This is a genomic window from Pseudomonas sp. C2B4, from assembly GCF_013359695.1.
GTDB lineage: Bacteria > Pseudomonadota > Gammaproteobacteria > Pseudomonadales > Pseudomonadaceae > Aquipseudomonas.
In genome coordinates this window covers 1-44,371 of record NZ_JABFMU010000053.1, presented here as the reverse complement: position 1 = coordinate 44,371, position 44,371 = coordinate 1, and the positions used below count along the sequence as shown (strand labels likewise).

The 44,371-nt window shown below is 60.6% G+C and carries 48 protein-coding genes; 29 read left to right on the top strand and 19 right to left on the bottom strand.

Annotated elements, in window-relative coordinates; genetic code table 11:
* Positions 1-177 precede the first annotated feature (177 nt).
* Positions 178-1,104: a universal stress protein gene (locus tag HNQ83_RS25060; protein WP_175391441.1), complete on the top strand. Its 927-nt coding sequence runs from the start codon at positions 178-180 to the stop codon at positions 1,102-1,104.
* A 139-nt stretch (positions 1,105-1,243) separates the two neighbouring features.
* Here HNQ83_RS25060 and HNQ83_RS25055 read toward each other — a convergent pair whose 3' ends face one another.
* Positions 1,244-2,056 (bottom strand): class I SAM-dependent methyltransferase, encoded by an 813-nt coding sequence (locus tag HNQ83_RS25055; RefSeq protein WP_175391440.1) that lies wholly within the window; start codon positions 2,054-2,056, stop codon positions 1,244-1,246.
* 37 nt (positions 2,057-2,093) lie between these two features.
* Positions 2,094-2,363: a DUF4242 domain-containing protein gene (locus HNQ83_RS25050; protein ID WP_150771377.1), complete on the bottom strand. Its 270-nt coding sequence runs from the start codon at positions 2,361-2,363 to the stop codon at positions 2,094-2,096.
* Between the two features lie 190 nt (positions 2,364-2,553).
* Here HNQ83_RS25050 and HNQ83_RS25045 point away from each other — a divergent pair, with 190 nt between their 5' ends.
* Positions 2,554-3,519: an AraC family transcriptional regulator gene (locus tag HNQ83_RS25045; protein ID WP_175391439.1), complete on the top strand. Its 966-nt coding sequence runs from the start codon at positions 2,554-2,556 to the stop codon at positions 3,517-3,519.
* 61 nt (positions 3,520-3,580) lie between these two features.
* Here the strand turns inward: HNQ83_RS25045 and HNQ83_RS25040 are convergent, their stop codons facing one another.
* From HNQ83_RS25040 to HNQ83_RS25030, 3 genes are all read right to left on the bottom strand, one after another.
* Positions 3,581-4,807: a cytochrome c biogenesis protein DipZ gene (locus tag HNQ83_RS25040; RefSeq protein ID WP_175391438.1), complete on the bottom strand. Its 1,227-nt coding sequence runs from the start codon at positions 4,805-4,807 to the stop codon at positions 3,581-3,583.
* Between the two features lie 149 nt (positions 4,808-4,956).
* On the bottom strand, positions 4,957-5,169 hold the full coding sequence (locus tag HNQ83_RS25035) for a hypothetical protein (RefSeq protein ID WP_175391437.1): 213 nt from the start codon (positions 5,167-5,169) through the stop codon (positions 4,957-4,959).
* A gap of 48 nt (positions 5,170-5,217) precedes the next feature.
* Positions 5,218-5,481: a DUF2790 domain-containing protein gene (locus HNQ83_RS25030; protein WP_175391436.1), complete on the bottom strand. Its 264-nt coding sequence runs from the start codon at positions 5,479-5,481 to the stop codon at positions 5,218-5,220.
* Between the two features lie 307 nt (positions 5,482-5,788).
* On the opposite strand from HNQ83_RS25030, the gene HNQ83_RS25025 reads away from it, so the two are divergent.
* Both HNQ83_RS25025 and HNQ83_RS25020 read left to right on the top strand, forming a co-directional pair.
* Positions 5,789-6,529 carry a response regulator gene (locus HNQ83_RS25025; RefSeq protein ID WP_175391435.1) on the top strand — a complete coding sequence of 247 codons (741 nt, stop codon included), beginning with the start codon at positions 5,789-5,791 and terminating at the stop codon, positions 6,527-6,529.
* Positions 6,526-7,836 carry an ATP-binding protein gene (locus HNQ83_RS25020; protein WP_175391434.1) on the top strand — a complete coding sequence of 437 codons (1,311 nt, stop codon included), beginning with the start codon at positions 6,526-6,528 and terminating at the stop codon, positions 7,834-7,836. Before HNQ83_RS25025 ends, HNQ83_RS25020 begins: the two co-directional genes overlap by 4 nt.
* Positions 7,837-8,025: 189 nt before the next feature.
* Here HNQ83_RS25020 and HNQ83_RS25015 read toward each other — a convergent pair whose 3' ends face one another.
* Positions 8,026-9,651: a methyl-accepting chemotaxis protein gene (locus HNQ83_RS25015; protein ID WP_175391433.1), complete on the bottom strand. Its 1,626-nt coding sequence runs from the start codon at positions 9,649-9,651 to the stop codon at positions 8,026-8,028.
* Between the two features lie 379 nt (positions 9,652-10,030).
* On the opposite strand from HNQ83_RS25015, the gene HNQ83_RS25010 reads away from it, so the two are divergent.
* From HNQ83_RS25010 to HNQ83_RS25000, 3 genes are read left to right on the top strand one after another with little or no spacing between them, the layout of a single operon-like run.
* Positions 10,031-10,663: a CDP-alcohol phosphatidyltransferase family protein gene (locus tag HNQ83_RS25010; protein ID WP_175391432.1), complete on the top strand. Its 633-nt coding sequence runs from the start codon at positions 10,031-10,033 to the stop codon at positions 10,661-10,663.
* On the top strand, positions 10,650-11,249 hold the full coding sequence (locus tag HNQ83_RS25005; RefSeq protein WP_175391431.1) for a 1-acyl-sn-glycerol-3-phosphate acyltransferase: 600 nt from the start codon (positions 10,650-10,652) through the stop codon (positions 11,247-11,249). Before HNQ83_RS25010 ends, HNQ83_RS25005 begins: the two co-directional genes overlap by 14 nt.
* Positions 11,246-12,190 carry a phosphatidate cytidylyltransferase gene (locus tag HNQ83_RS25000; RefSeq protein WP_175391430.1) on the top strand — a complete coding sequence of 315 codons (945 nt, stop codon included), beginning with the start codon at positions 11,246-11,248 and terminating at the stop codon, positions 12,188-12,190. The genes HNQ83_RS25005 and HNQ83_RS25000 overlap by 4 nt, the downstream gene beginning before the upstream one ends.
* A gap of 122 nt (positions 12,191-12,312) precedes the next feature.
* On the opposite strand, the gene HNQ83_RS24995 is transcribed toward HNQ83_RS25000, so the two are convergent.
* From HNQ83_RS24995 to HNQ83_RS24985, 3 genes are all read right to left on the bottom strand, one after another.
* The gene (locus HNQ83_RS24995) at positions 12,313-13,071 is read right to left on the bottom strand and encodes a putative DNA-binding domain-containing protein (RefSeq protein WP_175391429.1); all 759 of its coding nucleotides are present in this window, start codon (positions 13,069-13,071) and stop codon (positions 12,313-12,315) included.
* Positions 13,064-13,903 (bottom strand): DUF692 domain-containing protein, encoded by an 840-nt coding sequence (locus HNQ83_RS24990; RefSeq protein WP_175391428.1) that lies wholly within the window; start codon positions 13,901-13,903, stop codon positions 13,064-13,066. Before HNQ83_RS24990 ends, HNQ83_RS24995 begins: the two co-directional genes overlap by 8 nt.
* A gap of 144 nt (positions 13,904-14,047) precedes the next feature.
* On the bottom strand, positions 14,048-15,382 hold the full coding sequence (locus HNQ83_RS24985) for an acetamidase/formamidase family protein (protein WP_175391427.1): 1,335 nt from the start codon (positions 15,380-15,382) through the stop codon (positions 14,048-14,050).
* A 509-nt stretch (positions 15,383-15,891) separates the two neighbouring features.
* Here HNQ83_RS24985 and HNQ83_RS24980 point away from each other — a divergent pair.
* Positions 15,892-16,938: a class I SAM-dependent methyltransferase gene (locus HNQ83_RS24980; protein ID WP_175391426.1), complete on the top strand. Its 1,047-nt coding sequence runs from the start codon at positions 15,892-15,894 to the stop codon at positions 16,936-16,938.
* 139 nt (positions 16,939-17,077) lie between these two features.
* Positions 17,078-17,920 (top strand): NAD-dependent protein deacetylase, encoded by an 843-nt coding sequence (locus HNQ83_RS24975; RefSeq protein WP_175391425.1) that lies wholly within the window; start codon positions 17,078-17,080, stop codon positions 17,918-17,920.
* Between the two features lie 117 nt (positions 17,921-18,037).
* Here the strand turns inward: HNQ83_RS24975 and HNQ83_RS24970 are convergent, their stop codons facing one another.
* Complete coding sequence (locus tag HNQ83_RS24970) at positions 18,038-18,940, bottom strand: LysR family transcriptional regulator (protein ID WP_175391424.1); 903 nt, start codon at positions 18,938-18,940, stop codon at positions 18,038-18,040.
* A 258-nt stretch (positions 18,941-19,198) separates the two neighbouring features.
* On the opposite strand from HNQ83_RS24970, the gene HNQ83_RS24965 reads away from it, so the two are divergent.
* From HNQ83_RS24965 to HNQ83_RS24955, 3 genes are read left to right on the top strand one after another with little or no spacing between them, the layout of a single operon-like run.
* Positions 19,199-19,897, top strand: coding sequence for a CoA transferase subunit A (locus tag HNQ83_RS24965; RefSeq protein ID WP_175391423.1), 699 nt, complete (start codon positions 19,199-19,201; stop codon positions 19,895-19,897).
* Between the two features lie 36 nt (positions 19,898-19,933).
* Positions 19,934-20,599 carry a CoA transferase subunit B gene (locus HNQ83_RS24960; protein WP_033042175.1) on the top strand — a complete coding sequence of 222 codons (666 nt, stop codon included), beginning with the start codon at positions 19,934-19,936 and terminating at the stop codon, positions 20,597-20,599.
* Between the two features lie 11 nt (positions 20,600-20,610).
* Positions 20,611-21,792, top strand: a complete 1,182-nt coding sequence (locus tag HNQ83_RS24955) for an acetyl-CoA C-acetyltransferase (protein ID WP_175391422.1) — start codon at positions 20,611-20,613, stop codon at positions 21,790-21,792.
* 242 nt (positions 21,793-22,034) lie between these two features.
* Here HNQ83_RS24955 and HNQ83_RS24950 read toward each other — a convergent pair whose 3' ends face one another.
* Complete coding sequence (locus HNQ83_RS24950) at positions 22,035-22,637, bottom strand: NADPH-dependent F420 reductase (RefSeq protein ID WP_175391421.1); 603 nt, start codon at positions 22,635-22,637, stop codon at positions 22,035-22,037.
* Positions 22,638-22,655: 18 nt separating this feature from the next.
* Positions 22,656-23,405 (bottom strand): SDR family NAD(P)-dependent oxidoreductase, encoded by a 750-nt coding sequence (locus tag HNQ83_RS24945; RefSeq protein WP_175391420.1) that lies wholly within the window; start codon positions 23,403-23,405, stop codon positions 22,656-22,658.
* A gap of 113 nt (positions 23,406-23,518) precedes the next feature.
* Here HNQ83_RS24945 and HNQ83_RS24940 point away from each other — a divergent pair, with 113 nt between their 5' ends.
* On the top strand, positions 23,519-24,412 hold the full coding sequence (locus HNQ83_RS24940; RefSeq protein ID WP_175391442.1) for a LysR family transcriptional regulator: 894 nt from the start codon (positions 23,519-23,521) through the stop codon (positions 24,410-24,412).
* A 117-nt stretch (positions 24,413-24,529) separates the two neighbouring features.
* Here HNQ83_RS24940 and HNQ83_RS24935 read toward each other — a convergent pair whose 3' ends face one another.
* Positions 24,530-25,849 carry an Nramp family divalent metal transporter gene (locus tag HNQ83_RS24935; protein WP_175391419.1) on the bottom strand — a complete coding sequence of 440 codons (1,320 nt, stop codon included), beginning with the start codon at positions 25,847-25,849 and terminating at the stop codon, positions 24,530-24,532.
* A gap of 275 nt (positions 25,850-26,124) precedes the next feature.
* Between HNQ83_RS24935 and HNQ83_RS24930 the strand changes: the two genes are divergently transcribed.
* The 7 genes from HNQ83_RS24930 to HNQ83_RS24900 all read left to right on the top strand — a co-directional run bounded on the left by HNQ83_RS24930 (position 26,125) and on the right by HNQ83_RS24900 (position 30,927).
* The gene (locus HNQ83_RS24930) at positions 26,125-26,922 is read left to right on the top strand and encodes a hypothetical protein (protein ID WP_175391418.1); all 798 of its coding nucleotides are present in this window, start codon (positions 26,125-26,127) and stop codon (positions 26,920-26,922) included.
* A gap of 56 nt (positions 26,923-26,978) precedes the next feature.
* Positions 26,979-27,896 (top strand): DMT family transporter, encoded by a 918-nt coding sequence (locus tag HNQ83_RS24925; protein ID WP_175391417.1) that lies wholly within the window; start codon positions 26,979-26,981, stop codon positions 27,894-27,896.
* Between the two features lie 84 nt (positions 27,897-27,980).
* Positions 27,981-28,655, top strand: coding sequence for a glutathione S-transferase family protein (locus HNQ83_RS24920; RefSeq protein ID WP_175391416.1), 675 nt, complete (start codon positions 27,981-27,983; stop codon positions 28,653-28,655).
* A 28-nt stretch (positions 28,656-28,683) separates the two neighbouring features.
* Positions 28,684-29,010 carry a putative quinol monooxygenase gene (locus HNQ83_RS24915; RefSeq protein ID WP_175391415.1) on the top strand — a complete coding sequence of 109 codons (327 nt, stop codon included), beginning with the start codon at positions 28,684-28,686 and terminating at the stop codon, positions 29,008-29,010.
* A gap of 263 nt (positions 29,011-29,273) precedes the next feature.
* Entirely contained in the window at positions 29,274-29,747 is a 474-nt protein-coding gene (locus HNQ83_RS24910; RefSeq protein ID WP_372241931.1) for an antitoxin Xre/MbcA/ParS toxin-binding domain-containing protein, read from the top strand.
* Positions 29,744-30,232: an RES family NAD+ phosphorylase gene (locus tag HNQ83_RS24905; RefSeq protein WP_175391413.1), complete on the top strand. Its 489-nt coding sequence runs from the start codon at positions 29,744-29,746 to the stop codon at positions 30,230-30,232. The genes HNQ83_RS24910 and HNQ83_RS24905 overlap by 4 nt, the downstream gene beginning before the upstream one ends.
* A gap of 122 nt (positions 30,233-30,354) precedes the next feature.
* A complete protein-coding gene (locus HNQ83_RS24900) occupies positions 30,355-30,927 on the top strand; it encodes a hypothetical protein (protein WP_175391412.1) in 573 nt (190 codons plus the stop codon).
* Positions 30,928-30,930: 3 nt separating this feature from the next.
* Here HNQ83_RS24900 and HNQ83_RS24895 read toward each other — a convergent pair whose 3' ends face one another.
* The 3 genes from HNQ83_RS24895 to HNQ83_RS24885 form a co-directional block, all read right to left on the bottom strand.
* A complete protein-coding gene (locus HNQ83_RS24895; protein ID WP_175391411.1) occupies positions 30,931-31,647 on the bottom strand; it encodes an alpha/beta hydrolase in 717 nt (238 codons plus the stop codon).
* Positions 31,648-31,830: 183 nt separating this feature from the next.
* A complete protein-coding gene (locus tag HNQ83_RS24890) occupies positions 31,831-32,943 on the bottom strand; it encodes a succinylglutamate desuccinylase/aspartoacylase family protein (RefSeq protein ID WP_175391410.1) in 1,113 nt (370 codons plus the stop codon).
* Between the two features lie 201 nt (positions 32,944-33,144).
* Complete coding sequence (locus HNQ83_RS24885; RefSeq protein WP_175391409.1) at positions 33,145-33,924, bottom strand: ABC transporter substrate-binding protein; 780 nt, start codon at positions 33,922-33,924, stop codon at positions 33,145-33,147.
* A gap of 244 nt (positions 33,925-34,168) precedes the next feature.
* On the opposite strand from HNQ83_RS24885, the gene HNQ83_RS24880 reads away from it, so the two are divergent.
* Complete coding sequence (locus HNQ83_RS24880) at positions 34,169-34,810, top strand: type 1 glutamine amidotransferase (RefSeq protein ID WP_175391408.1); 642 nt, start codon at positions 34,169-34,171, stop codon at positions 34,808-34,810.
* A 148-nt stretch (positions 34,811-34,958) separates the two neighbouring features.
* On the opposite strand, the gene HNQ83_RS24875 is transcribed toward HNQ83_RS24880, so the two are convergent.
* On the bottom strand, positions 34,959-35,393 hold the full coding sequence (locus HNQ83_RS24875) for a rhodanese-like domain-containing protein (RefSeq protein ID WP_175391407.1): 435 nt from the start codon (positions 35,391-35,393) through the stop codon (positions 34,959-34,961).
* A gap of 101 nt (positions 35,394-35,494) precedes the next feature.
* On the opposite strand from HNQ83_RS24875, the gene ftrA reads away from it, so the two are divergent.
* Positions 35,495-36,469: a transcriptional regulator FtrA gene (gene ftrA / locus HNQ83_RS24870; RefSeq protein WP_175391406.1), complete on the top strand. Its 975-nt coding sequence runs from the start codon at positions 35,495-35,497 to the stop codon at positions 36,467-36,469.
* Between the two features lie 108 nt (positions 36,470-36,577).
* Here the strand turns inward: ftrA and cobF are convergent, their stop codons facing one another.
* Both cobF and HNQ83_RS24860 read right to left on the bottom strand, forming a co-directional pair.
* Positions 36,578-37,333 carry a precorrin-6A synthase (deacetylating) gene (gene cobF, locus HNQ83_RS24865; protein ID WP_175391405.1) on the bottom strand — a complete coding sequence of 252 codons (756 nt, stop codon included), beginning with the start codon at positions 37,331-37,333 and terminating at the stop codon, positions 36,578-36,580.
* Positions 37,333-37,905 carry a histidine phosphatase family protein gene (locus HNQ83_RS24860; protein WP_175391404.1) on the bottom strand — a complete coding sequence of 191 codons (573 nt, stop codon included), beginning with the start codon at positions 37,903-37,905 and terminating at the stop codon, positions 37,333-37,335. Before HNQ83_RS24860 ends, cobF begins: the two co-directional genes overlap by 1 nt.
* Positions 37,906-38,491: 586 nt before the next feature.
* Here HNQ83_RS24860 and HNQ83_RS24855 point away from each other — a divergent pair.
* The 7 genes from HNQ83_RS24855 (at position 38,492) to HNQ83_RS24825 (ending at position 43,975) form a co-directional block, all read left to right on the top strand.
* Positions 38,492-39,508, top strand: a complete 1,017-nt coding sequence (locus HNQ83_RS24855; protein WP_175391403.1) for an arginine N-succinyltransferase — start codon at positions 38,492-38,494, stop codon at positions 39,506-39,508.
* 61 nt (positions 39,509-39,569) lie between these two features.
* Positions 39,570-40,604, top strand: coding sequence for an arginine N-succinyltransferase (astA, locus tag HNQ83_RS24850; protein ID WP_175391402.1), 1,035 nt, complete (start codon positions 39,570-39,572; stop codon positions 40,602-40,604).
* Positions 40,605-40,808: 204 nt separating this feature from the next.
* On the top strand, positions 40,809-41,678 hold the full coding sequence (locus HNQ83_RS24845) for an oxaloacetate decarboxylase (protein WP_175391401.1): 870 nt from the start codon (positions 40,809-40,811) through the stop codon (positions 41,676-41,678).
* Between the two features lie 295 nt (positions 41,679-41,973).
* Positions 41,974-42,147, top strand: a complete 174-nt coding sequence (locus HNQ83_RS24840; protein ID WP_175391400.1) for a hypothetical protein — start codon at positions 41,974-41,976, stop codon at positions 42,145-42,147.
* A 49-nt stretch (positions 42,148-42,196) separates the two neighbouring features.
* Positions 42,197-42,382, top strand: a complete 186-nt coding sequence (locus HNQ83_RS24835; RefSeq protein ID WP_175391399.1) for a hypothetical protein — start codon at positions 42,197-42,199, stop codon at positions 42,380-42,382.
* A gap of 178 nt (positions 42,383-42,560) precedes the next feature.
* Positions 42,561-43,340 carry a hypothetical protein gene (locus tag HNQ83_RS24830; RefSeq protein WP_175391398.1) on the top strand — a complete coding sequence of 260 codons (780 nt, stop codon included), beginning with the start codon at positions 42,561-42,563 and terminating at the stop codon, positions 43,338-43,340.
* Positions 43,337-43,975, top strand: a complete 639-nt coding sequence (locus tag HNQ83_RS24825; RefSeq protein WP_175391397.1) for a transposase — start codon at positions 43,337-43,339, stop codon at positions 43,973-43,975. The genes HNQ83_RS24830 and HNQ83_RS24825 overlap by 4 nt, the downstream gene beginning before the upstream one ends.
* Positions 43,976-44,371 lie beyond the last annotated feature (396 nt).

Sequence of the window (44,371 nt, the reverse complement as noted above, 5' to 3'; positions counted from 1 at the left end):
CGAAAGCGGTGTCTCAGTCACATCATCTCTGACTGATACACCGCTTTCGCGAGCAGGCTCGCTCCCACATTTGTTTTGTGTACAACGAGTCACCTCCGACAACCGGCCCCGATAGCCGCCAATCATGGTCAATACTTAACGATTAAAGTCAGGCCGAACGCTCACGGGAGGTTTGTCATGTCCGAGCAAGCACGCTTCATGCTGGTGACTTCGCCGCTGATGGAGCACAGCCCTGCCTTCGACCGGGCGGCGGCGTTGGCCAAGGCTGAAGACGCGGCGCTGCACATCGTGGCGTTCGATTATCTGGAAGGCCTGGCCACGGCCGGCATGGTCAACGAAACGGTGCTGGAACAGATGCGCCTGGGCTACGTCGAGCGCCACCGCCAGTGGCTCGAGGACCAGGCCCGGCCCTTGCGCAAGATCGGGGTGCATGTCACCACCGAGGTGGCCTGGGTGGAAAACCCGCTGGAGGAAATCCTGATCCACCTCAAGGAACAGCCGATGGACGTGCTGATCAAGGCACTGGAGCATCCGTCGCGGCTGTCACGGTTGCTCTTCACCCCGCTGGACGTGCACCTGCTGCGTGAGTGTCCGGTACCTTTACACTTTGTCAGCCATGCCGTGAATGCACTGCCACGCAAGGTCGTCGCGGCCGTGGACCCCTTCCACCGCGATGACCACTACAGAAGCTTCAACGACCGCATCCTGCATGAAGCCTCGAAGCTGGCCAGTGCCTGCAATGCCGAGCTCGATGTGGTCTACGCCTACGATCTTTCGTCCATCAGCGCCGATGAGTTCGGCTTCGATAACGGATCGGCGTTCTTCTCCTCGACCAAGAACAAGACCCTGTATGACGCACAGCTGGAAGCCTTCAACGAACTGGCCGAACGCAACGGCATCGCAGCACGGCAGCGGCACATGATCATGGGCAGCCCGGCGAGGGTGCTGACCCGTTTCACCGATGCCTATGAGGTCGACGTGATCGTTATGGGCCGCGTCGGCCATCGTGGCCTGGGGCGATTGATCGGGAGCACGGTGGAACACCTGCTGTACAAAATGCCGTGCAGTGTCTGGGTGGTGTACACCGAGCGGCTGGATGAATAACTGACCCTCTTCAGAACACAGAGCCCCCTTGAGGGAGCGAGCCTGCTCGCGAAGGCGGTGTCTCAGTCACCTCATCTCTGACTGATACTCCGTCTTCGCGAGCAGGCTCGCTCCCTCAAGGGGTTGATGTGTTGCCAGATCAGCGCCTTGTGATCACCACCTCCAGGTACTCACTCGGCACCACCAGCGACCTGTCCCCCGCCCGGTTCGAGCGGTTGAGCAGTTCGGTCATGTCGTTCTCCAGGGCCTTGGCTCCATCCGCCGGCAGTGCCGCGAACGCCTTGTGCACCGGGCCGTACCAGCTACGGAACGTGTCGATGAAGTGCGCGGCGTTGCGATAGCGGAAGGTAAAGGTCTTGCGCGTCACCTGGACCAGGAAGTTGCGCTCGTCGAAGTGCGTGTGTAACCAGGCTTCAGTGCCCCACTGTGAGGGTGGTTGCGCGCCGGGTGGCGGCGGCATGTGTTTGCCCAGGGTCTTGAACATCTGGCCGACGAAACCTTCCGGCGTCCAGTTGGCCAGGCCAATCCGGCCTCCCGGCCGACAGACTCGCGCCAGTTCCGCGGCGGCCTTGGGTTGATCCGGCGTGAACATCACACCGAAGGTCGAGAGCACGGCATCGAAACTGGCGTCGTCAAAGGGCAACGCTTCGGCATCGGCCACTTGAAACGTGACATTCAGACGTTCAGCCCTCGCCCGGTCTTCGCCGCGTTCGAGCAGTGCGGCCACGTAGTCGGTGGACGTGACCAGGCAGCCCCGGCGCGCAGCCGCCAATGTGGCATTACCGTTGCCGGCAGCAACGTCGAGCACTTGCTCATCGCACAACAGGTCGCAGGCTTCGGCCAGTTGCTCGCCGACAATCTGCAACGTGGTGCCGATCACGGCGTAGTCGCCACTGGCCCAGGCGGCCATTTGACGGTTCTTCAAGGCAGTAAGATCAATGGGTGTACTCATGAATTCCGCTCCGTTGCGGGTTGGAACGCAGCCCGGCTTATTCTGCCGTGGTCGGATCGATGATGGACGTGACTTGGGAAATGCGATTGGCTGGAAAACCGCTCTGCCTGGCGTGCTCCTTGATCAGCTCTTCGCTCGGCGCAATGTACACGCAGTAAAGCTTGTCGCCGGTGACATAACTCTGCAGCCACTGCACCTCCGGCAACTCGCGCAAGGTCCTGCAGGACTTTTGCGACGCTGCTTTCAAATCCCTTTCTGACAGTGTTCCAGCACCTGGTATCTCGCGTTCAATGACGAACTTAGGCATGGCAACCTCTCATTTTTGTTATTGATGACAGGGTCGGCAGTGGCCCTGTAGGCGAACTATCGCTCTGGCGCGCGCCGGCGTCCTGCCCGATCGTCGGCCAGGCCTGTCCGATCGTCCGGAGATTTCATGCGGGGCGGCGACAGGCTCACAATCAGCTCTTGACCCACAGTCCCTTGCACGGGAAATCGCTATGGACGCCCTGTCACAGACCCTTCGCGTCGTACGCCTGGTCGGCGCCATTTTCATCAACGCCAGGTTCACCGCGCCCTGGTGCTACCAGTCGCCGAGTGCCGATACCGCCGCGCCGTTTCTGGAGCCGAACGCCGAACGGGTGGTGATCTTCCACCTGATCACCGAGGGCGAGTGTTACGTTGAATTGGGAGAGGATCCGCCGCTGCTGCTGACCGCTGGCGATGTCGTGGTCTTCCCCCATGGCGATGCCCATCGCATGAGCTCGCAACCCGGCGTGCCCCCGGCCACTGGCGGGCGCCTGGATAAGGTCCTGGCGCGACGGCCACGGCAGTTGAGCTACGGCGGTGGCGGCGCAGTGACGCGCCTGGTGTGCGGCTATCTGGCCTGCGATTCGCGGTTGGCGGGCATGTTGCTGACGGGATTGCCGGCGGTGGTACGGGTCAATGTGCGCGGCTCGAATGCCGGCATCTGGCTGGAGTCTTCCGTGCGTTACGCCCTGGCCGAAGCCCGTTCGCCAAGACCCGGCGGCGAAGGCGTGCTGGCGAAACTGGCCGAGGTGTTGTTCATCGAAGTGCTGCGCCTGTACATGCACGAACAGGGCAAGGGCCGCACCGGCTGGCTGGCGGGCGTCAGTGACCGGATCGTCGGTGCCGCCCTCAACGCCTTGCACAAAAAGCCCTGCCACACCTGGACCCTGGACGAACTGGCGCGCACGGCCGGGACCTCCAGATCGGTATTGGCCGAACGCTTCCAGCAATTGGTCGGCGTCTCGCCCATGCAGTATCTGACGCAATGGCGCATGTTGCTGGCGGCCAACCTGTTACGCAGCAGTAACAGTTCCTTGATCCGCATTGCCGAAGAAGTGGGCTACCAGACTGACACGGCGTTCAGTCGGGCGTTTCGGCGGGAGTATGGATCGCCGCCGGCGGCGTGGCGACGGACGCAGGCGGCGTCGGTGCATTGAGCTTCATGGACTGTGTAGGAGCTGCCGAAGGCTGCTCCTACATTGAGTGTGGTGTTGCGGTTTACGCAGCGGGAACGGGGGTCTTGGCGTCAGCCTTGGCCTCTTGCAGCAACTGCTGGATCATCTTCTCCTGATCATCGTAGCGACCTTCACCGAAGTGGGTGAAACGTACCTGCCCCTTGGCGTCGACCAGGTAGTGCGCAGGCCAGTACAGGTTGTCGAAGTTGCGCCAGATTGCGTAGTTGTTGTCGATCGCCACCGGGTAGGTGATGCCGTATTCCTTCACCTTGTCCTTGACATTGTCGATGATGCGTTCGAACCCGTACTCAGGGGTGTGCACGCCGATCACCACCAGACCGTCCTTCTCGTATTTCTTCGCCCAGTCCTTCACGTACGGCAGCGTGCGTTTGCAGTTGATGCAGTCGAAGGTCCAGAAGTCCACCAGCACCACTTTGCCCTTGAGCGAATCGTTGGTCAGTGCCGGCGAGTTGATCCATTCCACCGCGCCGGACAGCGAAGGCATGGTGCCTTGGGTGTTGTCCATGGAGTCGGCCTTGACCTTGCTGACGAAGTAGTCGACGACTTTCGGTACGGTTTCCAGCACGCCTTTCTCGACTTTGCCGATACCTTCCGAAGACGTGTTGGCCAGCAGTACGTTGTCGGCACCAGTGGCGATCACCGCTGCACCGGCGAGGACCGCGACACCGGCACCGCGACGCAGCCAACCGGTCACTGGAATCGAGGGTTTCAGGCGATTGACCAGGCCACGACCGGCGAAGATCAGGACGCCCAGGGACAACGCGCTGCCCAGACCGTAGGCCACCAGCAACAGACTGGTGTTGGCATTGGCGCCTTGCAGCATGGCGCTGGTGAGGATCACCCCGAGGATCGGCCCGGCGCAAGGTGCCCAGAGCAGACCGGTGGCGACGCCGATCATCAGCGAACCCAGCGGACCGGACACCTTGCGGCTGTTCGGGTCGAGGCGATTGCCCAGCAGCACGAACGGACGTGCCAGCCAGTCACCGACCCGGGCGGAAATCAGCGACAGGGCAAACAGCACCATCACGATCAGGGCCACATGGCGACCGGCGTTGCTGGCCTGTATCACCCATTCGCTGCTGACCACGGCCAGGCTGGAGACCAGGGCAAAGGTCAGGGCCATGCCGCCGAGGGTCAGCAGGATCGATGAGCGCTTGCGGTCGGCACCGGCAAACAGGAACGGAACCACCGGCAGGATGCACGGGCTGAGGACGGTCAATATGCCGCCCAGGAAAGCGATGAGAAACATGGGGTCACCTTTGAAATTGTCGGGAGGCATTCAACCCTTGTGGGAGCGAGCCTGCTCGCGAAAGCGGTCTGACTGTCACATCGATGTCGACTGACACTCAGCCTTCGCGAGCAGGCTCGCTCCCACAGTGGATCGGTGGTGTTTGGGTATCACGCGGTTTGCTCATCCAGCCACTTGCCCTGGGGCGTATGGCTGGAGCCGTTCTCGGCCAGCAAGGCATCGGCCCCCTGCTTCGCCACCGGCGTCAGTTGAAAGCAGGTGCTGCTGCCGCAAGCGTTCTGCTCGACGGCGGCATTGGCGTGGGCCGCGGCACCGGCGACGGAGAAGGCAATGGCGGTCAGGAATCGGCTGACGTTGTTCATGATTTTTTCCTCGCTTGAAATGGAATCAGTAATGGGTGATCGCAGGACTCAGTTGTCCGCGTTGCAGCTGTCGGCAATCTTGCGGTAGTCCAGGACCTGGGTTTTGTCGTGCGAGTCCAGGTAGGTCAGTTGCGCATCGACCACTCCGCAGGAACCGAAAGCGTCCTGTTTCAGCGACACCACTTTCTTGATGTCCAGTTGCGTGCCGTAGGTGTAGGTTTGAGCGCCCATGTCGGCTTCGGCCCGGGCCGAAAAGGTGCAGATGTTCAGGGCAGCAAACAGGCAAGCGGCGTAGATGGCTTTGGTGTTCATGGCGGTTCCTCAAGGTTCGATAGGTCAAATCGTTGATTTGGGCCGAGGCGGTTTGGGTTTGCCTCGATGGAACCTATTAAATGCTTGCGAGGTATCCCGTATGTGTCGGGAAAAGGCGCGTGTAAATCGGTACGTATCTGAACCGGGTCGGGATACAGAGCGATACAAACCGGCAGAAAATTCAGGTTTTTTTGTCCGTGTGTATCCCTCGGCAAGCCAGATACACTCCAATACAAACGCCTGAAGGCGAGCGGGCCAAGGCTCGATAGACTGCGCGACATCCCCCCTTGATAGAGGCAAGCCCCCCATGGAACACGTCGATCACATTCTCATCGTTGACGATGACCGCGAGATCCGGGAACTGGTGGGCAACTATCTGAAGAAGAACGGCCTGCGCACCACGGTCGTGGCGGATGGCCGGCAGATGCGTACCTTTCTCGAGTCCACCCCGGTGGACCTGATCGTGCTGGACATCATGATGCCGGGCGACGATGGCCTGATGCTCTGCCGCGAGCTGCGCGCCGGCAAACACAAGGCTACCCCGGTGCTGATGCTCACGGCTCGCAATGACGAGACCGACCGCATCATCGGCCTTGAGATGGGGGCCGACGATTACCTGGTCAAACCCTTCGCCGCCCGTGAACTGCTGGCCCGCATCAACGCCGTGCTGCGCCGCACGCGGATGCTGCCACCGAACCTGGTGGTGACCGAAACCAGTCGCCTGCTGGCCTTCGGACGCTGGCGCCTGGACACCTCTGCCCGGCACCTGCTCGACACCGACGGCACCATGGTTGCCCTCAGCGGCGCCGAATACCGCTTGCTGCGCGTGTTCCTCGATCACCCGCAACGGGTGCTCAACCGTGACCAGTTGCTCAACCTGACCCAGGGCCGCGACGCCGACCTGTTCGATCGCTCCATCGACCTGCTGGTGAGCCGGCTGCGCCAGCGCTTGCTGGACGACGCCCGCGAACCGGCCTACATCAAGACAGTGCGCAGCGAGGGCTATGTGTTTTCCCTGCCGGTGGAAATCGTGGGGGCGCCCGCATGAACCTCTCGATGCGTTGGCCCCGGACCCTGGCCTCACGGCTGTCGCTGATCTTCCTGATCGGCCTGATCCTCGCCCAGGCGCTGTCCTTCGGCGCCCAGTATTACGAGCGCTACGAAAGCGCGAAAAACACCATGCTCGGCAACCTCGAAACCGACGTGTCGACCTCCATCGCCATCCTTGACCGCTTGCCGGCCGAAGAACGCGCCGGCTGGCTGAAACAACTGGATCGGCGCAATTACCGCTATTTGCTCGATGACGGCTCGCCCGGCACCTCCATGGACATGGACATGCCCGAGGCGCCCATCGCCGTGACCTCGATCAAGGACGCCATCGGGATGGAGTACCCGATGACCGTGACCGACATTCCCGGCCCGCAGAAACGCTTCCAGGTCCACCTGAAACTGGCGGACGGCAGCCCGGTGACCATCGACGTGCGGCCTTCGATGCAGCCCCTGTCGCCCTGGCTGCCCTTTGTATTGCTTGGCCAATTGGCCCTGATGATCGCCTGCACCTGGCTGGCCGTGCGCATCGCCATCCGCCCTCTTACCCGCCTCGCCGAAGCCGTGGACACCCTCGACCCCAACACCCACCCGGTGCTGCTGGACGAAAAAGGCCCGACCGAAGTGGCCCATGCGGCCAAGGCCTTCAACGCCATGCAGGCGCGCATCGCCGCCTACCTCAAGGAGCGCATGCAACTGCTGGCGGCGATCTCCCACGATCTGCAGACACCGATCACCCGAATGAAACTGCGCGCCGAGTTCATGGACGATTGCGTGGAAAAAGACAAACTGTGGAACGACCTGAGCGAGATGGAACACCTGGTACGCGAAGGCGTGGCCTATGCCCGCAGCGTCCATGGCGCCACCGAAGAAAGTCGTCGCACCGATCTGGATTCGTTCCTCGACAGCCTGGTGTTCGACTACCAGGACGTGGGCAAGGACGTTCAACTGAGCGGCAAAAGCGCCAGCGTGATCGACACTCGTCCCCATGCCTTGCGCCGGGTGCTGGTGAACCTGACGGACAACGCCCTCAAGTTCGCTGGCGCAGCGGAGTTGGTGGTGGAAAAGCAAGCCGATGGCAGTGTGTCGGTGAAGGTCATGGACCGTGGGCCGGGCATCGCCGAAGCGGAACTGGCCCAGGTCATGGAACCGTTCTACCGCGTGGAGAATTCGCGTAACCGCAGCACCGGCGGCACCGGCCTGGGCCTGGCGATTGCGCAACAACTGGCGTTGGCGCTCGGGGGATCGCTGACCTTGAGCAATCGTGAAGGCGGCGGCTTGTGCGCCGAGCTCAAGTTGCAGGGATAAAAGACTTTTTGGCGCAGCCCGTAACTGTGGGAGCGAGCCTGCTCGCGAAGACGTCAGCACAGTCAACATCGTTGTTGTCTGATACTCCGCCTTCGCGAGCAGGCTCGCTCCCACAAGTGAGATTGTGTGAGGTCAGGCGACTGCAACCGCCACCTTTTCCCCACACACCTCCACTACCTCTCTTCAACGTTAGATGACGAACCGTGCCACCAACCCGTTCAAGTTCACCGCCAGGCGCGACAGTTCATGGCTGGCGACGCTGGTCTGGTTGGCACCGGTCGCAGATTGGGTGGCAAGGTCGCGAATGTTCACCAGGTTGCGGTCGACTTCACGGGACACCTGGGCCTGTTCTTCGGATGCACTGGCAATCACCAGGTTACGTTCGTTGATCAAATGGATCGACTGGGTGATCTGCTCCAGTGCCACGCCGGCAGCGCGGGCCAGCTCCAGGGTGCTTTGGGTGCGCTGATTGCTTTGCTGCATCGACGCAACCGCTTCACCGGTTCCGTTCTGGATGCCGGCGACCATCTTCTCGATTTCCTGGGTCGATTGTGCCGTGCGGTGGGCCAGCGCCCGCACCTCATCGGCGACTACGGCAAAACCGCGTCCGGCTTCACCGGCACGGGCGGCTTCGATGGCCGCGTTCAGCGCCAACAGATTGGTCTGCTCGGCGATGGCCCGAATCACATCCAGCACCTTGCCAATGTCGCGCCCCTGGGCGGCCAGGCCTTCGATCATCAGCGAGGTGTTTTGCACGTCGTGGGTCATGGTCTGGATCGCGTCAACAGTTTCCACCACGCGGTCGCGCCCTTCGCGGGCGGCCTGGGTCGACTGGTTCGAGGCTTCGGAGGTCGACACCGCATTGCGCGCCACTTCTTCGACGGCGGCGGTCATTTCGTTGACGGCGGTGGCGGCCTGCTCGATCTCATTGTTCTGCTGTTGCAGACCGCGGGAGGCATCCTGAGTCACCGCGCTGAGTTCTTCGGCTGCCGCGCCCAGTTGCGTGGCGGAACCGGCGATCTGTTCAATGGTATTGCGCAGGCTGGCCTGCATGGTCGACAAGGCACCCAGCAACCGTGCCGGTTCATCCTTGCCATCGACCTCGATGACCTTGCTCAAATTGCCACCGGCAATGGTCTGCGCCGCCTGCAGTGCGCGGTTCAACGGCGTCACGATGCTGCGGGTCAGCAGCAAGGCCAGCAACACCGTCATCAGCGCCGCGATGACCGCCACGACGATGATGCCGGTGACGGCGGTGTTGTATTGCTCGCCCGCCTCTGTCAGTGCGGCCTTTGAATAAGCGGTATTGAGCGCGACCAGTTTGTTGAGCTGCTCGCCCATCTGATCGGTTCCTTCCTTGATTCGCGAATTGATCAGGCTGCGCATTTCATCGAGCTTGTTCTGGCGCGACAGCTCCATCATCTGGTTCTGCGCCTGCATGTAGTTGTCGAGGGTGGCCATGAATGTCTTGTACAGCGCGGCCTCTTCCGGCTGGGCGGGCAAGGCGGCGTAGCTGGCCTGGGCGCTGCGCAGGTTATTGATGAGGACGGTGATACGGGTCTGGGCCTCCTGCAACGCGGCCGGCTCACGGTTGACCAGGATACGGAACGAGAGAATGCGCATGCGCAGGACGTTTTCCGTCATGTTGCCCAGAAAGCCGACACTGGGAAGCTGCGTCGAGCCCATATCGACCGACGCCTGGCGAATGATCGACATGCGATTGACAGCAAACACGCCCAGTACGATGACCAGCAAAGCGATGAACGCAAATCCGAGGAAAGCTCGAGGTGCGATGTTCAGGTTACGCAATGACATAGGATGATTCTCGGGTGGTTGAAGCGACGAGCATCCTTGCCGAGATCACTGAAGCGCTGGCGTGTGGGCGCAGCTTTTCAGCCTGGCGCCACTGTTGTAATAGGTGTGTGTGCGCCTGTTGGTTGTATCGGCCAGGCTTGAGGTTTTTTGCAGGGTCTGAGCAAATAAATTTCAACGGTCCGGGAGTGTTTCACGGATGCAACACGTGGGACGCCAGTACTTGTTTTCCGATGCAAAGATCACCCGCCACCGCCTTGTAGGAAGCGCCCGACATCAATTTGTTTATTCCATTGCTAGCATTGCCCCCGGCGGATTTAAACGCTGTTAAATCGCCCATTGCATATACGCTTAGTGAAACCCAGTGATGGAATACCGACAAATGGATGACAACAGAAGGCCGATCAAGGCGCGCTCTGCGGGCTGGGCCAAACGCATCACCGACCTGTTGGTCAAGCGCGACATTTCACCCAATCAAATCTCCGTCGCCAGTGTTGGCTTTGCCCTCGCCGGCGCCCTGGCACTGAATCTCGATAACGGTGTCATCGGCTCGATCTGCTGCGCCGTCGGCATTCAATTGCGCCTGTTGTGCAACCTCTTCGACGGCATGGTCGCCATCGAGGGCGGTAAACAATCCGACATCGGCAGCCTGTACAACGAGTTCCCCGACCGCATTGCCGACACCCTTCTGATCGCGGGGCTCGGCTATGCCGTCGCGCAGCCGGAGCTCGGCTGGTTTGCCGCCCTGGCCGCCGCGTTGACGGCGTATGTCCGGGTCTTCGGGGGTTCGATCGGCCTGAAACAGAGCTTCATGGGGCCGATGGCCAAGCAGCACCGAATGGCCGTGATGACCCTGGGCCTTGTTTTGAACGCCATCGAGACCAGCCTCCATGGCACGCACTACGTGCTGTTGTTGACGCTGATCGTCATCGCCATCGGTGCCACTGCCACCTGTGTCACCCGAACGCTGGCGATCTCCCGGCAACTGAAGGAGGCCGGCCATGTGGATCAGTAATGCCCTGATCGCTGTGCTTCGATTGCTGATTGGCGTCACCGCCCGCTGGGAAAGCCCGCCGGACCTCACGCGCCAGCGCATCTACTACGCCAACCACACCAGCCACATGGACACCCTGGCGATCATCGCGGCCCTGCCCCCGGAAGCCCGGGTCAATGTCAAACCGGTCGCCGCTGCCGATTACTGGGGCAAGAACCGGTTTCTCTCGTACATCTCCCAACAAGGGCTGAACGCCGTCCTGATCGAACGCAATCCGGCACCCGGCAGCAATGTGCTGGAGCCGATTTTCGATGTGGTGCGGGCCGGCCATTCGATCATCATTTTCCCCGAAGGCACTCGCTCGACGCAGGCACTGCCGGGGCCCTTCAAATCCGGGTTGTTTCGACTGAGCGAGTCTTTTCCCGATGTCGACCTGGTGCCCATCTACCTGGAAAACCTCCATCGCTCCATGCCCAAAGGCAAGCACGTTCCGCTGCCGATCATCTGCACGATCCGTATCGGCAATCCGTTGCCAAGGATTGAGGGCGAGGACAAACAGGTGTTCCTGGAGCGGGCGCGTGACGCCATCGTGAGGCTGTCGAAATGAGTCTTGAAGAAAAATTCCTGTGGTTCTTTGCCGCCATTGCCGGCCTGCTGGCCGTCGCTTCGATCATCGGTCGGGTCCTGGCCAAACGGGCCACGAGCGAAAGCTCGATGTCCACCATCGAAAACCTGAACCAGCGAGTGAACGCCTGGTGGGGGATGGTGATCATCTTCTTCGTGTCCTGGTTGCTGGGGCCGAATGCAACGGTGGTCCTGTTCGGCTTCATTTCCCTGTTCGCGCTCAGGGAGTTCATCACCCTGACCCCGACCACGCTGGGCGACCACAATGCGCTGTTTTCGGCGTTTTTTATCCTGATCCCGTTGCAGTACCTGCTGATCGGCACTCACTGGTACTCGATGTTCACCCTGCTGATTCCGGTGTACGCCTTCCTGCTGTTGCCGGCGATTGCGGTGCTGAGCCAGGACACCGATGCCTTCCTGGAACGCACGGCCAAAATCCAGTGGGGGGTGATGATCTGCATCTACTGCATCAGCCACGCGCCGGCCTTGCTGCTGCTGGACCTGAAGGGGTTCACCGGGCAGAACGCGTTGCTGCTGTTCTACCTGGTGTTCGTCGTGCAAATGAGTGATGTGTTGCAGTACGTCTTCGGCAAACTCTTCGGCAAACGCAAGGTTGCGCCACTGGTAAGCCCTTCGAAAACCGTGGAGGGTCTGGTGGGAGGCGGGCTGTCCGCCACGCTGATCGGCGGCTGCATGTTCTGGATGACGCCATTCAGTTTCTGGCAGTCGCTGTTGATGTCCCTGGTGATCGTGGTGATGGGCTTTCTCGGTGGCCTGGTCATGTCGGCGATCAAGCGCAGCCTGAGCGCCAAGGACTGGGGCACCATGATCAAGGGGCACGGCGGCATGCTCGACCGGATGGACTCGATCTGCTTTGCGGCGCCGATCTTCTTTCACATGACGCGGTACTTCTTCTCCGCTTGATCTGCGGACAACGTCCCTGTGGGAGCGAGCCTGCTCGCGAAGAGGTCGGCACATTCAATATTGATGTTGTCTGACACTCTGCCTTCGCGAGCCGGCTCGTTCCCACAAGGGAGGGTGTTGGGTCAGGCAACTACACCCACCACCCCTTCCCCCTGCATCTGCCGCAACAACGCCACGCCGTTATCGAAGAACGCCTGCGAGCCAGTCATCCCCGCCTCTACCGCCAACCCTTGCAGCTGCGCGCCTGCGCTCAACTCGGGAAACTCGCCGATGCGCTGCAACAACCGCCACGCCAACGGGGTCAACGCGGAAAACTTCACACTCCAGTTTTCGGCCCTGCGCACCAGCAACAACGTCGGTTCGGCGGGCGCCACATCCGGCTGGTAATCGGGCCCGACCAACTGCACCGGCCAGGCATACGCCAGCGGCCAGGCCAGTGGCGAGACTCGCAACGGATGGTCCAGCAACACATCCGCGTCCCCTGGAGGCAACGGTTCGGCCTCGGATTGTTGCAAGGCCATTTCCACCCATTCGTAGTGCGCAAGCTCGACCATGAACGGCGGCCACGAACCCTCGGCCAGCGCCGCGGGTTCGCCAGCGAGAAACTCGACGAACTCCTCAGCGATCTCACCGAATTTCGGCGTGTGGGCGCGGTAGTCACGCAGGAAAATCCGCACCAGTTCCCGCCAGCGTTTATCGCCAAGAATCTTCACCAGCACCGGAAAGGTGCCGCTGATCAGCGACGACAGGTTGTTGAACACCAGTTCGCGGTAAACACGGGCCCGCGCCGGGTCCATTTCGGCAGGAGGCGCGCAGCGATCGGGGTCGCGCAGGTACTGGCCCATATTGCTTTGCTGATCGAACAGCGAGCGCTTAGCCACGGTTCACCTCCTTGGACTGCAAGCGGCGGATGGTTTGCAATTCAGCGACCAGTTCGGAAAACGCCGGAAAGTTGAAATCCCGCTCCAGCAAGGTCGGTTGCGCACCGAACCGGGCATAGGCCTCGGCCAGCAACGACCACACCGCCGGTTTGACCGAAGCACCATGGGTGTCGATTTTCAAAGTATCGGACTCATCGAAATGCCCGGCGATGTGCATCGCCACCACACGGTCCGCATCGATGCCGGCCAGAAAGGTGCGTGGATCGAAGCCGTGGTTGATCGAGTTGACGTACACGTTGTTGACGTCCAGCAACAGAGCGCAATCGGCTTCGCGCAGCACGGCGTTGGTGAAGGTCACCTCGTCCATGTCCTGCTGCGGCGCGGCATAGTAGGAGACGTTTTCCACCGCCAGGCGCCGACCGAGAATGTCCTGGGCCTGACGGATGCGGGCGGCGACGTGATGCACCGCTTCTTCGGTAAAGGGCAGCGGCAACAGGTCATAAAGGTGACCGTCATCGCTGCAGTAACTCAGGTGCTCGCTGTACAGCGGCACGTTGTAGTGGTCGAGGAACACCCGCACTTCCTGCAGAAACCCGACGTCCAGCGGCGACGGTCCGCCCAGGGACAGGGACAAGCCGTGGCAGGACAACGGATAGCGTTCGGCCAGGGCGCGCAATGCCGCGCCATGAGCGCCGCCGATGCCGATCCAGTTCTCCGGCGCCACTTCCAGAAAATCGAAATGGCCGGCCGGGGCGGCCTGGAGGTCCTTCATTAAACCGCGACGCAAGCCGAGCCCGGCGCTGGCCTTGGCGTATGGGATGGGAGTCTGCATGGTGTCGATCTCAAGGGTTGTCGGAACGTGTTCACAGTTAACCGAAGCGGTGTATCGGGTCTGTGTTGCGCGTCGACGGAAAACGGCAGGACTTGTATCGCCGGAGGGTCTGTACACACTCTGGTACAAACCCTCCGGTCCCGGTTACGCCAGGTCGTACTTCTCGCGTACCAGATGGCCGATGCCCATGCGATCGAGCACGTTCATCGGGCACAGGAACGTCACGCGCACAGTGCCCGGCAGGCGACTGATGTCGATCGAACCGGTGATGGTGGCGCGGTTGAGCACTTCGTCATACGGCAGGCCGGTGACATGGGCGGCACGCTGCAAGCCGTTCTCCACCGCCAGGTTGAGGTTTTCGCCACTGCCGATGAAGGTGATCGGGCCGCTCTGCTCGATCTCGGGCTGGCCCCAACGCTCGCCCAGTGCGCGAACATTGGCCCGCTGTTCGGCGTTCATCGGCCGCGCCATCGGCGGCAGGTCGTCGAAGTTTTGCAGGAGGATCGGCCCTTCCAGGGTCAGGTTTTTCACCACTTCCACCACCACTTCAGTTTCCCCGGAGCAATCGGTGGCGTGCCCGGCGATTTCGCCGTTGCCCTGCTGGGCGTGCATGTCGCCCATGTACACACCCGCGCCGCGCACTTTAACCGGGCAGATCAACACGCAACCTTCGCGAATCGAATTGGTGTCCATGTGGCCGTCGGTCTTGGCCGCGTGCAGTTCTTCGCGGGTCATGCCGAAACGGTGCGGGGCGTTGATCAGGTACTGGCCGAAATCGGCGCAGTTGTGCGAATCGGGCAAGTCGCGGGACGGCATGGTGCCGATGTTGCCGAGGAACGGTCGCATGTGCGCGGCAACACCGGGGATGTCGGCGCGGGCCAGGGACAGGATCGAATGCTGGGCGGCGAATTCCGGCAGCGCCGACATCTCTGATGCTTTGCCGGCCAGTTGGTTGGCGATGTCCTGGTTGACCGTCAGGCTGACCTGATTCTGCGCATCGAACACGATCACATAGCCGTGGCTGAAGCGGAATGCGCTGACCTCGGCGCCACAGTGGTTACAGCGAATCGCCTCTTCGCCGATGCCTTCGACATGGCTGGCCGGATGCTCGGTGCCGCACTTGGAGCAGAATTTTGAGACGAACGGATCGCCGTTGTAACGCCCCTCGACGAAGCTCATGACCCCGGACGAAGTGGCCAGCGACGTGACACGCATGCTTTTGATCTTGATTGCTACCGCATCGCCGACTTCTGCCCCGACGATCGCCACGGGCTGTGTCACTTCATGGCCACCTTCGAAAGACGGCGTGATCATCGGCCCCCAGCAGCCCGGCGGTGTGCCGGTGATCAGGGTGCCGCCGTCGGCCAGCGGGCCAAGCATTGGCTGGCTCGGGCCGATGATGCCGTTGGTGTAGTGATCGACCCGCAGGCGGTTGACCGGAGTGGTGTCGAGTTGGGTTTCAGGCACAAGCGTTGTCATTGTGGTCCCCTTGACCGCATCAGGCGCGGAACAGAGTCAGGAGCGAACGGCCGCCTGCGCAGGCGACCAGGGAAAGGGCCTTGGCCGCCACGGTTAAACGGCGCCAAAACGGCCTCAACAGTTCATCGCAGGTTTGTATCTGGTCTGTGTTCGGCGGTGCGCTTCTATTCAAGGACACTGTATCGAGAGGCGGTCTGGATACATTGGGATACAGGCGGTGCTTGATGTCAGCGCTGATCCCTGTGGGAGCGAGCCTGCTCGCGAAAGCAGTGTTTCAGTCGAAAAGGGTTTGCCTGACCCACCGCTTTCGCGAGCAGGCTCGCTCCCACAAAGAGCTGTCCCACAGAGGGCTCTCGTCGCCTGGGGCAACGGTGCAGCCCTGCACAACTAAACTTAAATGCACCCAGGACGCGCTAGTCGTCCTGCCCATTCCCGCGACCACCGCCCAGCGGCACATGCCCAGGCAGACACTGCCTCTGGACCGTGATCCTGCCAAAGGAGCACACGTGATGGACGAGGCCAGACTCAACGATTTCATGGGTAAACTGGTGAATGACATGGGCGGCGCGGCGATGCTCGCCAATGTCATCCTCGGCGAAGAGCTCGGCCTGTACCGGGCCATGGCCGACAGCCAACCCATCAGCCCTGAAACACTCGCCGACAAGACCGGCTGCAATCCCCGTCTGGTGCGCGAATGGCTCAGCGCCCATGCCGCCTCGGGGTACATGGAACACACCGACGGAAAATTCCGCCTCCCTGAAGAACAGGCATTGGCCCTGGCCATCGAAGACTCGCCGGTCTACATCGCGGGGGGGATCGGGGTGGTCGCATCGTTTTTCCACGACAAGGACAAACTGGTCAAAGCCATGCGCGGCGATGGCGGCCTGCCGTGGGGCGATCACCATCCGTGCATGTTCAGCGGCACGGAACGGTTCTTCCGGCCCGGCTACAAGGCACACCTGATCGCCGAATGGCTGCCGGCCCTCGACGGCGTCGTCGCCAAACTGCAGGCTGGCGCCAAAGTGGCGGACATTGGCTGCGGTCATGGCGCCTCGACAGTAATCATGGCTCAGGCCTTTCCGGAGTCGCGGTTCGTCGGCTTCGACTACCACGCACCCTCCGTCACCGTCGCCACTCAACGCGCTGAAGAAGGCGGCGTGTCCGGCCGGGCACGCTTCTTCCAGGGCACGGCCAAAAGCTACCCCGGCAACGACTATGACCTGATCTGCTACTTCGACTGCCTGCACGACATGGGCGATCCGGTGGGCGCGGCCAAACATGCCTACGACTCGCTGAAACCCGATGGCACGGTGTTGCTGGTGGAACCGTTCGCCAACGATTCGCTGGACGACAACATCACGCCGGTGGGTCGACTGTTCTATGCGGCGTCGACCTTTATCTGCACGCCCAACTCGCTGTCCCAGGAAGTCGGTCTCGGCCTGGGTGCCCAGGCAGGTGAGGCGCGACTGCGCAAAGTGTTTACCGAGGCGGGATTCAGCACCTTCCGGCGGGCCACGGAGACGCCGTTCAACCTCATCCTGGAAGCCCGCAAATAACACGCCCCTGTAGGAGCGAGCATGCTCGCGATGGAAGACAAAACACCGCGGGGCGTCAGGCCGCCAGTGTTATCGTTGACGTCCATCGCGAGCATGCTCGCTCCTACAGTGTGTATTCAGGTGACCCGGAGTGTTGGACATGCTCGATAGCCAGATCCACGAACAACTCGACCACCTCCAGCACTTCATGGCCGATGCGCCTTTCATGGTTCTGACCGGTGCCGGTATCAGCACCCCGTCAGGCATTCCGGACTATCGCGACAACCAGGGCGTACGCCGTGGCCGACAGCCGATGATGTATCAGGAATTTCTCTCGGCGCCCGAATCCCGGCGGCGCTATTGGGCCCGGGCGATGCTCGGCTGGCCACGCGTTCGCCACGCCCTGCCCAATGTGGCCCACGACACCCTGGCCCGCCTGCAAAGCACCCGTCGGATCAGCGGCTTGATCACGCAGAACGTCGACACCTTGCACGACCAGGCCGGCAGCCATGACGTGATCGAACTCCACGGCAGCCTGCACCGGGTACTGTGCCTGGACTGCGGCCAGCGCAGCGACCGCGATTCGATCCAGCGGTTGATGGAAACACAAAACCCTTATCTGGCAGGCGTGGACGCGGTGCAGGCCCCGGATGGCGATACCCTGCTCGATGCGGCATTCGAAGCGCGTTTTCAGGTCCCGCATTGCCCGCATTGCGCTGGCGTGCGGATGAAGCCGGACGTGGTATTTTTCGGCGAGAACGTCGCCCAGGAAACGGCAGCCAAAGCCATGGCCGCCGTGGAAAAGGCCGCAGGGTTGCTGGTGGTCGGCTCGTCGCTGATGGCGTATTCAGCGTTTCGCCTGTGCCGGGCGGTGGTGGATCAGGGCAAGCCGCTGATTGCGATCAATCTGGGCAAGACGCGGGCGGATGAGATGCTGGATCTGAAAATCGAAGCTTCATGCGAACAACTGTTGCCCCTGTTGGCCGAGCGTCTTAACAACTGAAGTAACCGATTCCTTGTGGGAGCGAGCCTGCTCGCGAAGAGGCCGGCACATTCAGCCTTTATATCGACTGACACACCGCCTTCGCGAGCAGGCTCGCTCCCACAGAGGGGACTGTGATCAGTGCATGGATAGTTGCTGACCGAAGTTCTCTTCTTTGAGTACATCAAACAACGCCTGAGCCGCCGCCGACAGCTCTCCCCCTGGCAGGGTCAACACGCCGACGGCCCGCTCCACGACAGGGTCGCTCAGGGTGATGCAATGCGCGCCCAGCTCGCGCATCTGGCCTGCGCACAAGGCCGGCACCGCACTGACGCCCAATCCGCTGGCGACCATGCGCCCGACGGTCGCCAGTTGATGGCTTTCAAACTCCACCGGCAGCTTCATGCCCCTGGCCTGCAAGTGCTCTTCGAGCATCACCCGCACTGTCGATGGCCGCTGCAAAGTGATGAACGGTTCCTTGAGCAAGGCCTGCCAGTCGATTTCATCCCGCTCGACCAACGGCGAATCCTGGGGCACCACCGCCACGAACCGGTCGATGTACAGCGGGGTGAAGTGCAGCGACGTACTCTGGGTGGGCTCGAACGCCACCCCCAGCTCCACCTGGCGGTCACGGACCATTTCCAGCACCTGTTCGTTGATCACGTCGTTAACCGTGACGTTGACTTTCGGATAGCGGGCGCGGAAGGTCTTGAGAATCGGAGGCAACAGGTTACCGGCAAACGATGGCATGGCCGCCAGGGTGACACGGCCGCGCTGAAGGGTGAAACGCTGACGCAGTTCATCCTCGGCATTGTCCCAGTCGGCGATCAGACGACGCGCCAGGGGCACCAGGGATTCACCCTCGGCGGTCAGCGCCACGTTGCGGGTGTTGCGGGTGAACAGCCTTCCACCGAGGCCCTCTTCCAGTGCCTTGATGGTCAGGCTCAGGGCCGATTGCGACAGGTGCAGTCGCTCGCAGGCCACGGCGAAGCTCAGGCTCTGGGCCACGGCCAGAAAGGCGCGGATCTGCTTGACTGTCATGGTTGAACTGCTCAAGTAATGGACACAGGGCTTTCTGTAGGAGCGAGCCTGCCCGCGATGAACTCAAGAGCGCCGCGTTAAGCCAACGAACACGCGTTTTCGTTAACGCCCCTCGCGAGCAAGCTCGCTCCTACAGAATTGATTGGTGAGTTTTATCTATCAATCCACCTTAAAAATCAACTTAACAAATGAATACGCCGGCGCGACACTCCATCCATACGGCTAGCCAGCCGCCCACAAAGAATAAAAGAGGTGCATATGGCAGGTTTCGACAAGCGCGTGAGTTCCTACGAGGAAGCTCTGGCAGGTCTTGAAGACGGCATGACCGTGATCGCTGGCGGCTTCGGCCTGTGCGGCATCCCGGAAAACCTGATCGCCGAGATCAAGCGCAAAGGCACTCGCGATCTCACCGTGGTTTCCAACAACTGCGGCGTCGACGGTTTCGGTCTCGGCGTGCTGCTGACAGACCGCCAGATCAGCAAGGTTGTGGCCTCTTACGTCGGCGAGAACAAGCTGTTCGAAGAGCAACTGCTCAAGGGCGAAATCGAAGTCATCCTGACCCCCCAAGGCACCCTCGCCGAAAAAATGCGCGCGGGCGGCGCCGGCATCCCGGCGTTCTTCACCGCCACCGGTGTCGGCACCCCGGTCGCCGAAGGCAAGGAAGTGCGCGAGTTCCATGGCCGCAAGTACCTGATGGAAGAATCCATCACTGGCGACTTCGCCATCGTCAAAGGCTGGAAAGCCGACCATTTCGGTAACGTGATCTATCGCCACACCGCCCAGAACTTCAACCCGCTGGCCGCCACCGCCGGCAAGATCACCGTGGTCGAAGTCGAAGAAATCGTCGAACCCGGCGAGCTGGACCCGTCGCAGATCCACACCCCTGGCATCTACGTCGACCGGATCATCTGCGGCACGTTCGAGAAGCGCATCGAACAGCGCACCGTACGCAAGTGATCCCCTGCCCCCGGACCGAATGAAGGAATAACAACAATGGCACTTTCCCGCGAACAAATGGCTCAACGCGTCGCCCGCGAAATGCAGGACGGCTTCTACGTGAACCTGGGCATCGGCATTCCGACCCTGGTCGCCAACTACATCCCCGAAGGCATGGAAGTCATGCTGCAGTCGGAAAACGGCCTGCTGGGCATGGGTCCTTTTCCTACTGAAGAAACCATCGATGCCGACATGATCAACGCCGGCAAGCAAACCGTGACCGCACGCATCGGCGCGTCGATCTTCTCCTCCGCCGAGTCCTTCGCGATGATTCGCGGTGGCCATGTCGACCTGACCGTGCTGGGCGCCTTTGAAGTGGATGTGCAAGGCAACATCGCTTCGTGGATGATCCCCGGCAAGCTGGTCAAGGGCATGGGCGGTGCGATGGACCTGGTAGCCGGCGCCGACAACATCATTGTGATCATGACCCATGCGTCCAAGGACGGTGAGTCCAAGCTCCTGTCCCAATGCAGCCTGCCGTTGACCGGCGCCGGCTGCATCAAGCGCGTGCTGACCGACCTGGCCTACCTGGAAATCGAAAATGGCGCATTTGTCCTCAAGGAACGCGCACCTGGCGTCAGCGTCGAGGAAATTGTCGCCAAAACCGCCGGTAAACTGATCGTGCCGGACCACGTTCCGGAAATGCAGTTCGCTGACCAGTGAGGAATCATTCCATGCAAGAAGTCGTCATTGTTGCCGCCACGCGTACCGCGATCGGCAGCTTCCAGGGTGCCCTGGCCAATGTGTCCGCAGTGGACCTGGGCGCAGCGGTGATCCGCCAGTTGCTGGCGCAAACCGGGCTGAACCCTGCCGAAGTCGATGAAGTCATCATGGGCCAGGTGTTGACCGCCGGCGCCGGGCAGAACCCTGCGCGCCAGGCCTCGATCAAGGCCGGCCTGCCTGTCGCCGTTCCCGCCATGACCCTTAACAAGGTTTGCGGCTCGGGCCTCAAGGCCCTGCACCTGGCTACCCAGGCGATCCGTTGCGGCGACGCCGACGTGATCATAGCTGGCGGCCAGGAAAGCATGAGCCTGGCCAACTATGTCCTGCCCGGTGCCCGCACCGGCCTGCGCATGGGCCACTCGCAAATCGTCGACACCATGATCAGCGACGGCCTGTGGGATGCGTTCAACGACTACCACATGGGCATCACCGCCGAAAATCTGGTGGACAAGTACGGCATCAGCCGCGAGCAGCAGGATGCATTCGCCGCCGCCTCGCAGCAGAAAGCCACGGCTGCCATCGAAGCCGGGCGTTTTGCCGATGAGATCACGCCGATCCTGATCCCGCAGCGCAAGGGCGACCCGTTGTCCTTCGCCACCGACGAGCAGCCTCGGGCCGGCACCACCGCCGAATCCCTGGGCAAGCTCAAGCCGGCCTTCAAGAAGGACGGTTCGGTGACCGCCGGTAACGCTTCGTCGTTGAACGACGGTGCCGCCGCCGTGATCCTGATGAGCGCCGAAAAAGCCAAGGCCCTGGGCCTGCCGGTGCTGGCAAGAATCGCTGCCTACGCCAACGCAGGCGTGGACCCGGCGATCATGGGCATCGGCCCGGTGTCGGCGACCCGCCGCTGCCTGGACAAGGCTGGCTGGTCCATCGATCAGCTGGACCTGATCGAAGCTAACGAAGCCTTCGCCGCGCAATCGCTGGCCGTGGCCAAGGACCTGGAATGGGACTTGGGCAAGGTCAACGTCAACGGCGGCGCCATCGCCCTGGGCCACCCGATCGGTGCTTCGGGCTGCCGCGTGCTGGTGACCCTGCTGCACGAAATGATCAAGCGCGACGCCAAGAAAGGCCTGGCTACCCTGTGCATCGGTGGTGGTCAGGGCGTGGCGCTGGCGATCGAGCGAGCGTAAAGCGTTCAACAGACTGCGCGGGGACCCACGAAGAGCCGCGCAGGCTGGAAAAACACCCGGTGCCCTGAGTCGATCAGATGCTTCTGTGGCGAGGGGATTTATCCCCGTTGGAGTGCGAAGCGCTCCCCAAAATCTTCGAAATTACCGATATTTTGGGGTTGCTGCGCAACCCAACGGGGATGAATCCCCTCGCCACAAAAAGCTCTCTAGCCGCAGGTACACCGGGTTCTTTTCCCCTCATCTCAAACGAATTTCACCAGATTCAACGCTGGCAGCGGTCCACCCGGAAACTGCACCAGACGCCCGCCGACACTCAACGCCCCCAGATCAACACCGAAGAACCCCAGGCGCTCGATCAACGCCGCCACTTCAACCTTGGCCTGTGCCGAATCCCCCGAAAAGAACAACACCCTGCGACCACCCTCCGCCGCCGGATCGCCATCGACCAGATGCGCCTGAAGGTGATTGAACGCCTTCACCACCCGTGCCCCGGGCACCCACTCGGCAAACACTTCACTGGATACCCGACCCTGCAGGTCCACCGCCTTGAACAGCGGTGCCTCGATCGGATTGTTCGCATCGATCACGATCCGTCCGCCGAAATCCGGCAGTCCGGCCAGTGCGACCGGCAACTTCGACCAGTTCACCGCCACCAGCACGATGGCCTGCGCAGCCGCTTCTTCGCGAGTGCCGGCGCGTGCGGTGGGCCCGAGTTCGCCGACCAAATCAACCAGGGACTGCGGACCGCGGCTGTTGGCGATAACCACTTCAATGCCCTGGCGCGACAGTGCCCGGGCGAACGCTGCACCGATGGCGCCGGCGCCGATGATTCCAATCGTACTCATGCTGTTTTCCTCAGTTGATCAGGCGGTGAAACCACCGTCGGCAATGATGTCGGCGGCCGTGACGAACGCTGCGTCAGGGCTGGCCAGAAAGGCCACGACGCTGGCGATGTCTTCGGGTTTGCCGTAACGGCCGATGGCGATGCCGGGGCCGACGATTTCGCTGACCGGGCCGCCGTCCGGGTTCATGTCGGTGTCGGTCGGGCCCGGGTGAACCGTGTTGACGGTGATGCCCTTGGGTCCCAGATCTCGGGCCAGGCTGCGGTTGAAACCGGCGATGGCGCCCTTGGTCAGGGTGTAGAGCGACGCGGTGGGGAACGCGGCGTAATGGGTCATCGACGAGCCTATATGAATGATCCGACCACCCGCCTTCATGGTGCGTGCCGCTTCCTGGGTGGCGACAAATACTCCAGTGACGTTGACCGCGATCATCCGTTGGTAGTCATCGAAACTGATGTCCTCGATCGGCCCGCCCAGGGCGATGCCGGCGTTGTTGACCAGAATGTCGAGGCTGCCGAACGCTTCGAGAGTGCGCGTCACCGCGCCACGCACCGCCACCGGATCACCGGCGTCGGCGGCAATCGCCAGGGCACGGCCGCCCGCGGCTTCGATGCCCTGCACCACCGCAAACGCCTTGGCCGGCGAAGCGCTGAACGTGAGTACGACGTTGGCACCGTCGGCCGCCAGGCGCTTGGCGATGGCCGCGCCGATGGAACGGGAGCCGCCGGTGACCAGTGCGGTTTTGCCGGCAAGGGGAAGATGAGACGTCATGGTGCTTTTCACTCCGTGGGTTGGGGATGGAGTGAATACTGCGCTTGCCATTAGCGCCTGATTAGCGGGTAATGATTTGAATGATCTTCAAGCATTACTATCAGGTTCTGACCATGGAAACCCTCGCCAACCTCGAATCCTTTGTGCGCAGCGCCGAAACCGGGAGCTTTTCCGCCGCAGCCCGCCTGCTCGCCCTGACCCCGGCCGCCGTCAGTCGCAACGTGGCGACCCTGGAACGCAACATCGGCGTGCGCCTGTTCCAGCGCTCGACCCGCAAGTTGTCCCTGACCGAGGCCGGCGAAGGTTTCCTGGCCAACATCGGTGGCAATCTGGAGGCGCTGCAAGCCGCGATCAACGCAGTCACCACCGACCGGGGCGAGCCTGCGGGTGTGCTCAAGGTCAGCCTGGCACCGACCTTCGGCATCGGCCATATCCTGCCGCTGTTGCCGGCGTTCCTGGCGCGTTACCCGCTGATCCGCCCGGAATGGCATTTCGAAAACCGCGCCGTGGACCTGATCGCCGAAGGGTACGACGCGGCCATCGGCGGTGGTTTCGAATTGACGCCGGGGGTCATCTCCCGAACCCTGGCACCGGCGCAGGTGGTGGCCGTGGCGTCACCGGCTTATCTGGCTTCCTGCACGGCCCCTGTAAGTCCGGCAGATTTGTCCCGGCATCAAGGCATCGTGATGCGCGGTTCCCGTACCGGACGGATTCGTCAGTGGGTCATGCGCGATGCGACAGGCAATGAAATGCCGGCCAGCATGAACGAAAACATCGTGCTCAACGATCCGGCGGCCATGCGTGAAGCCGCGATTCTCGGGCTGGGGGTGACGTTGCTGGTGCTGTCCGATGTCTTGCCGAACATCCAGCGCGGCGAGCTGGTGCGCCTGTTGCCGGACTGGCACGGGGATGCGGGGGTGATCTCGTTGTATTACCCGGGCCGGACGCTGATGCCGGCCAAGACTCGGGTGTTTATTGATTTTGTGGTGCACGCGTTTCAGCGATAGACCGCGTTATCGTTCATCGCGGGCAAGCCCGCTCCCACAGGGTTTGCATTGGTCAAAAAATCAGGCAACACCTCGATTACTGTGGGAGCGGGCTTGCCCGCGAAGAGGCCCGCCCTGTCACCCAAAAAGCTGCAGGATCAACCAACTGTTAGCCCCGCTGATCACTACAAAAAGCCCCCAGGCCAAGACCCGCGTCGGCCAGCGATTCACAAATGGCCCCATCAACTTCTGATCGTTGGTCATGCGAATCAGCGGATACAACGCAAACGGCAACTGCAGGCTCAGCACCACCTGGCTCAGCACCAACAGCTTGCCCACCGCATCGTCACCCATCAGCCACACGCCAATGAACGCCGGGATCAGCGCCAGTCCACGGGTGATCAAACGCCGTTGCCAGCATGGCAGTCGCAGGTTCAGGAAGCCCTCCATGATGACCTGGCCGGCGATGGTGCCGGTGAAGGTCGAACTCTGCCCCGATGCCAGCAACGCGACGCCGAACAACACGCTGGCCAGCGCCCCGCCCACCAAGGGATCGAGCAAGTGATAGGCGTCCTGGATGTCGACCACATCGGTATGCCCGCTCTGGTGAAACGCGGCGGCGGCGAGGATCAGGATTGCCGCGTTGACCATGAGCGCCAGGGCCAGGGAGCCAATGGTGTCGATGCGCGCCAGCTTGACCGCATCCTGCTTGCTGGCCTGGTCCTTGCCGATCAATCGCGTTTGCACGATCGAGGTGTGCAGGTACAGGTTATGCGGCATCACCGTGGCGCCGAGAATACCGATGGCCAGGTACAGCGGCGCAGCGTCGGCGAGCGCGGACAATGACGGCGTGAAACCCTGAGCCACATCCGGCCAGTAAGGCTTGATCAGCAGCAGCTCGACAAAGAAACACGCGCCAATGGTGCCCACCAGCACCAACATGATCGCTTCCAGACGACGGAAACCACGGTTTTGCAGGGCCAGCACCAGCAAGGTGTCGAACGCGGTCAGGGCGATACCAAAGGTCAGCGAACACCCCAGCAGCAGATGGAACGCCAGGGCACAACCCAGCACTTCGGCGAGGTCGGTGGCAATGATCGAGATTTCCGCCAGCACCCACTGCGTGCGCGCCGTCCGTGTGCTGTAGCGTTCCCGGCACAGCTGCGCCAGATCACGCCCGGTGGCGATGCCCAGCCGCGAACACAGGCACTGCACCACCATCCCTGCCAGACTCGCCAGCAGCACCACGAACAACAGGCTGTAGCCAAACCGCGACCCCGCCTCGATGGCGGTGGCCCAGTTGCCAGGATCCATGTAGCCGATGGACACCAGCAATCCGGGGCCGGCAAAGCGCAGGACTCGTTTGAAAAATGAGGCGCCGGGGTCAACGGCTACGGTGCCCGCCACTTCCGGCGGGCAAAACGGCGCGGTACCGACTTTGGGCAAACTGAATTTCACGCGATGATCCGTCAACAGGTGGGAAGCGCCCAGATTAGACGGTTCGGCACACACACAACACCCTGTGCAGGAGCGAGCTCTGTGGCGAGGGGATTTATCCCCGTTGGACTGCGCAGCAGTCCCCTCTTTTTTGGGGCCGCTTTGCGACCCAACGGGGATAAATCCCCTCGCCACAGGGTTCCCTCTTACAGGAAATGGATTTTTGTATACATAAATTGTGTACACATAAAACAATCCTGATAATGTTGCCCCTGACACACGTTGGAGAAGTACCCGTGCTGATACTCAAACTGCTGGTGATTCCAGGCTTCCTGCTGCTGATCTCCCTGGCCGGCAAACGCTGGGGGCCGAGTGTGGCGGGCTGGTTGTCGGGGTTACCGGTGGTGGTCGGGCCGATCCTGTTCTTCCTGGCCATCGAACAGGGTGAACAGTTTGCCGCCCAATCGGCCCTGGCGGCGCTGTCGGCCATGTTCGCGATGATTGCTTTCTGCGTGACCTACGCGCAGGTCGCGCAACGAACCGGATGGCCGCTGGCGTTGACGATTTCGCTGCTGGTATGGGCCGCGGCTGCCGTGGTGCTGTCGTTGATTCCACCGTCGCTGGCAGTCTCGGTAATCGCCGCCGCGACAGCCCTTTTGGCTGCGCCCTTCCTGTTTCCGTCGGTACAACCGATCGTTTCCGGTCCGGCACCGAAGTCCGATAAATTGCTGCTGCGCATGGTGGCGGGCGCCCTGCTGACGCTGGCCGTTACGCTGCTTGCCAGCACCGTCGGCGACCGCTGGAGCGGGCTGCTCGCGGTGTTCCCGGTGTTGGGCAGCGTGATGGCGGTGTTTTCCCAGCAAACCCGTGGCCCTGCATTTACCGCCGCCTTGTTGCGGGCGACGGCCACCGGCATGTATTCGTTCTCGGCGTTCTGCCTGGTCCTGGCGCTGGCGTTGCCGAACATGGGGATGAGTGCATTTGCCCTCGGCGTAGCGGTGTCGTTGGCGATGCTGGGCGTGACCCGGCGCTTGCTGGCGCGTCCCGTCGCTCCGGTGGCGGCGGACGCTGGACGAACCGCGATCAAGCGCTAAGCTGCATCAGGTCATCGGGCAAGGAAGTCGCCCGTTCAACGACTGAAGGAACAGACATGGCCACGTCTCGCGTCCGTAGTGCCCACTCCGCCACGGCGGTCGGTGTGATCGCCATCTTCCTCTGGTCCTGCCTGGCGCTGTTGACCACCCTCACCGAAGGCCTGCCACCGTTTGAAGTACTGGCGCTGAGTTTTGCCGTGGCGTTTATCGCCAGCCTGGTCATTCTGGGTCGACGCGGGCTCTGCGGTTTCAACAGCTGGCGCCAGCCCTGGGCGGTATGGGCGACAGGGTTTGTCGGCATCTTCATTTATCACGCACTGTATTTTTTCGCGCTCAAGGCCGCACCAGCGGCCGAAGCCAGCCTGATCAACTACCTGTGGCCACTGTTGCTGGTCCTGCTCTCGGCCTTCGCCGGCGGCGAAAAGTTGCACAAGCGGCAAGTGCTCGGCGCCCTGCTGGGCCTGGCGGGTACGGCGTTCATCATGCAGCAGCGCGGCTCGGACACCACCGCCGCCATGCCAATCCCCGGTTACCTCGCAGCATTTGGCTGTGCTGTGATCTGGGCCGGTTATTCGGTGGTCAACCGACGGTTCAGCGAGGTGCCGAGCAGCATCATCGGCGGCATCTGCGGCATGTCGGCGTTGGGCGGACTGATCTGTCACCTCGCCTTCGAAACCACGGTATGGCCCGACGCAAGGCAATGGACCGCGATTGTCGTGATCGGACTGGGCCCTGCGGGGCTGGCGTTTTTTGCCTGGGACCACGCCACCAAACACGGCAGCCTGGCTACCCTGGGCGCGTTGTCCTACCTGGCACCGCTGATTTCCACCCTGCTACTGATCGTCGTCGGACGTAGCCATGCCAGCCCGATCCTGATGATCCCCGCGCTGCTGATCATTGCCGGCGCGGTGATTGCTACAGCGCAACCGACGCTCAAGGCCCCTGCAACACCTTCGATGGTTTCGCACGAGTAGCCCAACAACTCCGTACGTCAATCGAACAGGTTTCGCCCAACATCAGCCTCAGTTCACAACCCACTGATGACTGAGGCCTACACCATGAAATTCTTTTTCCATCCTTCACCCAACCCAATGAAAGTCGCCCTGCTGCTCGAAGAACTGCAAACGCCCTACGAGCTGATTGGCGTCGATACCTTCAAGGGTGAGCAACACCTGCCTGCTTTCCTGGCGATCAACCCGAACGCCAAGGTCCCAGCGCTGGTCGATGGCGACGCCACCGTCTTCGACTCCCAGGCCATCCTGCTGCACCTGGCACAAAAGCATCAACGCTTCCTGCCGACCACCGCTGCCGGCAATGCCGAACTGTTGTCGTGGCTGATGTTCATCGCCACCGGCCTGTCGCCGTTCTCCGGTCAGGCCGTGCACTTCCTGCATCACGCGCCGGAAGACCTGCCCTACGCGAAAAACCGCTATTTCAAGGAAGTCGAACGCCATTACCGCGTACTCGATCAGCGCCTGGCCGAACATCAGTATCTGGCCGGCGGCAACTACGGCATCGCCGACATGGCCCTCTGGGGCTGGGCCAACTACGCGCCGTACATCCTCGGCGAAAACGGTCTGGCGGCCTATCCGCACGTCAAGCGCCTGTTCGATGAAATCAGCGCCCGCCCGGCGGCCCAACGCGCCCTCGGCCTGAAGGAAAAACTGGTGCTGAAAGCCGAATTCGACGAAGAAACCCGCCGCAACCTGTTCCCGCAAAACCAGGCTCAATAAGCCGTTCCCGCCATCTGGAGGTGATGACATGAGTGATCAAGTCGCGTTTATCGTTTACCTGCCGGCCAAGCCCGAACGATTCACCGAAACCAGGGAACGCCTGCTGGATGTGGTGCACCAGATGTCCGCCGAACCGGACTTCGTCAACACCTGGGTGCACCAACTCCAGGAAGAACCGAACACCTTGGTGCTCTACGAAACCTGGAATTGCAGCAAGGAAGACTTCATCACCCGTCACCTGAGCAAGCCGTATCGCCAGGAATACGAGCGGTTGCTCCCGGAGTTGTTGGCCAGTGAACGCCGGATCGAGTTTCTGGAGGTGATCAAGCGTTATCCGGTGCGGCGGGAGGTGTGATTGCACGGCACGGATTTATCCTGAGCACGAGTCCGACAGGAGCATCGAAGCCGAAGAATCGCGGATTTATCCCACGCGTTTTTCAGGTTGGCCGTCGGAAGCATGAGGTTTAGCGTGATAAGGCAAGGGCGATTGGTGAGTCTGGCGCCCGGCAGGCTTGGCTTCATGCTTCAAGGACGGATCCATTGCGGGAGCAAAAAGCTGCTCAATAACTCCATTGCCCGGACAGCGTCATTTGACGTTATGATTGCGTCAAATGACGCATGGAGGTAATCGGTATGCCCGCAGTGACCGAGAAAAATAGCATCGCCCGAAAGCCGACTCAGGTGCTATTACGTGGCCGCAAAGGTGATACGCGCATGTTGATCATCCGATACACACAGGAAGGCTTTGACCTGAGTGACGTCAGGGACATGCTTTCCACTTCAACCCTGTACATGGAGTACGGCCTTGTTCAGCGCATCACGGGGAAATCCGTCAGAACAGTCCAGCGCTTGGCCAAGGAAACCAAACCGGTACGGCTGAACCAGCAGCAAAGTACCGTCGCCTTCCAGTATGCCCATGCCCTGGAGCACGCCACCAACGTGTTTGGCAATCAACAACTGGCTGAGGACTGGTTGAAGAAACCCTGCAAGTACCTGGACGGTAATATCCCGCTGGAGCTGATCGATAACGCCCTCGGTTTCCAGGTCGTCGAGGACTATTTGACCCGGATTGAACACGGGGTCTATCAATGAATCCTTTGCCCTGGGAAGGGAAATGGCACGCTTGGCGCCTTGATCGCGAGGTCTTCAAGAACACATGGGACAGTGGCATTGGTGCGCAACAGTCCGGTGGCCGCTGGAACCCTCCCGGACGCCGGGTTATCTACGCTTCGGCCGCCCCCTCCACGGCCATCCTGGAAGTGGCGGCCCACGCAGGCTTTGACGCCCTCGATGTGGTGCCTCACGTGCTGACGCGTTTCGAAGTACTGGATTCGTCGCTCATCAAGGTTGTCCAACCCGAAGACGTACCGAACCCGAACTGGCTCATCCCCTCTCTGCCTTCGCCGAATCAACAACAATTTGCGGATGGACTGCTGGCCGAGCATGCCTTTGTGCTCATCCCTTCTGCGGTAACACGTCATTCGTGGAATCTGCTGGTGAACTGCGATTTGGCCGCTGACAAGTTCAAGCTTGTTTCGCAGGAGCGTTTTGGGTTGGATACCCGGCTCATCAAGTAAGCAGCTCCAGGCAGATGGGCTGGAACCGTGAAAGCGACCGTCCGTTAGCCCACACTGGAATGCCCGCCAACCTCCATGGGATGATCGCCCCCCACCGCGCGACCCTCCCTGGAGTTTTTTGTATGTCACTGTTGAGTAAAAAAACCGTCGTCCTGCTGCTGGCGGCGGTCGCCACTTTGGGGGCTTTGAATGCGCAGGCCGCCAAGGCCCCGGCCAAGGACGCGGCATCGACGCAGAAAGTCTCGATGCTCGGCGGCAAGTTCACGTTCACCCTGCCCAAGGGCTTCGTCGCCAACCCGTTGCCCGCCGACCCCACCGGCGCAAGCGGTACCATGTACGCCAATGAAACCACCAAGACTGTAGTGATTGCTGCGGAAAACAACCTGCCGGAAGGCACCACGGTCAAGGACAACGACGGTGCGTTTCTCGATGGCACCGCGGCCGACTTCGACGCGGCACAACGCAAGGCCCTGCCGGACTACAACAAGCTCAGCGAAAAAAGCCTGACCCTGAAAAGTACCGGGCTGGGTGTGCGTCAGGTCGACAGCACCGCCAGCCAGGGTGGCGGCATGACCCTCAACACCACGCTGATGGCGGCGTCAGGCAACCGTATGACCGTGATTCAGGTCATCTCCCGCCCCGGCGACATGGCGGCCCACGAGACGCTGATCAAGCAGATCGTCAGCGGCAAGTAATCCTCAGGGGTTGAGGCGCTGCAACCAGGCGCTCAAATCCTGCATTTCTTCGGCACTGATGTTGTGACCGACGCCTTGGTAGGCATGAAACTCGGGCTCGAGTGAAATGCTCTGCAACAGGCTGTTGGCTTCGGTGCCGTCGCTGAAAGGCAGGCGCACATCCGCCGTGCCATGACCGATGAAAATCGCCAGCGACTGGCGTTTTTCATCCGGTTTCAATTCTGACCTGAGCACCGGCAGAATCCGCCCGCTCAGCGCAGCGATTCCGCCCACCGCCTCGGGATGCCGCAAGGCGACCTCGTAAGACATGATCGCCCCCTGACTGAACCCCACCAGATACACCCGGGCAGGTTCGGTGTGATATTTCTGCGCCGCTTGCGCGACGAAATCCAGCAGCAACTGGCCGCTGGACTTCAGATCATCGGTCTCACCGTTGTAGGCACCTTCGCCCTTCTTGCGAAACCACTGGTAGCTGCCCTCTTCCATCACCATCGGCGCCCGCACTGACAGGTAGGTGTATTGCGCAGGCAGTTCATCCTTGATGCCGAACAGATCCTGCTCGTTACTGCCGTAACCGTGAAGGAAAATCACCAGGGGCTGATCGCGGGACTCGGGGTTGGCCTGCTCCAGGTACTTGAGCGGCAGATCGGTTTGCAGCGGGGTTTGGGCGTGGACAGCGGCGGATGCCAGCAGCGTGAGCAGAGCGAGAAATTTCAACATAAGCCTTCCTTCACAGTGCGCAGGATTCGGGGCAGAGCCTAACACTGTGAAGCAGGCAGGGAAATTTCAGGTGAGGCTGACGGCCTCTTCGCGAGCAAGCCCGCTCCCACATTTGAAATGCAATCCCCTGTGGGAGCGAGCCTGCTCGCGAAGAGGCCAGGTGAGGCACCGCAACTTCCAAAGTCAGTCGTTTATCAACTTCCCAACCCGAATCGGCTCACGCCCCGCCACTTTCGCCTGCCAGGTCCCCGGCTGCGTATAGCGCCCACGGTCAATGGCAAACAGCACGCCACTGGTTCCCGCCCGCACGGTGGTGACCTTGTCGTTCAACGGGTCGACCACTTCAAACAGTGCATCGCCCTTCTCCACCCACTCACCGGCCTCGCGCAGGAAACTGACCACGCCGTGATGGGGGGCAAACAGGTATTCGGTGCCTTCGAACGGCATGCCCTCGCAGCATTCGCCCGGCGCCGCCGGCCAGGTGCCCTTGATGAAACCTTGCTCGGCCAGAAAGCCCAGAATCGCCTCGCAATTGGCTTGAGCCTGATCGACCCGGGTGTCTCCCATGCTGCCCAGTTCCAGTGTGGTCGCCAGGTTGGCCGGTGGAATCGCGGCGTCGGGGAATGCCCTGGCCAGGCGCAACCAGGGCGAGGAACAGGACTCATCGAAAGAGCTGCCACCGGAATCCTCACACAGCAACGCCACGCCAGCCTTTAAACGGGCCGCCAGGGATTGCCACTGCGACCAGTGCTGCGGCAAGGCGTAAATGTGGATCGCCGCGTCGAAGTCGCAATGCAGATCGAGGGTGATATCCGCGTCGCAGGCGTGGCGCAGCAACAGGCGGTGCATCGCTTCCAGCTGTGAAGCCGGAGCCGGCAAACCGTCAAGTACCTGGCCCATGGTCTGGCGGATCAGCGAGATGTTGGCCTCGGCATCGGCGCCCAGACGATCACCTATCAACTGCGCCACGGGAGCGCTGAGCTCTACAAATGCGCGGTTGAAGTTCTTTCCACTGCCCAATTCGAAGCGACCCATGTGACTGCCTTGCAGATGCTGATCAAGACCGATGGGGTTGGCCACCGGCACCAGCTCGATCACACCTTGCAGTTGCCCCTGGCTTTCCAGCTCGGTCAGGCGCTTCTTCAACTCCCAGGCTGTGCGCATGCCCGGCAGTTCATCGGCGTGCAGGCTGGCCTGGATGTAGACCTTGCGAGTGCCTGCGCCGTATCGAAACACACTGAGGGTGCGCTCGGTACCGAGGTGACTCCAGGGCAGTGGATGGTCAATGCGTTGCATGGGAAGACTCCAATGTAAGGAACACTGAGATCACCTGTGGGAGCGGGCTTGCCCGCGATGAGGCCGGCACTTTCAACATTGATGTTGCCTGACACAACGCCATCGCGGGCAAGCCCGCTCCCACAGGTTTCTCACTTCATAGAAAGTAAGCATAAAAAAAGTGGCCACCGCGTCAACGGGGCCACTTTTTTCTACGGTGTATTAATGACCGTAGACGTCAAAGTTGAAGTACTTGTCCTGCACTTGCTTGTACTTGCCATTGGCGCGGATTTCGGTGATGGCGGTGTTGAATTTGTCCGCCAGCTCTTTATCGCCCTTGCGTACAGCGATACCGGCACCGCCGCCGAAGTACTTGGCGTCTTCATAGGTCGGGCCTACGAACGCGAAGCCTTTGCCCGCGTCGGTCTTCAGGAAACCGTCGTCCAGGTTGACCGAGTCGGCCAGCAGTGCGTCAACACGACCGGAGACCATGTCCAGGTTGGCTTCCTGCTGGGAGCCGTAACGCACCAGCTCGATGCCGGCCGGCACCAGCACTTCAGTGGCGAAGCGGTCGTGAGTACTGGCGCGCAGCACACCGACTTTCTTGCCCTTGAGTTCGGTCAGCGGGTCCTTGATGTCGGTGCCTTCCTTCATCACGAAGCGCGCCGGCGTGTGGTAGTACTTGATGGTGAAATCGACGTTCTTCTTGCGGTCATCGGTGATGGTCATGGACGACAGGATGGCGTCGATTTTCTTGACCTTCAGCGCCGGGATCAGGCCGTCGAATTCTTGCTCGACCCAGGTGCACTTCACTTTCATCTGCTCGCACAGCGCGTCGCCGATGTCGACGTCGAAACCGGTGAGTTTGCCGTCAGGGGTTTTCATCGAGAATGGCGGGTAACCGGCTTCGATACCGATGCGGATCGGCTTGGCGTCTTCAGCCACGGCGGTCAGGGACAACATCGACAGTGCCAGGGCACCGAACATCACTAGCTTCTTCATTTATAACTCCTGTGTGCGGAGGCTTTTATTGGCAGCTCGATTGGCAGCTTTCAGTCGTTCGCTTATGGCGGACAAGGACCGAAGAGGCGGGCAGTCTAGAGCGGCTGATGCGGGGCAAATTGTTTCGGCGCGACAAATTCTTATAGAAAATGGCCAAACATCCGACGGTGAATCCACCATGCTCCAGCACGGTGCAAGGACTGTCGGATAATGCCCACCCACCTGCCCACTCATGAGAAGCCTGATGTCCGAGTTGAACCTGATCCAGCACCACCCTGCCGAGGGTCCGGGTGCTATTGCCGACTGGGCCGCCTCCCGTGAGGTGAAGCTGAATGTTTTTCGTGCCGACCTTGGCCAGTTACCCCCTGTCAGCGCGGCACCCGCGATTCTCTTGGGCGGCCCTTATGAGTCCAACGCCGGGCCGGCATGGCTGGAAGCCGAACGCCAATGGCTGGCGGGCAGTCTGGGGCAAGGTGCGCCGGTGTTCGCCATTTGCCTCGGTGCGCAATTGCTGGCCCTGAGCCTGGGCGGCAACGTGCGGCGCATGGCGCAAAGCGAAACGGGCTGGACCACCGTGAACTTCATCGATGGCCAGCGTTTGAAGGTGCTGGAGTGGCACGAAGACGCCATCGACCTGCCGCCGCAGGCGCAATTACTGGCCAGCACCGAGCAGTGTGAACAGCAGATGTACTGCGTCGGGCCGACGCGGGTCGGCTTGCAGTTTCATCCGGAGTGGAATGCCGAGTCGGTGGCCGTGTTGAATCAGCATTTTGCCGACGAATCGCCGTTGCCTCGGGATCCCCAGGACAGCGTCGCCCATGCTGCGGTTTTTGAGTGGTTGCAGGCGACGCTGGATGAGTGGTGGGCGGCGTCAGCAGTTCGCTGAACTCACGGCATTCACCTTTGTGGCGAGGGGATTCAGCGAATCGTCGCACCACCCCGTTGGACTGCGTAGCAGTCCCATTTTTTGGGGCCGCTTCGCAGCCCAGCGGGGATGAATCCCCTCGCCACAGTGGATCAGAGGTGCCTGTAGGTCAGCATTCGCAACCGACCACAGCACTCGCCGGCCGCTGCACCGCCACACTCAACTCAAACCCTTCATCCAGCCAACCGGTCACGCCGCCGATCATCTCCTTGACCGGATAACCCAGCGCCGCCAGCTTCACGGCCGCCTTGTTCGCGCCGTTGCAGTGCGGGCCAGCGCAATAAACCACGAACAGGCTGCTTTTCGGGTAGCCCGCAAGACCTTCGGCAGTCAAAAGTCGGCCCGGAATATTGATCGCGCCGGGCACATGGCCGCGCTCGAACGCCAACGGGCCACGCACGTCCACCAGAACAAAATCGATTTCGCCGGCCTGTTGGCTGCCATAGACATCGGAGCAGTCGGTTTCGAAGGTCAGGCGGTTGCTGAAGTGCATGAGGGCGATAGCCGAGGGGGCGGCGGGAATTTCGCGGACCAGGCTGGTCATGGGCAGTGCTCCAGAGTGTCAGTGGGTATGAACAGACTTTATCCGCCTGCCACTTGCCGCTACAGTGGCGCACAAGACACTCACCGGGAATTTTCCGCCAAATGCAACCTGCCCCTGGATTGGTCGCGATTCTGGCCTACGACGGCCTCTGTACCTTCGAGTTCGGCATCGCCGTGGAGATCTTCGGCCTGGCGCGGCCGGAATTCGATTTTCCCTGGTATGAACATCAAATTGTCGCCGTCGATCAAGGCCCGATGCGCGCCATGGGCGGTATCCATGTGTTGGCCGATGGCGGCCTGGAGCTGCTGGCCCAAGCCCGGACCATCATTATTCCCGGCTGGCGCGACCGCAATGCCGCCGTGCCCGAGGCGTTGCTGATTGCCCTGCGTCAGGCCCATGCCCGAGGTGCGCGGTTGTTGTCGATCTGCTCTGGAGTGTTCGTGCTGGCCGCCACCGGGCTGCTCAATGGTCACGGCGCCACCACGCACTGGCGCTACACCACGGAGCTGGCCGAACGTTTTCCGGACATTCTGGTGGACCCGGATGTGTTGTATGTCGACTCGGGCCAGTTGATCACCTCGGCCGGCAGCGCGGCGGGCATCGATGCCTGCCTGCATCTGGTGGCGCGGGATTTCGGCACGCAAGTGGCCAACGCCGTGGCGCGGCGCCTGGTGATGTCGCCACAACGCACCGGTGGCCAGGCGCAGTTCATTCCAACGCCGGTCAGCCCTACACCTCGCAGCGATCTTTCCCGCGTCATGCAGTGGGCACGGGAGCGTCTGCACGAACCGCTGGAGGTCCGCGACCTGGCCAGCGAAGCGGCCATGAGCGAGCGCACGTTCCTGCGGCGTTTCAGCGAAGCCAGCGGCCAGTCGCCCAAGACGTGGTTGCAACACGAACGCCTGGGCCGCGCTCGCGAACTGCTGGAAAGTACGAATCAAAACACCGAGCAGATTGCCGGGCAGTGTGGTTATCGGTCGGTGGAAAGTTTTCGAGTGGCCTTTCGCAGTGTGGTCGGGGTGCCGCCGTCGGTGTATCGGGAACGGTTTGGGCGTGGGGTCAAGGCCATTTCTTGAGTTATCTGGGCAGGCCCCTTCGCGAGCAGGCTCGCTCCCACATTTGAAACGCGTTTCCCTGTGGGAGCGAGCCTGCTCGCGAAGGCGTCTGGCCGGACAACCCATTTCTCAAGGCCTGCGCAACAGATAGGTATCCATGATCCACCCATTGGCCAACCGCGCCGCCTTGCGAGCCCGCTCAATTTCATCCGCCACATCCTTGAGCTTGCCGCTGATCAGGATCTCATCCGGCGTCCCCAGGTACGCACCCCAGAAAATCTCGGTGTCCCGGTCCGCCACCTGATGGTAGGCATCCTGCGCATCGAGCATCACCACCAGGCTATCGGCATCGCTCACCTGCCCCGCTGCCAGGCGCCGGCCGGTGGTGATCTCCACCGCGCGACCAATCTGATTGAGCGCTACCTTGTGCTGCGCCGCCAACGCCTGGACGCTGGTGATACCGGGGATCACCTCAAACTCGAAAGCACAGGCGCCTGACACGAGAATCGCCTGCAGGATGCGAAGGGTGCTGTCGTACAACGCCGGGTCGCCCCACACCAGGAACCCGCCGCACTGGTCGTCTGATAGTTCTTCGTTGATCAGCCGTTCGAAGGTTCGCTGCTTGGCCAGGTTCAGATCATCGACACTCGTTGTGTAGTCCACATCGCCACGCTCGCGCTCCGGACTGTGCGCTTCGACAAAGCGGTAGTCCCGATCGGTGATGTAGCGCTCGCAGATTTCCCGGCGCAGATCGATCAGTTTGCCCTTGCTCTGGCCCTTGTCCATGAGGAAAAACACGTCGACCCGATTCAAGGCTTTCACCGCCTGCATCGTGATGTAGTCGGGATTGCCGGCGCCGATGCCGATGACCAGAAGTTTTTTCATCACAGCGTTCCTTCGGGCTCAATGCCCGACAAGCGCAGCCGCCAGCAACCATTGAACCTCAGTTCGATGGCCGACAACGGCTCGACATCAATCAGGTTGAAGGCAGAAGCGCGCAACACGCTCGTCAGCGCGGCCCGGATGATAAAGGGATGGGTCACAGCAACGACATGCCCGGGTGTCGCTTCCAGCGTCGCCAGCCACGCGGCCACTCGTTCAACGACTTGCGTCACTGATTCGCCACCGTGGGGAGCCGAACCCGGATCGGCGAGCCAGGTGTCGAGCCGTTCGGGTTCGGTTTTTTGCAGGTCGTTGATGCGTGCCCCGTTCCAGCGACCGAAATCGCAATCCCTGAGTGCCGGAACAATTTCCACAGTGTCGCCAAAGAGTTCAGCGGTTTGCCGGGTCCGCAGTTCCGGAGCGCACATCAGCCTGGGTGAACCCTTGAATAGAGTACTGCGCGAGCCCCTCGCCGATTGCCAATCCATCTCCAAGGGCTCATTCGTAGGAAAACGCGCCAATTTCTGTGCGACGGTTCGAGCGTGGCAGATCAGGGTCAAACGGGTCGCCTGCACGAAATTTCTCTCTGTTGATAGACGGGAAAAACGGCGTCTGGCCGTCGAATTTGGCTCAATTGTGCCGTAACTCGACTGATGGCGGGCGTTTCGCGTGAGCGAATGTTGTTGACCGGTTCAGGCCTTTCATCGCGCAACAGAAGCCATTTCCGACATCTCTATGGGCCATGCCCTACAAGGCCGATCGACATCGGCGTAGCCTTCGACGCAAGGGTATTCATCCCGCTGAGCGGGCGCCCGGAACGGCGCGAAAATTAACTAGACATGTAATACGCGTTAAATAAATACTGGTTTCAACGGACTATCGACACCCCCCATCCAGCAGGAGCCCGGATGCCTCATTCAGTGACCCGACCGACGATCCTGACCTGGACCTTGCACCGTCCGAACGCAAAGCCATGCGCACCTCGAAAACCCTGTGCCCATTACACGACCCGGGCGGGGTATCACGTGTGGCCATGTAACGAAAACAACTGAAAAAAAGAGTGGCGCCTGACAAGGCCGCCGCCGCGACAACGCGTGGAAACCGACAGTGATAGTCAGGTCAGGTGCCAGTCACCGGATCCTTGATACAGGAGTGCATCCCATGCTGGTCTTGCGTCCAGTGCAGTTAACCGACCTGCCCCAGTTGCAGCGGCTCGCCCGCCAAAGCATGGTGGGCGTCACGTCCTTGCCGGACGACAGCGAACGCCTGCGCGATAAAGTTCTCGATTCCTGCACCTCGTTCGAGCAACACGTGCAAAGCCCCGGCCCGGAGAACTACTTCTTCGTGCTGGAAGACCTGGCGACCCAATGCCTGGTGGGGTGCTCGGAAATCCTTGCCACCGCCGGCTTCAGCGAACCGTTCTACAGCCTGCGCAACCGCCATTTCAACAGTGCTTCGCGAGAGCTGAACATCGAGCACGACGTGCCGGCGCTGTCGGTGTGCCAGGACCTCAGTAGCCACACCCTGCTGCGGGGATTCCACATCGATGCCACGCTGGAGCGCACCGTATTCTCGGAATTATTGTCACGGGCACGGCTGCTGTTCATTGCGGCCCATGCCCGACGGTTTTCCGATGCGGTGATCACCGAGATCGTCGGCTACAGCAGCGATGAGGGCCACTCGCCGTTCTGGGATGCGGTGGGCAAACACTTCTTCGACCTGCCCTATGTCGAGGCTGAACGGCTGTGCGGCCTGGAAAGCCGGACCTTTCTCGCCGAATTGATGCCGCAATACCCGATCTACGTGCCGATGCTGCCCCAGGCCGCACAGGACTGTATCGGCCGCATCCACCCCGATGGCCAGGAGGCCTTCGATATCCTTGAGCGCGAGGGGTTCGAAACAAACAGCTATGTCGACCTGTTCGATGGCGGCCCGACCCTGTTTGCACGCACCGGCAATATCCGTTCAATTGCCCGCAGCCATAGCACCCTGGCCAGTCCTGGTTCCTCCATCGACGCCCGCGGCCGCTATCTGGTGAGTAATGATTCGCTGGAAAATTATCGCGCCATCGTCGCAGACCTGGACTACGTCGCCGGGCAACCGGCGACCCTGGACGCCCGCATGTGCGCGGCGCTGAAGGTGAGCGAAGGCAGCCCGATCCGGTTGATTGCCTTGTGAGCATCAACCGACGCGATGCCGAACGACAACGCCCGAACTGGCGCGAAAAAGGAGCTGCAGCATGATTGTCCGTCCGGTTCAGGTCACCGACCTGCCCGCCTTGCTCGCCCTGGTCCGGCAGGCGGGCCGTGGATTGACCAACCTGCCGGCCAATGAAGAACGGCTGACCCATCGTCTGCGCTGGGCGAAAAGGACGTTTGCCGAACAGGTAGAACGTGCCGATGCCGACTACCTGTTCGTGCTCGAAGACGATGATCAGCAAGTGATCGGCGTCAGCGCCCTGACCGGGGCCGTCGGCCTGCGCGAACCCTGGTACAACTACCGGGTCGGGCTGACAGTCAACTCATCGGAGGATCTGGGCATTCGGCGGCACATCCCGACCTTGTTCCTGAACAATGAAATGACCGGTCAATCGGAACTCTGCTCGCTGTTTCTGCGCCCCGATCAGCGCTTGGGCGGTCACGGTCGCTTACTGTCCCTGGGGCGCCTGTTGTTTGTAGCGGAGTTTCCGCATCTGTTCGGCGACAAGCTCATTGCCGAACTGCGCGGCAGTGCCGACGAGCATGGCTGCTCACCCTTCTGGGACAGCGTGGGCCGACACTTTTTCAAAATGGATTTCAGCCATGCCGATCACTTGTCGTGGCTGGGTCACAAGTCGTTCATCGCCGAACTGATGCCACGCCAGCCGCTTTACACCTGCTTGCTCACTGAACAAGCCCAAGCCGTGATCGGCAAGCCGCATACCAATAGCGAACCGGCGCTGAAAATCCTCACCAGCGAGGGTTTTGCCCACCAGGGTTACATCGACATCTTCGACGCCGGCCCGGTCATCGAAGCCCCGGTGTCGAACATCCGCACCGTGCGCGACAGTCAATTGCTGGCGCTGTCCATCGGCACTCCGGACGAACACGCGCCGATGTGGCTGATCCACAACCGTCGCCTGGAAAACTGCCGCATCACCACCGCCCCGGCACGGCGGGTTGGCGATTGCCTGATCGTCGACCGTCTCATCGCCAAACGCCTGCAACTGCAACCGGGCGATTCCGTCCGTTGCATTGAATTGCGCCATCAACAGCAGCAGTCGGTGGCGGCGTAATCACCGGTCCCCTTCTTTGTCGCCGGGCTTTGCACCGACGAATTGTCAGGCGCCAACCGCAGGAACGATCCGCCGTCAGCGGAACAAAAGGCAGTAATCACGGTAAATTCGTCATCATTCCCTACCTTCGCCCGTGATAGCCTCTAACACTTTCGGCGTTGACACTTTTGCTCAAGCCCTTCCATTTCCATTGGTGGAACTCATATGTCCAGGCTGTCTCATCAAGATTTGCGCCGCAATTTTCGTCAATTGTTCGCTTCCAACACCTGCTACCACACCGCATCGGTCTTCGACCCGATGTCGGCCCGCATCGCCGCCGATCTGGGGTTCGAAGTAGGCATTCTCGGCGGCTCGGTTGCCTCGTTGCAGGTACTGGCCGCCCCTGATTTTGCCTTGATCACCCTCAGTGAGTTCGCCGAACAGGCCACCCGTATCGGCCGTGTCGCCCAATTGCCGGTAATTGCGGACGCCGACCATGGCTACGGCAACGCGCTCAATGTCATGCGCACCATCGTCGAACTCGAACGGGCCGGCGTCGCAGCCCTGACGATCGAAGACACCTTGCTGCCGGCGCAATTCGGCCGCAAATCCACCGACCTGATCACCGTTGCCGAAGGCGTCGGCAAGATTCGCGCGGCACTGGAAGCCCGATGCGATTCGGAAATGGCCATCATCGCCCGCACCCACGCGGGCATTCTGCCGGTCCAGGAAATCATCAGCCGCACCAAGCAGTACCAGGCCGCCGGCGCGGACGGCATCTGCATGGTGGGGGTGAAGGATTTCGATCATCTGGAACAGATCGCCGAGCACCTGAGCGTGCCGCTGATGCTGGTGACCTACGGCAACCCGTTGCTGCGCGATGACAAACGCCTGGCCGAACTGGGCGTGCGCATCGTGATCGACGGCCACGGCGCCTACTTCGCCGCGATCAAGGCGACCTACGACAGCCTGCGCGAACAACGGCAGATCTTCACCCAGGCTTCGGACCTGAACGCCACCGAACTGACCCATACCTACACCCAGCCGGAGGCATACATCCGTTGGGCGGAGGAGTTCATGAGCGTCAAGGAATGAGTATTCTCTGATTTCGGCTCCTGAAGTTACTTGTGATTCGGCCGGTAGACGCAATGTCACCGGCAGGGTTGCAAGGAATCCTGTGCCGAATGGATAGTTCCCACCAACAAATACGCACATCAAAACAAACACAAACACTTAATAACAACTCCAGAGTTGATATTAAATATCGCCCCCTCTAACCTCGAAACCGTTAAATAACATAATTATTTAACCCTAAAACAAACAACACCCATGCATTACCCAAACTTACATACCGGGCGATACACGCCCACCCACAAACAAGGAAGTACTTATGAAAACCACCTACAACTGGCAAAACACTGATCTATTACGCGCTCAAGTAAAAGTCATCACCACACCGACAAAATCCAATATTGAAACCTCCTGCAACGGCGTGGATCTTCGCTACAACATAGGAAACATCCACGAAATCAAAAAATCCTGGAATATACCCACCAAGAACTAATGCCTTATAGCGATCAACGGATCTGTAAATCAGACAGAATGAGGCCGTGATGCAAAAGACAGACAAGAACTGGTCCAAAACACCACTCTTTCACGCAGAAAAAAACATCATTTTTGCGTCGACCGTGAAACACCACGACATGAACTGTTGGGGAAGTACACCCCGCCTCAATGTCGGCAACCTTCACGAAATCAAGCGCTACTGGCAGTTGAGCGAGATGCTCGAACCTGCCTAGCAGCACTCTTCCCATCTGTTAGATAGACGTCAGTGGCCGCAATACTCAGCCTCTGACGTCTACTTACATCTAACTGACTTGATAAGTGAAATCACATCCCGACAACCAAATAACTTCACTTCTTAAATACCCGCCCCGCCACGTTATTAAAAACCTTAAAAGCAAAGGCGAACTTTTCATGATAAAAAACCTGCTTAACCCTGACTTGACTCCCTCACAAATCATCAACAGCATTAAAAAACTGAATATGAGTATCGAAGTGAAAAACCTGGCAAATCAGTTACCCAAGCAAACAGCGCACACTACTGATTCATTTCATCATGCTGAAATCATGAAGCTGACCAACACCCATACTGGAACACTCACATTACACTGCAACCAACATGGCAACATCAGCCTCAAGGTACCTGACCATGCACCGACGCCTGGACAACTCTATTCCATACCCGGAAAAAGTGTTTTATTTGCGATCAACGCAGGATCGTTTCCCATTCAACTTTACGAACTTGAAGATGAACATCTGACTCGCGGAGAGCGGGTCATCGTCGATGCCAGCAACCCGTTGCTCATCGACGGCACGCAGCAACTGTTCGACAGTAATGTGAATGGCACTGGGCACTTCGCATTTATCGGCAGTCTCAACTTTCCTGACAAGAACGCCGACATTTACGTCTTCGATCGCGTGTCATTGCAAAAAACTGCCTGGTTCCCCCATCACGACAGCGCTGCCCGCTATCTGGTCAGCCTGGAGTTACTGGAGGCCGCCCAAGACCCCGGAGCAGGCAAAGTGGCTGAAGAACTGATTTATCACTTTCACCCCGCCGTCGCATGGAAGGCGTTCCAGATGATTCATCGGGTAAATCCCGCAACAGCACTGGGTTATGCGCCTCTTTTAAGAAACCTGCAAAACACTCGACTCAATGACCTGCTGGATCAACACGTGGGGGAAATGGCATGAAATTGGCCACCTTTGTTGAACGCATGGACACGTACGACCTCCACCAGGACAAATCACGCATTATCGCGGACCTGCGCGAACTCGCTACCAATAGAACATTGCTGAGCGAGCACCTTTACAACACCCTTCAACGTGACGGGTACAGCACCAAAAACAGCTTGTATAACGCCTACGCCTTTGTGCTGCATTACTCGGAAACCTACAGCGTTCGCCTCGGTTTCTGGGCTCCGGTGTCCAGCCAGGACGAAAGCGAGACGTTCATCTACCACTTGAACCACACCCACGATTTCGAGATTTTCGCGGTGGGCTACAGCGGCGATGGCTACACCACCGTCAAGCGCAAAATCCTTGATCAGACGCCATTACGCGCCGGCATCCGCCCGCCTTTGGGTGAAGAAACAACGCTTAAACTCGCCCAAGGCGAAGTGATGCACATGCAACCCTACTACGAAGTGCATCGGCAACTGCCCCCTCGGAACATGTCTGCTTCTCTCAGCCTGATCATTCATGCGCCGCCAACGACCGGTGCCCAAGCCTGGTGTTTTGACGAAGACTTCAGGCCTACGTATCCCGGCATCGCAACGCAGGAGGTAGCGTTTTACGAACACGCGCTGTCATTGCTGGGTGTGGAGTAGCTTTGAACTGGAGAAAGGCACGTTGGCGTCCCGATATGAAAAGTATTCATCACCCTGCCTGCCCCCGAAACAACGCGTCAGGTTATGACGGTGTAATCCGACCTGACCCCTGCTTTCAAACTCCGTTAAACCGTCGCCGGGAACCCCTCATCCCGCTGCAATGCCCTCCGCCTGAATTACATCCCGCATTGCGCACGGCAGTTGCTCGCTGATCCCCTGTGGAAGCGGGCTTGCCCGCGAAGGCGGAGGCACATTCAAACCAGATGTTGCCTGACTTACCGTTTTCGCGGTCAAGCCCGCTCCCACAGGAGACTGCGTACATCCACCAAACAGGTCGAGTGTCAGCTCGCCTCGGCTGCTTTTGATCTGCCCGCCCCTTCGGAAGGCTGAGTGGAG

Coding starts and splice junctions, on each gene's coding strand:
- HNQ83_RS25050 (WP_150771377.1), bottom strand. CDS start 2,363: ATGCCTAAGTTCGTCATTGAACGCGAGATACCAGGTGCTGGAACACTG.
- HNQ83_RS24840 (WP_175391400.1), top strand. CDS start 41,974: ATGAAAACCACCTACAACTGGCAAAACACTGATCTATTACGCGCTCAA.
- HNQ83_RS24895 (WP_175391411.1), bottom strand. CDS start 31,647: ATGTTGAAATTTCTCGCTCTGCTCACGCTGCTGGCATCCGCCGCTGTC.
- HNQ83_RS24855 (WP_175391403.1), top strand. CDS start 38,492: ATGCTGGTCTTGCGTCCAGTGCAGTTAACCGACCTGCCCCAGTTGCAG.
- HNQ83_RS24880 (WP_175391408.1), top strand. CDS start 34,169: ATGTCCGAGTTGAACCTGATCCAGCACCACCCTGCCGAGGGTCCGGGT.
- HNQ83_RS24950 (WP_175391421.1), bottom strand. CDS start 22,637: ATGAGTACGATTGGAATCATCGGCGCCGGCGCCATCGGTGCAGCGTTC.
- HNQ83_RS24985 (WP_175391427.1), bottom strand. CDS start 15,382: ATGACAACGCTTGTGCCTGAAACCCAACTCGACACCACTCCGGTCAAC.
- HNQ83_RS24940 (WP_175391442.1), top strand. CDS start 23,519: ATGGAAACCCTCGCCAACCTCGAATCCTTTGTGCGCAGCGCCGAAACC.
- HNQ83_RS24965 (WP_175391423.1), top strand. CDS start 19,199: ATGGCAGGTTTCGACAAGCGCGTGAGTTCCTACGAGGAAGCTCTGGCA.
- HNQ83_RS25025 (WP_175391435.1), top strand. CDS start 5,789: ATGGAACACGTCGATCACATTCTCATCGTTGACGATGACCGCGAGATC.
- HNQ83_RS24875 (WP_175391407.1), bottom strand. CDS start 35,393: ATGACCAGCCTGGTCCGCGAAATTCCCGCCGCCCCCTCGGCTATCGCC.
- HNQ83_RS24830 (WP_175391398.1), top strand. CDS start 42,561: ATGATAAAAAACCTGCTTAACCCTGACTTGACTCCCTCACAAATCATC.
- HNQ83_RS24890 (WP_175391410.1), bottom strand. CDS start 32,943: ATGCAACGCATTGACCATCCACTGCCCTGGAGTCACCTCGGTACCGAG.
- HNQ83_RS24945 (WP_175391420.1), bottom strand. CDS start 23,405: ATGACGTCTCATCTTCCCCTTGCCGGCAAAACCGCACTGGTCACCGGC.
- HNQ83_RS25045 (WP_175391439.1), top strand. CDS start 2,554: ATGGACGCCCTGTCACAGACCCTTCGCGTCGTACGCCTGGTCGGCGCC.
- HNQ83_RS24990 (WP_175391428.1), bottom strand. CDS start 13,903: ATGCAGACTCCCATCCCATACGCCAAGGCCAGCGCCGGGCTCGGCTTG.
- HNQ83_RS24835 (WP_175391399.1), top strand. CDS start 42,197: ATGCAAAAGACAGACAAGAACTGGTCCAAAACACCACTCTTTCACGCA.
- astA (WP_175391402.1), top strand. CDS start 39,570: ATGATTGTCCGTCCGGTTCAGGTCACCGACCTGCCCGCCTTGCTCGCC.
- HNQ83_RS25040 (WP_175391438.1), bottom strand. CDS start 4,807: ATGTTTCTCATCGCTTTCCTGGGCGGCATATTGACCGTCCTCAGCCCG.
- HNQ83_RS24980 (WP_175391426.1), top strand. CDS start 15,892: ATGGACGAGGCCAGACTCAACGATTTCATGGGTAAACTGGTGAATGAC.
- HNQ83_RS25060 (WP_175391441.1), top strand. CDS start 178: ATGTCCGAGCAAGCACGCTTCATGCTGGTGACTTCGCCGCTGATGGAG.
- HNQ83_RS25030 (WP_175391436.1), bottom strand. CDS start 5,481: ATGAACACCAAAGCCATCTACGCCGCTTGCCTGTTTGCTGCCCTGAAC.
- HNQ83_RS24910 (WP_372241931.1), top strand. CDS start 29,274: ATGGAGGTAATCGGTATGCCCGCAGTGACCGAGAAAAATAGCATCGCC.
- HNQ83_RS25000 (WP_175391430.1), top strand. CDS start 11,246: ATGAGTCTTGAAGAAAAATTCCTGTGGTTCTTTGCCGCCATTGCCGGC.
- HNQ83_RS24885 (WP_175391409.1), bottom strand. CDS start 33,924: ATGAAGAAGCTAGTGATGTTCGGTGCCCTGGCACTGTCGATGTTGTCC.
- cobF (WP_175391405.1), bottom strand. CDS start 37,333: ATGAAAAAACTTCTGGTCATCGGCATCGGCGCCGGCAATCCCGACTAC.
- HNQ83_RS24920 (WP_175391416.1), top strand. CDS start 27,981: ATGAAATTCTTTTTCCATCCTTCACCCAACCCAATGAAAGTCGCCCTG.
- HNQ83_RS24825 (WP_175391397.1), top strand. CDS start 43,337: ATGAAATTGGCCACCTTTGTTGAACGCATGGACACGTACGACCTCCAC.
- HNQ83_RS25035 (WP_175391437.1), bottom strand. CDS start 5,169: ATGAACAACGTCAGCCGATTCCTGACCGCCATTGCCTTCTCCGTCGCC.
- HNQ83_RS24905 (WP_175391413.1), top strand. CDS start 29,744: ATGAATCCTTTGCCCTGGGAAGGGAAATGGCACGCTTGGCGCCTTGAT.
- HNQ83_RS25005 (WP_175391431.1), top strand. CDS start 10,650: ATGTGGATCAGTAATGCCCTGATCGCTGTGCTTCGATTGCTGATTGGC.
- HNQ83_RS25020 (WP_175391434.1), top strand. CDS start 6,526: ATGAACCTCTCGATGCGTTGGCCCCGGACCCTGGCCTCACGGCTGTCG.
- HNQ83_RS25010 (WP_175391432.1), top strand. CDS start 10,031: ATGGATGACAACAGAAGGCCGATCAAGGCGCGCTCTGCGGGCTGGGCC.
- HNQ83_RS24970 (WP_175391424.1), bottom strand. CDS start 18,940: ATGACAGTCAAGCAGATCCGCGCCTTTCTGGCCGTGGCCCAGAGCCTG.
- HNQ83_RS24900 (WP_175391412.1), top strand. CDS start 30,355: ATGTCACTGTTGAGTAAAAAAACCGTCGTCCTGCTGCTGGCGGCGGTC.
- HNQ83_RS24915 (WP_175391415.1), top strand. CDS start 28,684: ATGAGTGATCAAGTCGCGTTTATCGTTTACCTGCCGGCCAAGCCCGAA.
- HNQ83_RS25015 (WP_175391433.1), bottom strand. CDS start 9,651: ATGTCATTGCGTAACCTGAACATCGCACCTCGAGCTTTCCTCGGATTT.
- ftrA (WP_175391406.1), top strand. CDS start 35,495: ATGCAACCTGCCCCTGGATTGGTCGCGATTCTGGCCTACGACGGCCTC.
- HNQ83_RS24960 (WP_033042175.1), top strand. CDS start 19,934: ATGGCACTTTCCCGCGAACAAATGGCTCAACGCGTCGCCCGCGAAATG.
- HNQ83_RS24845 (WP_175391401.1), top strand. CDS start 40,809: ATGTCCAGGCTGTCTCATCAAGATTTGCGCCGCAATTTTCGTCAATTG.
- HNQ83_RS24955 (WP_175391422.1), top strand. CDS start 20,611: ATGCAAGAAGTCGTCATTGTTGCCGCCACGCGTACCGCGATCGGCAGC.
- HNQ83_RS25055 (WP_175391440.1), bottom strand. CDS start 2,056: ATGAGTACACCCATTGATCTTACTGCCTTGAAGAACCGTCAAATGGCC.
- HNQ83_RS24975 (WP_175391425.1), top strand. CDS start 17,078: ATGCTCGATAGCCAGATCCACGAACAACTCGACCACCTCCAGCACTTC.
- HNQ83_RS24925 (WP_175391417.1), top strand. CDS start 26,979: ATGGCCACGTCTCGCGTCCGTAGTGCCCACTCCGCCACGGCGGTCGGT.